Raw genomic sequence first — 56124 nt, 5'->3', positions numbered from 1 at the left:
CGCCGCCGGCCGCCCGGCCCGCCAGCGCACCACCACCTACGGCGACGTCCCCGCCGAACGCATCGCCACAGGTCTGGCCACCGACGGCCACCTGCCGGAGCTGCTGCCGGTCCTGGAGGACTGACCGATCGCTTGAGAAGGTGCCCGCCACCACGGCTTCGCGACCCGCCGCCCCCGTTCGAGGGAGGCGGCGGTCGTATCGCGGGTCACCTGCGGATCATCGGGGAGTACCTCGTGCCCGCCGTGACGCACGGCCCGCTGGACGGGTCCTGCCCCGGCACGATCAGCGGCGGCCTTCAGTAGGAGGCGGGGACGAGTCCGACGCCGAGCTGGCGCAGCCACTCCAGGTTGTCGTACTGGACCCACTCTTCCGCCAGCCTGCCGTCCTCGTCGTAGCGGAACATGTTGATCAGAGTCAGCGTCACCTTCTTGCCGTGCGGCTGCACCGTTCCCACCGGCGTCGGATCGAACGGATTCTCGAAAATGCCGCCCATCTCCGTCCGGCAACCGATCAGATTCCCGGCTGAGACGATTTCATATCGCTCGCAGTAGTAGTCCGTGAAGGCGTTGCGCATCTGACTGAAAAAGCTCGACAGTTCCTCGAACCCGAGGTCGCCGTCGGGGCCGTGGAACGCGAAGTCCTCACTGAAGTAGGCGCGCAGTGCGCCCGGATTCTCCTTCGAGATGGCGTCCCGGCCGATGCGGACGAGCGCACGGGAACGCACGTCGTAGCGGGTGTCGTCGGGGGATATGAAATGAGTCATGGTGTTTCCTCTGAGATCAGGTTGCTCACGGTGCCGTGCCGCATCGCGGCGCGCCCCTGCGAAGCCGACGCAGCGCCGCAGAACCGGAAGCGGATTCCGGGTCGAAAGATCCTGCCCGGGATGGACTCGGTCTCTTGTAAGACCGCGCACAAACGCCGCGGGCGCCGGCGACCTGGCTGGCGGCCGGTCATGCTCTGCACTGCTTTCCTCATGAAACAGCTTTGCACCGCCGGAGACATTCCACCAGCGAATCGTTGGCATCGCTCCCATGCGGAAACAGCATGGCTCGCCGGCCGGAGCAGACCCGTCCTCGCATCCGCCGGCGTGCCGCTCCAGGTCGCTAAGCGCGTCCCCTCGCACGCTTCGGCACACAGCACGGCCGCCTCCCCTCGCCATGCTCTGAGTGGACGGTCGCGCTTTGCCCTACCTTGTCGTTCACGCATATCGTCGGGCCATGCCGGAACTGACGCTGACGGGCCTGCGAGTCACGCTGGAGGTCGCTCAGCGCGGGTCCTTCACCGCGGCGGCCGAGGCGCTCGGCTACACCCAGTCCGCGGTCTCGCGCCAGATCATGGCCACAGAAGCCGCAGTGGGGGCCCCGCTGTTCGAGCGGCAAGCCCGTGGAGTCCGGCCGACTCCGTCCGGGGAGGCGCTGCTGCGGCACGCGCGCCGCATGCTCGCAGACGCCGAAGCGGCGGAACTGGAGATCGCGGGGCTCCGCGACCGTCTCGCGGGGCGCCTGGCCGTCGGCGCGTACCCCACCGCGGCCGCGGTGCTGGTGCCCAGGGCCATCGCCCGCCTGCAAAAGGCGCACCCGGCCCTCACCGTGAGCCTGTGGGAGGCGGGCAGCCCCGCCCAGCTGCGCCGCCTTCGCGCGGGACGCCTCGAGGTGGCCGTCGTGGCAGTCGGGGAAGGGCTCCCCGACTACGACCTCACCGGGCTGCGCACCGAGGTCGTACGCACCGGCCGCGGGATAGGCGTGGCCGTCCACACGGCACATCCGCTGGCCTCCAGGGAAGAGGTGCACGTCGACGACCTGGCGCAAGAGGCGTGGATCGTGGGAGCCGGCGAGGAAGGCGGGCCCCGGTTCGGCGCCTGGCCCACCCTGGAAGCTCCGCGCGTGGCCTACGAGGCGCACAGCTGGCAGACGCGCCTCGGGCTCGTTGCCGCGGGACTGGGGATATCGGTCATGCCCGGGCTGGCCGCGGACATCGTCCCGCAGGGCGTGAAGTGGCTGCGTGTCGAGGATCCCGCGCTCAGGTTCAAGAGGGAGACCATGATGGTCACGGCCACCGACCTGTCGGCACGAGCGAGAGCCATGCGTCAAGCCATGCACGACGAGGTCGCCGGACTCGCGACGGAGCGCCGATCACCCGTGTGACCGGCTCCCCTGCCCGGAGAGCGCCTTCGAGATCTCGACCCGAAGGAGCCTCCTCGCTTGGCGCAGGTCGCGGACCGCGCGGCACCGTTTCCGCACAGCGCCCGCTTCTCACTCATCCCTGACCAGCCGAGAAAGCCCCTACCGAGGCGGAACCAACCGAGGAGTCCGCCGACGCCCTGCCGACACACCTCGTCGACGACCCACTCGCTCCCAGAGGGCGCGGCCGGGCCGCGCCCCCGGCTCGACCTGCGCAAAAGAGTCCGAGCAACTCTCCAAAAGCGTCACACAGGCTGCGCAGCTCCTTCGGGAGGTGTCGTTAGCGTTGCTGGCCGTCCCGCCCTGCACGGGGAACGTGCGCGCGGACCTGCCGCCGACGTCCCCCGGCGGCTCGCGTCAGCAGAGAAAGACTCGGAGATGGACTACTGCTCCTCTTGCCGTCGGCATCTCAACGGGGCTCTCGTGTGTCCGGGGTGCGGCGCCTACGCACCCGACATCGCGCCGCCCATGTGGCAGGGCCCGGGCTCCACCGCGGAATGGCAGACGAGCCGTGAAGCGGACTCCGACGACCCCGACGGCCCCGGCCAGGACGACGCCGACCCGTCCCCGCAGGGCCGTGCGGCCCGCCGCCGGCAGATGGAACGCTGGAAGAAGAACCGGCGTCGCGCCGCGGCCGCCACGGCCGTGGCGCTCGTCGGCGGCGGTCTCACCGTCGCGGCGATGCCGCACGGCGGCTCCGACGGCCGGGCCGACACGGCAGCGGCGGCGGAGGCGGAGCCACTGACGCCGGCCACGGCCCGTACTGTCCCGCTCTCCTCGATCCCGGCGCGGCCCGGTGGCGGTGACGCCGGCCACCGCCCCGGTGAGGGCGCGCCCACCGCCACCACCGCGCCGCGCGGCGAGGCGGCCCGCGCCGAGCCGTCCGCCGCGAGCACCGGCGCGCCGGCGCACACCGCCCCGCAGGGCGACGCCGGTTCACGGGTCCGCCCGGTCACGGCCGTCCTCGCGCCGGCGGACACCGCCCCGCACACCACCGCGCCCTCGTCCGCCCCCCACTTGCCCGCGGACGTCGCGACCACACCCCCCACAACGACGGCGACCCCCACGTCGTCGGCAACGAAGTCACCGATGCAGCTGTGCCTCCTGGTGCTCTGCGTCGGCTGACCGGAAAGGAACGTCACGTGTCAAGCAGCCACGCCGACCACGACCGCCGCCGAGTCAGCGCCTGGCGGTTGTGGGGCGTCGGAGCCGCGACCGCGGTGCTCGCCGTCCTGCTGGCCAAGTCCGGCATCCTGGTCGCGCGGAGATTCCTGCTGCTGCCGCTCTTCGCCCCCCAGGGCTACGGGCCGTGGCGCGACGCCGCCGCGACCGCCTACGTCCTCGGGGCAGGGCTCATCGCACTCGCCGCGACGCTGCTGCTACGCCTCCTGCTCGCCGCGACGCCGCGCGCCATGGTGTTCTTCGGCTGGATCATGACCGCGCTGACCTTCCTCGCCGTGCTGATCCCCCTGGCCCTGCACCGCTCGAACGAGATGCTCGCCGCCTGCGTGGTGAACCTGTTCATCGGGCTGATCGTCACCTCCCTGCTCGCGAGCGCGGCGCGCTGGGCACAGACCCGCGGCGGCCGGGCCCCCCGGCCGGCCTGGCAGGGCCGCGGCTGGTAGCACCCGAAGTCCCCGCCCCTTGAAGGCCCCCGCTGCCCGGCAGCGGGGGCCTTCCCCCGTGCGTGACCGACCACATTCCGTTCGTGACCGGAGGCCGACCGATCTGGGTCGATTACAGTGCTTGGTCGGGTCGGACAGAGAGGCGCTGGTCATGAGCGGGGCCGTATGGGGGCGTGCCGAGCAGCAGGACTTCCGCAGCCGGGTGCGCGGCTGCCTGCTCGGTGGCGCGATCGGCGACGCCCTCGGTGCCGGCGTCGAGTTCGACTCGCTGACGGACATACGACAGACGCACGGCAAGGACGGCGTCACCGATTACGTCCCGGCGTACGGGCGGCGGGGGGCCGTCACCGACGACACCCAGATGACGCTGTTCACCGCCGAGGGCCTGATACGCGCCCAGGTGCGCCGCGACGCCGGGGCCTGGCACCCGCCCACCGACGTGCACCGGGCCTACCTGCGCTGGGCGGCCACCCAGAACGACTGGGGGCCCGACGAGCGCCGCAAGGACACCGGCTGGCTGGCCCGCGAGGAGTGGCTGTACGCGCGCCGCGCCCCGGGCAAGGCCTGCCTGACCGGGCTCGCCGACGAGCGGATGGGCACCCTCGACAACCCCAAGAACCCGGACTCCAAGGGCTGCGGCACGGTCATGCGGTCCGCGCCCTTCGGGCTGCTGGTCGGCTGGGAGCCGCATCTGGTGCTGCAGCTCGCCGTCGAATGCGCCGCGCAGACACATGGTCACCCCACCGGCGTGCTGGCCGCCGGAGCGTTCGCCGTCATCGTCCACGGACTGGCCCGCGGCGAGGCCCTGGACGGCGCCGTGCAGCACGCGCTGGCCCTGATCGCCGCGCGCCCTGGGCACGAGGAGACCTCCGCTGCCCTGCAGGCCGCCCTCGGGGCCGTACGTCAGGGGCTGCCCAGCGCGGAGCGGGTGGAGTCCCTGGGCGCGGGCTGGACCGCCGAGGAGGCGCTCTCCATCGGCGTCTACTGCGCCCTGGTCGCCGAGGACGTCCGGCACGGACTGCTGCTGGCGGTCAACCACTCAGGGGACAGCGACTCCACCGGCTCGATCTGCGGCAACCTGCTCGGCGTGGAGCACGGCGAGACCGCCCTGCCCCCGGCGTGGACGGCGGAACTGGAGGGCCGGGGCACCATCCTGCAGCTCGCCGACGATTTCGCCATGGAGACGACGCAGGGCCCCGCGCTGCACGGACCCGGCGGCGCGTCCGCGGCGTGGCTGGAGCGCTACCCCGGCAGCTGACCGCGGGCCGAGGGCCGGCGGTCCGGGGTACCACGGCTGGGATGCCGCGGTTCACAGATACTGCGGTATCGCGCCGGCCCTCCGCCGGCCACCGCTGGGGGGGTGGCCCTGCGCGTGCGGCGGATTGCCCGCCCACACCCCCACCGGCCGTTGGTCGCAGGCGATACTGGGGGGCGGGGGAGCTGGGGGCATCCCCGGCCGAAGGCCGGGGGAGGGTGGGCGTTCTGAACCCTGACGCGTATGTGTCGTGCGGCACAGACGGCACAGACCTGCACCGCCCGCCACGCACATGAACACGCGGTCCGGAACGCCCAGCCCCGCAGGCCCCGACCCCGGCCCACCCGACGCACCCCGCGCAGGCCCGCACCAACCATCCGGGGCGATCGGGCGCGCGGGGGATGGCCGCCGCAGGCGCGGAAAACCCGCACACGACAACCGGGGCGGAACACCGCGCACCCCGGGTCACGCCACCCCCCCATCCGGCTCCAGCAGCAGCATGCGCCACACCGCGTCCTCCAACCCCTGCACGGAGGCGATCCACCCCAGCCCGTCCTCCGGGGTGCCCCGGCCCGCCGCGACCGCCAGCTCGCCGACCGCGTCCGCGAGGTCCCCATGCCGCAGCGCGGGCTCCATGCGGCCCCCGCCCAGCCCGTCGGCGACGTACCGCTCGTAACCGGGCGCCGTGCGCAGGACGCCGACCGGACGCCACTCCTGCGCCAGCCGGTCCACCGGCTCGCCGCCCACCCGGCGCCCGTCGGCCTCCACGACCTGGGTGCGCGAGCGGTCCACCGCGAGCGCGGTCCACGCGTCGGCACCCGTGAGCACCGCTGCGGGCCGGCAGCGCTCGACGGCCTCCGCGACCGTCCCCACCCCGTCCGGGCCGCCGCCGACCAGCGGCACCGCCGCCATCCCGGCGTACAGGCAGCCGTAGAACGCCCCCGCGAGGTCCACGCCCTGCGGATAGGCCAGCAGCACCCGGCTGCCCGGCGGCAGCAGCCGGCCCAGCCGTGCCGCGACCGCGCGCGCACGGCGGTCCAGCCCGGCGAAGTCGCAGTCGTACGGTTCGTACGGGCGCCCTTCCGGCTGCCGGAAGGCCCGGCTGCGCAGTGCGGGGCCGGGCAGCCGGTACACCGACGGCGCCGGCCCGCCGCCGCTCCGGCTCCGTGGTCCGCTCACGGCCTGCGACACACAACGCGAGCACATGGGCGTCCCTCCACTCCCCCGGTCGGACCGCCCGCCGACCCGGCGGCATATGACCGTACTTCACCTGAAACTGGCCCGAACATCCCCTGCTACTCCTCGGAACGCCCCTCCCGAAAGCCACCCATAGGTGACCGCATACAGGTTGAGGCGGCAAACTGGCACAGGCGGCGGAACCGATGGTGATGGTCCCGCCGTCCGTGAAAACTGTTCCGGCTCGTGATGAACGATCGATATACGCGCTCGTCGCGAAGGTACGGCGGCACCTGGGGGCAGGCATGGCAAGCGGTAAGGACCGGGGCGGAGCGCTGCGCTTCGCGGTGCTCGGCCCGGTGCGGGCCTGGCGCGGCACGGAGCCGGTCTCCGCCGGGTCGCCACAGCAGAAGGCGCTGCTGGCCGCGCTGCTGCTGCGCGGCGGCCGCACGGCCACCGCGCAGGAACTACTGGACGCCGTCTGGGGCGAGGACCCGCCGCCCACCGCGCTCGCGGCGCTGCGCAGCTACGCCTTCCGCCTCCGCAAGGCCCTCGGCGCCGACGCGCTGGCCACCGTCGGCGGCGGCTACGTGCTGCGCCCGGGGGACGACTTCGACCTCTCCCTGGCCGAACGGCACCAAGCCGCGGCGGAGAAGGCTCGCGCGGCCGGGGACCTGGCCACGGCCCGTGAGGAACTGCGCGGCGCCCTCGCCCTCTTCGACGGCGAGCCCCTCGCGGGGCTGCCCGGCCCGTACGCCGAGACCCAGCGCACCCGCCTGCTGGAATGGCGGCTGCAGCTCACCGAGACCTGCCTCGACCTGGACCTGCAGGCCGGCTGCCACGCCGAGGTGGTCTCCGAGCTCACCGTCCTGTCCGCCGAACACCCCTTGCGCGAGCGCCCGCGCGCCCTGCTGATGCTCGCCCTGTACCGCAGCGGACGGCAGGCCGAGGCGCTCGGCGTCTACGCCGACACCCGCCGCCTCCTGGACGACGAGCTGGGCGTCGACCCGGGTGCCGAACTCACCGAACTGCACCAGCGCGTCCTGGAGGCCGACCCGTCGCTGCTGCCGCCGCCCGTCCCGCAGGAAGAGGCCGCCGCCGAGCCGGTACGGCCGGCCCAGCTGCCGGCCACGGTCGCGGACTTCACCGGCCGCGACGCCTTCGTCCGCGAGCTCGGCGAGCGCCTGGCCGCGGCCTCGGCGGAGGGCGGCGTCATGTCGGTCTCCGCCGTCGCCGGCATCGGCGGGGTCGGCAAGACGACCCTCGCCGTCCACGTCGCCCACGCCGTCACGGGCACGTTCCCCGACGGCCAGCTCTACGTCGACCTCCAGGGCACCGCCGCCCGGCCCGCCGAGCCCGAGACGGTGCTCGCCTCCTTCCTGCGCTCCCTCGGCGTCGACGACTCCGCGATACCCGAGTCCCTCGCCGACCGCGCCGCGCTCTACCGCACCACCCTCGCGGGCCGCCGGATCCTGGCCCTGCTGGACAACGCCCATGACGCCGCCCAGATCCGTCACCTCCTGCCGGGAACGCCGGGCTGCGCCGCGCTCATCACCAGCAGGGTCCGCATGGTCGACCTCGCCGGGGCCCACCTGGTCGACCTCGACGTCATGAGCCCGGAAGAGGCCCTGCTGCTCTTCACCCGCATCGTCGGGGAGGAGCGCGTCGCCGCCGAACGCCAGGCCGCCCTCGACGTCGTCGCCGCCTGCGGCTTCCTGCCGCTCGCCATCCGCATCGCCGCCTCCCGCCTGGCCACCCGCCGCACCTGGACGGTCTCCTTCCTCGCCCGCAAGCTCAGCGACGAACGCCGCCGCCTGGACGAGCTCAAGGCCGGCGACCTCGCCGTCAAGGCCACCTTCGAGCTCGGCTACGGCCAGCTCACCCCGCAGCAGGCCGTAGCCTTCCGCCTGCTGGCCCTCGCCGACGGGCCGGACATCTCCCTGGAGGCGGCCGCGGCCGTCCTCGACATGGACGTCTACGACGCCGAGGAACTGCTCGAGGCCCTGGTAGACATCAGCCTCATCGAGTCCGCCGCGCCCGCCCGCTACCGCTACCACGACCTGGTGCGTCTCTACGCCCGCGACTGCGCCGAGCGCCACGAGAGCGACGACGCCCGCTGCGCCGCCCTGTCCCGGCTGCTGGACTTCTACCTGGCGTCGGCCGCGTGCGCGTACGAGCTGGAGAACCCCGGCGACCGCCTGCTGGCGCACCTCGCGCCCGTCGGCCGCCCCGGGCTGCCCTTCGACTCCCGCGAGGACGGCCTGGACTGGCTGTTCACCGAGGCGCCCAGCCTCCTCGCCGCGGTCCAGCAGGCAGCGGGCGGCGGCTGCGAGGGGCCGATGCGGCGAGCCGTCGACCTGCTCTTCACCGCGCAGGACCTGATGGAGTCCGGCATCCACGCGCGCCAGTACGAGCAGGCCACACGCGCCATCGTCGCCACGGCCGGCAGCTGCGGCGAACCGCTCGTGGAGGGCCGGGCCCGCGTACTGCTGGGCCAGCTGAACAGCCTGGCCGGACGGCTGGAGGAGGCGGACCGGGAGGCCGAACGCAGCCTCGTGCTGGGGCGAGCCGTCGGAGATCCTCTGACCAGCAGTTACGCCCCCAATCTGCGAGGGATGGTGGCCTTCCCGAGGCGGCGCTTCCAGGACTGCGCGGACCACCATTCCCAGGCCCTGGAAGCCTTCATGGCCGACGGCAACCGGCACGGCGGCGCCGCCGCGCTGAGCAATCTGTCCCGCGCCCAGATCGAGCTCGGGGACGTCTCCGCCGCCGTGACCTCGGCGGAGCAGGCCCTGTCGATCTACCGTGAGCTGCGCGCCGGGTTCCGCCTCGGCAACGGCCTCTACGCGCTCGCCATCGCGCTCACGGCGGCCGGTCGCCGCGAGGAGGCGCTGGCGTCGCTCTCCGAGGCGCTCCCCGTCTTCAGGGCGGCGCGGCAGCAGTTCTGGGAGGCCATGTCCCTCTTCCGCATGGCGGAGGTGCACCTGACCTCCGGCGCCCATCGCCAGTCGGCGGCGCTGGCCGAGCAGTCGCTGAACGCGCTGCGCGACCTCGGGGGTGAGCTCTACCGCGCGAAGGTGCTCACCGTCCTCGGGCGCGCGCTCGCCGAGGCCGGCCAGGTGGACCGTGCCCGCGCCTGCTGGCGGGACGCCCTGGCGGCCTTCGTCGCGCTGGGCTCCCCCGACGCCGACGAGGTGCGGCGCCTGCTGCACGGTCCCGCCGCCGCTCCGGCCGTCGCCGTCTAGCCGGTTCCGCGCTGCGCAACACCGCCGATACAGGACATCAACAGTTCCGTTTATCGGTTGATTATCGACGCCTGCCACGATTCCATCACTGCAAGAGCTGCCCGCCTGGTAGCGCACGGGGGTCGTTGCCAGGCGGGCTTCGTATCGGCCCAGTTCCACCCACCAGGGGAGGCACCATGAGCGAGACGGCACCCGAGTCCGGCTCCACCGTCGAGGAAGAGCCGGAAGTCGTCACCACCGAGGAGACCGAGGAGCCCGAGGTCAAGAGCGACGACACCACGGTCAAGCCCGACAACTGGCACACGCCCTGACCGGCGCCTGACACGGGGGACGGCCGGCCCGAGGGGGCACGGGGGACAGCGCGACGGGGACGGCACCACCACGGGGGACGGCACGACTGAGGGGCGCACCAAGGGGGACGCGCTTCCGGGGGGAGCGGCACGGGGGAACCACGGACCGACTGCGGCGCGGAGGGGGCGCCGCAGCCGGTCCTTCTTTCTTGCGCGCGCCGGTCGGCGGCGGCCCTCGACGTCGCCCGGCTCTTGCCGGTCCGGTGGGCCAACACGGTATTTCTCCTGGGCGAGTTGGCCTCCCGCGCCCCTTGGGCCCAAGTCGTCTCGCCCGCTGGGTGCCCGCACCCGGCCTCTCCTCCGGAGGCGTAGTGAGGTTTGTACGCAAGGCCGCCGCCGTCCTCGCCGCCGTGACGGCCGGACTCCTGTCCGCCGCGCTCCCGGCCGCCGCCGCGGACAGCCCGGACAACTGGCACCAGACGATCGTCAGCCCCGACAACTGGCACGCCCCCTGACACCCGGAGCGCCGGACCGCCGAGGCTCTCCAACAGGGAGCCGACGGGGTCCTGGCCGCCCGTCCCACCGAGGCCGTACAGGGCACGATCCGCGCCGTCGGGTCGGCCCACGAAGCCGCGCGCCCCGGCCTTCGCGCACGGGCCGCACCTCATCGCCCTCGGCAACCTCCCGCCCGAGCGCCGGACCCGGCCGCTCGCGCACCGCACGCGGGAGCACCGGGTGCGCTGACCGGTGCGCCGCCTGCGTCCGGGCCGGCGGACCCCGGTGGCCGGGGCAGCCGTTGACGATCCGCCCGGAACGCGGCGAACGAGGGTCACCCGGACAGCCCCTCGCGTGGCGCCCCGGTCCCCCGCCGCGTAGGTTGACCAGCGACGGCCGTCGTCAGCCCCTTCCGTGAGCGGCACGACGGCCGTCCGCCGGCGTTCCTCAGGCGCGCCGGGTGGCCGCCTCGGTGCCCTTCACGGCGTTGAGGGCGTACACGCAGCGGTCCTTGCTGCTCGCGTAGACCACGCCGTCCGAGACGACCGGGGAACCGGTGATCTCCCCGCCGGTCTCCAGCTTCCAGCGCAACTGGCCGCCGCTCGCGTCGACCGTGTAGAGGCAGTGGTCCTTCGAGCCGAAGTGCACCCGCCCGTCGGCCACCACCGGGGAGCCGACGATCTCGCCCTGGGCGGCGAAGCGCCACTTCGGGGTGCCGGAGACCGCGTCGAGCGTGTACAGCGCACCGCCCGCGCCCAGCATCACCGAACCGCCCGCGACGAGCACCGGCTCCACGCTCTGCCGCTGCTCGGTGGCGACCCGCCAGCGGTCGCGCCCGTCCGCCGGGTCCAGGGCGTACACGGTGCCCAGGTAGTCCGCGACATAGACGCCGCCGCCCGTGACGCCCGGTCCCGGCACGTGGGCGGGCGGCGCGAACATGACGGCGGGGGCGTCGAAGCGCCACCGCTCGGTGCCGCTGCGGGCGTCCAGGGCGAGCACGCGGTTCCCCACGGTCACGTAGACCGCGCCGTCGGCGACGACCGGACGGGTCGGCATGGCGCCGCCCTCCCCGGTCGGGTACGACCAGTGCTCCGCGCCGCTGCCCGCGTCCAGGGCGTGCAGCCGGCCGCCGCCGTGGAAGTACACGACCCCGTCCACCACGCTCGGGCCCGACTCGGGCGTCTCGAACTCCGTCTGCGCGCCGCCGCGTTCCCAGCGCAGCCGTCCGGCCGCGGCGTCCCAGACCTGCACGCCGCCGCCGCGGGTACCGGTGACCACGGTCCCGGCGTCCGCGCGAAGCGAGTAGATCCAGCCGTCCACACCGGTGCGCCAGTGCTCGGCGCCGTCCGCGGCGTCCAGCGCGTACAGGCTCGGCCCGTCGGAGCCGTGGATCCGGCCGTCCGAGACCGCCATCGTCCACGCCACGTCACGGGTCTTGAACTGCCGCCGCCCGGTGGCCACGTCGAGCGCGTGCACCTCGAAGGAGGTCACGTAGAGCCGCCCCGAGGAGACGACCGGGGTGCCCCACACGTCGTTCGACATGCGGAACCGCCACGGCCGCCATTCGCCCGGCGGGACCGCGGGGGCCTGCGGGGCGCCCTGCGCGTTGCCCTGACCCGGCACCGCGGCCGGCGGACCTCCGGCCGCGCCACCGCGACCGGCCCAGCCGAGCCCGCCGCCGGCGGCGGCCGCGGTGGCCGCGGCCTGGTTCTTGCGCTCGGCGAGCCGCATCCCGGGCCCTATCGGTGCCGAACCGGCGAGCTGCACCGGTCCGCCCGGGCCCTCGGCGGCGGCCGGAGGGGGCGCCACGGGGGCCACGGGGGGCGCGGGAGGCCGGGCCGGCATCGGAGGCAGCGCGGCACCCGCGCCGCCGCCACCGGGCGCTCCGGCGCCCACGCCACCGCCGGGGGCGCCCGGCCCCGCGCCGGGGCGGCCGCCGCTGCGCCGCTCCTCTATCAGACCCACCGCCGCGGGCGGCAGCCACGCGGAGGCCGTACCGGTGTCGTCGCCCGCCGAGGAGAACAGGTGCGGCGCCAACTGCGCCTGCAGGTCCGCCGGACTCGGCCGGCGGTCGGCCTCCATGCGCATGCACGCCTCGATGAGCGGCCGCAGTTCGCTGGGCAGACCCGACAGATCAGGGCCCTCCCTGAGCAGCATGAAGACCGTCTCCACGGGATTGGCCCCGTGGAAGGGCGCGTGCCCGGTCGCGGCGAAGACCAGCGTCGAGCCCAGCGAGAAGACGTCGCTGGAGCCGGTGACGCTGCGCGAGTCCTTGGCCTGCTCCGGGGACATGTACGCGGGCGTGCCGACGGCCACGTTCGTCATCGTCAGCCGCGTGTTGGACACCCCGCTCGCGATACCGAAGTCGATCACCCGCGGGCCGTCCTCCACGACGAGCACGTTGGAGGGCTTCAGGTCCCGGTGGACCAGCCCCGCCCCGTGGATCGACTGCAGAGCCTCCGCGACCCCGGCCGCCAGCCACCGCACGGCCTGCACGGGCAGCGGCCCGGACTCGTTGACGATCTCCTCCAGCGAGGGCGCCGGCACGAACGCCGTCGCCAGCCAGGGCACGGCGGCCCTGGGATCGGCGTCGACGACCGCCGCCGTGTAGAAGCCACTGACCGCGCGGGCCGCCTCCACCTCACGGGCGAAGCGCACGCGGAACAGCTGGTCCTCGGCGAGCTCAGCCCGTACGGTCTTGATCGCCACGCGCCGGCCGGACGCCGAGCGGGCGAGATAGACCAGGCCCATACCGCCGGCGCCCAGCCTGCCCAGCACCTCGAAAGGGCCGATCCGTCTCGGATCGTGCTGCGTCAGCTGCTGCACCACTGCCCTGCCACCTCCCCGTGGGTTCCCCCCATCCCGGGGTCCGACCCTGATTCTTCCTGGGATGAGTATCAGTTGCGAACCCGGGGCGGTGTCGACACGCGATTACCTTTGATTCGGTTGCGGATCCGGGCGCGTTCAGGACGGCTTCTCACCGACCGTGGTGCCGGGGTCGATCAGGGCGAAATGGGCACCCTGGTCGTCGCTCGCCAGGAGAAAACGGCCGAAAGGCGAATCCATCGGACCCATCGTGACCCGGCCCCCGAGCCGCGCGACCGTCTCCGCGGCGCGGTCGGCGTCGGATACGGCGAAATAGACGACGAAGTGCGCGGGCAGTTCCTCGGGGAACCCCTGCCCCATCCGGAAGCGGCCGAGGACGGCGTTGCCGGGAGTGACCTCCTTGCCCCCGGGGACGAAGATCCGGAAGTCGATGGCCTCGTCCTCGATCCGTTTGCTGCCGAAGCCGAAGACCTCCTCGTAGAAGGGGTCGGTCCGCTCGGTCTCGCGCGTGTAGACCTCGGCCCAGATGTAGGAGCCCGGCACGCCGGTCGTCTCGAAGCCGCCGTGCGTGCCGGGCTGCCACACCCCGAACACCGCACCGCCCGGGTCGGCCGCCATGAGCATCGTGCCGAAGGGGCCAACGGCCATGGGCTCCATGATGAGTTGGCCGCCCGAGTCGCGGATCCTGCCCGCGGTGGCCCGGATGTCGCAGGAGGCGAGGTAGAGGTTCCAGACCGTCGGCATCCGGCCGTCCGGCTTGGGGGACAGGGCCGCGACGTTCTTCCCGTCCGGGCCGTACGCCTGGGTGTACTGGCCGTACCGCTCCTCGCCCTCGCCGAAGGTCCAGCCGAGCAGTCCGCCGTAGAAGCGCTTGCCGGCCTCCAGGTCGTTGAGCATGGCGTCGGCCCAGCAGGGGGTGCCATCGGGGTATGCGGCCATCTCGTCCTCGATTCGTCCGATGATGCGGCTGGCGATCCCGATTCACGTGGGGATTCGCGTGGATCGACGGAGTGTCTGGCTTGACACGTTATCGACGGATCCCCCGCCGCGCCCGAGGAGAAATCGAACACATGACCTTCCCCATTTGCATGCATCGAATCGCGCGCTGATCACCAGCCCGTAAACTGACGGCATGACAGGACAAGTTCGCACCGTCGACGGCCGTGTGGCAGGCCGCCGGGGACAGGCGACGCGGCAGAAGCTGCTCGACTGCCTCGGCGAAATGCTCAGCACGTCGCCGTACCGGGACGTCAAGGTGATCGACGTCGCCCGGATGGCGGGTACCTCCCCCGCAACGTTCTACCAGTACTTCCCCGACGTCGAGGGCGCCGTCCTCGAGCTCGCCGAGGAGATGGCCAAGGAGGGGGCCGCGCTGACGGACCTCGTCGCCGGCCGTTCCTGGGCCGGCAAGTCCGGCGCCGCGGCGGCGGAGGAACTGGTCGAGGGCTTCCTCTCCTTCTGGCGCAAGCACGACGCCATCCTGCGCGTCGTCGACCTGGGCGCCGCCGAAGGGGACAAGCGGTTCTACAAGATCCGCATGAGGATCCTCAACCCCCTCACCAACTCCCTTTCCGATTCGATCAAGGAGCTCCAGGGCAAGGGCCGGGTCGACAAGGATGTCAGCCCGGCAGCCGTCGCCGGATCCCTCGTGGCCATGCTCGCCGCGGTCGCCGCGCACCAGAAGGGTTTCCAGAGCTGGGGCGTCAAGCAAGCCGAGCTGAAGCCGAACCTCTCGCTGCTGGTGCACCTCGGTGTGACGGGCAAGAAGCCGACGCGGTGACGCCCGTCGCCGACGCCCGCCTCCGGCGGCATTGTTGATCTACACCTACGCTCAAGTCGAAGTCCTGCCTGCAACGACGCGGGCGCCTACCGGTCCTCGGGGGAGGTTGCCGGCCCAGGCGCCCGCGTTGTCCTTTCCGGGGACTTCGCGCCGCGGCCGCACGGCCGCGCCACCGCCCGGTTCCCCGGGGACGAGCCGGAACAGCCGGATCCGCCGCTCCGCGCGCCGCGCATAGGCCGCGTACGAGGGCCGGAACTCCACCAGCGCCGCCCACACCGACTCGCGCCCCTCGCCCGCCGGCAACGGGGCCCGTACGGGGATGTCCCGGCCGCGCGCCGGCTCACCTCGACGTCGGGATGCCTCAGCGGGTCCCCCGTCCACGCCGGATGATCCGTACCCCCGACGTTGCTGCCGACCAGCACGAACGTCCCGCCCTCCTCGCGCATGCACGCCGGCGGGGCGCACCGGGGCGGACCGCCGCGCACGCCGGTGCTGGTGAGCGCCACCCCGGGCAGCAGCCACGCGCTGGGCAGCACCCTGCCGCGGGTCGCCCGGTGCACGAACCGGGCGACCGCCGGGACGAACATGCGGCCCGACCCCGGCGAACGCCCGGTCGAGGACACCTTCTGCATGACGGTCCGCAGCGCGCTCATGCCGCCGCCCTCCTCGGTCGTGGCCGCGAACAGGCCCACGCGTTCGGCCGCGTGGGCCCGCAGGGCGTGCACGGGGCCGAAGGGACGTTCGCCGGAGGCGGCCGGGCGGGCCACCCGAACTGTTCCCTGGCCCCGACGTACTCCACGCGCCGCGGCGGCCGCCAGGACACCCGTACGGGCCAGTGCGGGGCGCGGAACGCCGGCCGCCTCCCCGCCCGGGGGCTCCGCTGGGACGTCGCACAGTTCGACGCGGGGCGCCGCGGGGCCCTGCGTCCCGCCGCGGCGCCTCGCTTCGGGCGTCAGCCGGTGACGGCGACCGGGGCGTCCCAGTAGCTGCGGTCCACGGTGATGGCGTAACCGCCGCGGGACTCCTTGCTGTTGACCATGTACTGGTGGCCGCGGCGGTGCCCGGTCCACAGCGACGTGGAGAACGGCCAGTCGGTGGTCGTGGTCTTGTGCCCGTCCCACAGCGCGTACCAGAGGATGTCCGGCAGGTCGGTGCGGTTCGTCGCCGTGGCGACGGCCTTCGCGCTGGAGCTGCGGAAGCCGTAGAAGCCTGCCCAGTACCCCTTGGCGTGCACCGCCTTGTCCCACGCCCGGATGTACGTGAGCACCGCGTTGTTGCACGAGGTGTTGGCGACGTCGTACGACTCCATGTCCAAGTACACCGGGCTGCCGGCCTTCATCCCCAGCGCCGACGCCTTGGCCACCGCGTCCGCGCCGTCCGTCGCGCCGAGCGAGGCGGCGGTGGAGGCGGTCAGCTTCTCCGGGTTGCGGCTGGTCTGGCACGGCGGCTGCGCGCCCACGTAGAGCGGGATCAGCTTCCAGCCCGTGGCACTGACCGACTTGACCCAGGAGGCAGTCAGGTTCGGCTGCGCGCAGCCCCGGTTCCTGCCGCCGACGTACACCGCCGCCGCGCCGTAGAACCCGGTGTGCCACGCCTTCATCGCCGACGCGGACGGCGCCGCGCACGTGTCGAACGCCCGCCCCGTGTAGACCTTGGGCGCCGGGCGCGACACCGTGGTCGCCATCGAGGCCTCCGCGGCCACGCCACCGCCCACGAGCACCGCGGCCGCCGCCACCGCCCATGCGATGTAACGACGCTTCTTCGACATCCGGTGACCGGACATCCCCACCCCATTCATGACACGGGGCGCACCGCACCGGGTGCGCCTTGCAGGACTGCTGAGGCCCCCGGCGCGGCACGCGTGCGGCACTGGGCGCGGCACGGAGTACGGCGGCCGCGCGGCGCACGGATTCACCGGCGTACGGGTCCGCGGCGCGCGAGGGGCGGATCGCACCCTAGCCAATCCGCACACCGTGATCGGGAAAGCACATGTCCCGATCGGCACAAGATTCCGCCAAGGCACGGCAAATCTCCGCCGAGGGGCCGGGGACGCGGGCTCGAAGACGCGGGTCAGGGACGCGGGTCGGTCGCGAGGCGGCTGTGCAGGTGGACGTCGCGCAGCGCGCCCGACAGGTCGACCATCGCGTCGCGCAGCACGCCTTCGAGGAGGTAACCGCAGCGCCCCGCGACACGGCAGGAGGACTCGTTGCCCACGGCGTGGCCCAGTTCCAGCCGGTGCAGCCCCAGATCGCGGTAGGCCCACCGGGTCACCGCCTCCAGGGCCCGGGAGGCGAGGCCGCGCCCACGGGCCTCGGGGAGCAGCCAGTAGCTGACGCGTGCCCCGCGCATGGCCTGGTCGATCATCCCTATGCCGGCCTGGCCGACTACGACCCCGGCCTCGGTGACGGCGAACGATGCGAGGTCGCCGGCCGCCCAGCCGTCGCGCCGGCGCCCCAGGAACGCCCGCGCCCCGGCCTCGTCGGGCTCGGGGGCGTGCGCGGTGTTCCAGCGGCGGAAATCCGGGTCGGCGAGGCCGCGCAGTGCCGCGTCCAGATCGCCGGGCGTCTCCTCCCAGGGTCTGAGCAGCAGTCCGTACGCTTCCAACTCCACCGGCTTCAGCACGCCCTCATTGAAGCAAAGGACGCCGCCCGGGCGGACGGAAGACAGGTATCGCGATCCCCTCGTCGGTGGCCGCGGGGCGAGGGCAGACGCGCAGGCCATGCCTACGCCCAGCGCGTCCCAGGCGCGGCCGACGGTTGCCGCCATGCTGCGCGGCCCCCCGGTGAGACCGACGACCGCGGCCCAGGCGATGCCGGTGCGCGGCTCGAACCGGCCCCTCTTGTCCTTGTGCCGCCGGCTTCCCAGCCACCACAACCCGAGGCCGATACGCAGGACGGCGAGCCATTCGGCGTCGGCCGGCCGGACCGTCCGCGTCACATGCCTTCGAGGAAAAGGAATTTGACACTCAGTCTGCCGACCGCGTGCGGTCACGCCTCCGCATGGCGCCGGGGCGAAAGCGCGCTACCTTCCGGAGTGACCTCACCCTGCAGGCACGGGAGCAGCCATGACCGACACCTCGGCATCCGCCGGTACCTCCGCATCCGCCGCCACCCCCATACCGAGCACGGCCGCGCCGGACGCGATCGTCGTCGGCGCGGGCCCCGGCGGCCTCGCCGTCGCCGCCTCGCTGCGACACCGGGGCGTGCGCACCCTGGTCGTCGAACGGTCGGACGCGGTGGGTGCCTCCTGGCGTGGCCATTACGACCGGCTGCGGCTGCACACGACCAGACGCCTGTCCGCGCTGCCGGGCCTCGGGATCCCCCGGGCGTACGGCCGCTGGGTGGGCCGCGACGACGTCGTCCGCTACCTGGAGCAGTACGCCGAGTTCCACGAGCTGGACGTCGCCACCGGCATAGAGGTCGGGCGCGTCGAGCCCGCGGAGGACCCGGCGGCGGGCTGGGTGCTCCCGGCCACCGGAGGGCGCCGGCTGACCGCGCGGAGCGTCGTCGTCGCCACCGGCTACAACCACTCGCCGCACGTGCCGGACTGGCCCGGGCGGGACACCTTCGACGGGGAGTTGCTGCACGCCTCCCGCTACCGCAACGGCCGGGCCTACGAGGACCGGGACGTCCTGGTCGTGGGCGTGGGCAACACCGGCGCCGAGATCGCCGTCGACCTCGCCGAGTCCGGCGCGGCCCGCGTCCGGCTGGCGGTGCGGACGCCCCCGCACATCATGCGCCGCTCCACCGCCGGGTGGCCCGCGCAGCGCACCGGCATCATGGTCCGCCGCCTCCCGACGAGGCTGGTCGACACGATCGCGCCCTACGTGGAGCGCGTCTCCGTGCCGGACCTGTCGGCGTACGGGCTCCCGCGCCCGGACAACGGCCTCTACTCGCGGGTGCGGGAGGGCTCCATCCCCGTCCAGGACGTCGGCATCGTCGACGCCGTCCGGTCGCGGAAGGTCGAGCCCGTGGCCGCCGTCGAGGGTTTCGACGGACATGAGGTCCTGCTCGCCGACGGCACGCGGATCACCCCGGACGCCGTGGTCGCGGCCACCGGCTACCGCCGCGGCCTGGAACCGCTGGTCGGTCATCTCGGCGTCCTCGACGAGCGGGGCCGGCCCCTGGCACACGGCCGCCGCAGCCCCAAGAACGCTCCCGGTCTGTACTTCACCGGGTTCACCAATCCCATCAGCGGCATGTTCCGCGAAATGGCCATCGACGCGCGCCGGATCGCCAAGGCGGTGGCGCGGCGGTAGCGAACGCCGCGCGGCGGGCAATCGAGGGGGTGTGGGCCGCCCCTCTCCCCCTCAGCCGGCCGGGCCGCCTTCCCGCGGGGCGCACAGGCTCCTCGCGCCCCGCCTGTTCCTGACGCGACGTCATGAACTCCAGGACGCCGCTGCCCTGCCGGCCCCGGCCCGGCCACCGGTCGCCGGCTCGCCTTCCTCGAACGCCGCCCGCCGGACTTCCGTGGACGGTGACAGCGAGACGGCTCACTCGCCGGGTGCCCCGGCCCCGGGCGGTGGCCGGTACTCCTCCAGCAGTCCGGTGCCGTAGGCCAGTAGACCGCCCGCGAGGACGAGGCCGATCACGGCGATCGACACAACAGAGATCTGGAAGGCGACCTGCCGCTGACGCGCCCACCCGGTCCTGCCCTCCGGGTCCCGACGGCCCGCGTAGAACGAGGTGACCAGGACCGGCGCCGCCCCGGCACCCGCGACGCACAGCCACGCGAGCGGGTACGGACCGCCGAGCCACACCACATGCACCGCCAGGACGGCGGCAGTCGCCACCTCCGCCGCCAGCAGGCAGAGCCAGCGGGGACGACCGGTGCGCGCCGCGAGCCGCAGTCCCAGGACCGTCGCCGGCAGGGCGTGCAGGAGGGAGGCGGCCACCGCGCAGGCCCACAGGGGGATCAGGGCCAGCGGCAGCACGCAGAGGGCGAAGGGCTCGTCGAAGGCGTGTTCCGAGGACTTCAGGGACGGAAGCAGCGCCAAGTGGACCGTCTGCGCGACCACCGCCACCGCGCAGTACGTCGACACCGCCGCCGCGCGTCCGGTATCGCCCCACGGGTCGACCGCGGTCCGCGCCAGGGACCCCCACCCCGCACTCCATCCCATAACCGGCACGGTACGCGGCGTCCCGGACCGTCCCCCGCGCGCCCCTCATCTCTGACGGAACGTCACTTCCCGTGGGATCGTGAGCGGAAGGTCGGCGTAGGGGGGTGCTCACGTCCCGGCGCTGTGCCGCGAAGGCCGCCGGCGGCTCCGGAGCCACGCCGGCTATGCCGCGAGGGGCAGCGTCCCCGTGCCCGGGGTCGGGTGCCGCCGGATCACCAGCGCCATGAGCGCCGCCACGGCGCACAGCGCCCCGGAGGAGTACCAGACCACGTCGTAGGAGCCGAAGACGTCGCGCGCCGCGCCGCCGAGGAACGCCACCAGGGCGGCGCCCACCTGGTGGGAGGCGAGCACCCAGCCGAAGACGATGGCGCTGTCGGCGCCGTAGAACTCGCGGCACAGGGCGATGGTGGGCGGCACGGTGGCGACCCAGTCCAGGCCGTAGAAGACGATGAACAACACCATGGGCGGGTGGACCGAGTCGCCCAGGAGCACCGGCAGGAACATCAGCGACAGTCCGCGCAGCCCGTAATAGGTGGCCAGCAGCCGCCGCGGGCTGAAGCGGTCGGTGAACCAGCCGGAGGCGACGGTGCCCACGATGTCGAAGATGCCGATCACCGCGAGCAGGGACGCGGCGGCCGTCACCGGCATCCCGTGATCGTGCGATGCCGGCACGAAGTGCGTCTTGACCAGGCCGTTCGTCGAGGCACCGCAGATCGCGAAGGTTCCGGCCAGCAGCCAGAACGGGCCACCGCGGGCGGCGTTGAACAGCGCCTTGACCGCCCGCGTGGCCGCCCCCGTCACCGGCGGCGGCTTCGGCATGAACTTTTTGGCGCCGTACGGGGCCAGGCCCACGTCGGCCGGGTGGTCCCGCAGCAGCAGGTAGACCACGGGCGCGACGAGGAGCGCGGCACCCGTGACAGTGAGCGCCGCGGCGCGCCAGCCCGCGTTCTCGATGATGACGGAGAGCAGGGGAAGGAAGATCAGCTGCCCTGCCGCGCCGGCCGCCGTCAGGATGCCCGTGACCAGGCCGCGCCGGTGCTCGAACCAGCGGTTGGTGACGGTGGTCGCGAAGGCCAGGGCCATGGAGCCGCTGCCCAGCCCGACGAGCACACCCCACAGGAGCACCAGCTGCCAGCTCGCGGTCATGAAGACGGTCAGGCCGGCTCCGGTCGCGATGGTGAGGAGTGCGGCCGCCACGACGCGGCGGATGCCGAAGCGGTCCATGAGTGCGGCGGCGAACGGCGCGGTCAGCCCGTAGAGCGCGAGGTTGACGGAGACGGCCAGTCCGATCATGCCCCTCGACCAGCCGAACTCGCCGTTCAGCGGCTCGATGAGCAGTCCGGGCAGGGAGGCGAAGCCCGCGGCGCCGATGAGCGCGACGAAGGCGGCGGCGGCCACCGACCACGCGCGGTGGATCCGGGGTGTGCGGAACGGCCGGGAATCGGCGGCGGGGACCCTGTCGGCCAGGGACTGCGCGGGAAGCTCGGGAGTCTGCGTCACCAGGTCAGCATCCGGCATCGCTTCTCACGGAACGAGTGGCCGGATGGCCATGTTGTGCAAGGATCGGGCCATGACCGCATCCATGGAGATGTTTTCGCGGACCGCCGATACCGGCACACCGGTGCGCCACCGGGTGGTCGTCCTGGTGCAGCACGGCGTGATCCCCTTCGAAGTGGGCATCCCGCACCGCATCTTCGGCGGCGCGAGGGACCGCGACGGAGTCGATCTGTACGAAGTGGTGACCTGCTCCCCCTACGGCCCCGGGGCGGTACGCGCCGACGCCGACTTCGAGATCCACGTCGCCCACGGACCCGAGGTCCTGGAGACGGCCGACACCGTCATCGTCCCCGCCGCCCACGAGCGCTCCGTCGCGCACACGGAGGGCCGCCTGCCCGAGGAGATGGCGGCCGCCTTCGCCCGGGTCCGCCCCGGAGCCCGGCTCGTCTCCATCTGCACCGGCTCGTACTTCCTGGCCGCGGCCGGCTATCTGGACGGTCTGCGCGCCACCACGCACTGGTCGAGCACGGACCACTTCCAAAGGCTCTTCCCCCAGGTGCGCGTCGAGCCGGACGTCCTGTACGTCGACAACGGCGCGATCCTCACCTCCGCGGGCGTCGGCTCGGGCGTCGACCTGTGCCTGCACCTCGTACGCCGTGACCACGGCATCGCGGTGGCCAACGCCAGCGCACGCCGTACGGTCGTGCCGCCGCACCGGGAAGGCGGGCAGGCCCAGTACATCCAGCGGCCCGTCCCCCAGCCCCAGCAGGCCACCACGGCGGCGGCACGCTCCTGGGCGCTGGACCGGCTCGACCAGCCTCTGACGCTGCGTGAGCTGGCCGAGCGCGAGGCGATGAGCGTGCGCACCTTCACCCGTCGTTTCCGGGAGGAGATGGGCACCAGCCCCGGGCAGTGGCTGGCGCAGCAGCGCGTCGAGCACGCCCGGCACCTCCTGGAGTCCAGCGACCTGTCGGTCGACCAGGTCGCCCGGCAGGCCGGGTTCGGCACGGCGGCCTCCATGCGGCAGCATCTGCAGGCCGTCCTCGGCGTCTCACCCAGCGCCTACCGGCGCACCTTCCGGGCGACGGCGGCGTTCTGACAAGCGCCGGGAAGGTCAAGAGGTCAGCAAGCCCCGCGCCACGCGGCCGCCCCGGGCGCGCTCCGCCGCCTTGACGAAGTCCTCCACCGGGTAGGTTCCGATGACGAGTTCGTCCAGCGGGAGCCGGCCCTGCCAAAGTTTCCGACGGGCGGCCCGTACGGTCCGGTCAGGTCAGAAGGCGGGGCGGCGGAGCAGCCCGCCCATGGATTGCGCGGGGACGATCGCGGGGCGCTCACAGCGGTCGATCTCACACCAGATCTGCTTGCCGGCGCCCTCGCGCTGCCAGCCCCAGCGGTCCGCGAGGCCGTCCACGAGTTCCAGTCCCCGGCCGCCGGTCTCGTCGTTGTCGGCGTGCCTCGGGCGGGGCGGCGAGTCACTGGTGTCGGCCACCTCGACGCGCACGGTCTCCTGTTCGCCGCTCCGCGCGGCACCGGAGGAGCGGAAGAGCATCCGCAGCACGGCGGGACAGCCGGTGTGCACAACGGCGTTGGTGACCAGTTCGGAGATGAGCAGGATCAGCGTCTCGGCGACCGGCTCGTCGGCTCCTATACCGGAGCCCGCGAGACGCGAGCGGGCCCACCGGCGGGCCCGCCCCACCTCTGCGGGGTCGGGACCGACCTCAAGTTGAACCTGGAGCACCTGCACCGCTCACACCATCCGAACCGGCGGACACATCGCCTCGCGCCTCGGCAGGGTCACCGTACGTGACCTCTTCGCGACCCAGCATGATTGACCCGCAGTCACCGCAACAAGCGCTTCGGGCATATTCCAGCGCGAGGGGGTACGAGTGCCGCATACTGTGCGGGGCTCATTACGGGTCGAAATCGAACAGCCCGGTGCAGGCAGCTCACCGGGCACCGAGACCCCGCCACTGCCGCATCCGTCGCGTTTCGCCACCACACGCACCCGATGGAGCGTACCCGAGGCGGGCTCCGACTCCATGGCGTGACAAGTCACACCTCGGACACAACCCGATATCGGCACTCGGGAACCCTTTATCCGTGACGAATCGGCCATCACGGACTCAACACCGCAAAAAGCATCACCGGGGAGACTCTCCGCGATCCTGTCCTCACACTCCGCCGTGGGCCCGGCCGTCCGCAAACCGCCCCAACGGCTCGAGGCGGTGGACGCCCTGCCGCGGGAAGAGACCTGCGCAAGGTCCTGAAGTACAAGCTCAGGGAGCGCTTTACGAAAGCGTGAGGCACGTCCGGCGCAAAGCCGCGTTACCCTCCTCCGCAAGAGTTCCAGAGGGGAAGGGTCACGGTGGGCACACAGGACGGCCAGGACCGGGCGCGGGACGGCCTGGAGGAAGGTCCCGGCACAGTTCCGGAAAGCGGCCCGCAGGACGGCCCGCAGGATCCCCTCGAACTGCTCCGGCTGGCAGACGCCGCCCTGGACGCGGGCGAACTGGACCAGGCACGGCTCCACTTCGAAACCGCCGAACGGCTGCTGGCCGCGGACCCAGCGGCCCCGGACGCCCGGCGCGCCGCGGCGCTGCGCGGCCGGGCCGTGTCCCATCTGCTGGCGGGTGAGGTGCGGTACGCGTCCCATCTGCTGGAGGAGGGCATCACCCGGCTCGAGCGGCAGACCGTCTCCGACGGCGCCCGCCCCGACCCCGACGCCCTGCTGATGCTGTACATCGCGTCCATCGGGCCGTACACCGACCTGGGCGCCTACGCCCGGGCCGCGCACGCCGCCGAGCAGGCGCTCAATCTCGCCCCGGGGGCGGGCGATCCGGCGCTGGTCGCCCAGATGCACCGCAGCATCGCCCGCACCCTGATCGTCGCGGGGCGCACCGGCGAGGCCGAGGCGTCCCTGGCGAAGGCCCAGGAGCTGTTCCAGCGGCTGGAGTTGCACACGGACCTGGCCCACTGCCACTGGATGCGGGGCTACGTCCACTCCCAGGACGGCGACCTGGAGCAGGCCGAGCGCGAGTTGCGCACCGCCCGGGACATGCTGTCCGCCGGCCGGTCAGTGCTGTTCACGGTGCAGGTCGAGGTGGAGCTGGCGGACGTGCTGCGACGGCGCGGCAAGCCGGCCGAGGCCGAGGAGCTGCTGACCCGGCTGCTGGACGAGCTGGGCCCGTGGCGCGGCGCCGTCCACGCCGGCGGGGCGCACCGGCTGCTCGGGCTGCTGGCGGAGGAGCGCGGCGACCCGGAGGCCGCGGAGGAGCACTACGTGTCCGCCCTGGCGCTGCTGGAACGCGCGGGGGCCGCCGGCGACCTGGCGGACATCTGCCGGCTGCTGGGCGACCTGCTGCGCCGTTCGGGCCGGGTGGAGGCCGCACTGGACGCCTACCGGACGGGCCTGGGCCACCGCGCGGCGATCGGCACCACGACGCTGGGCCCGGCCCCGGCCGACTCCTGACGCGGGCCGGCCTCGCCGCCCCACCGGCTCAGGGCTCGCGAACCGTGTTCACGTAGCCCGTGCCGCCCGCGGCGAGGCCGTGGACCGCCTTGTCCACCTCCGTCAGGGACTGGGCCTTCCTGGCGTTGTGGTAGAACCAGTCGACCCGCATGTCCCAGGTGCGCTTCCCCGTGAACGGCAGGTCCACGAACCAGGCGTTGAAGTTCACGGACATGTTCTGGGTCGGGTAGTACTTGCCCTCGGTGCGGAACAGCTCGTGCCCGTCGAGGCTGTAGGTCACCACGCCGTGCGCGGCCGTGGTGACCAGCGTGTGCCACCCCCTGAGGCTGGAATGCGTGGCCCGGGTGACCCGGTCCCCCTCCCTGGCGCTGCGCCAGGTCGTCGTGTCGAGCCTCGGGCCGGGGGCGCCCCAGCCCCCGTTCGGCTGGTACTCGTTGTCGAGCTCGCTGTACTCGGCGTGGTGGTGGGGCGAGATCATGTAGAAGGTCTCGTTGACGTGGTCGCCGTTTCGGCCGCTGGCCGGTTCGTCCGTGAAGTGGATCCGGGCGGCGAAGGTCCCGGTCAGGAACTTCGTGCCGGTGGTGTGCACCTCGGCCTGGCTGGTGCCGCGCCGCGTCCCGTCGGTGGCGGCGCGCAGCCGCAGGACCTGGCCGCCCAGGGCGTCCCCGTCCGCGGGGAAGCCGACGCCTCCCGCCGACCACGTGTCGTGGATGCCGGGGCCGCCACCGCTGGTGCGGACCAGCCAGCCGTGGGCGCGCAGCGCCGGGTCGCGGGGGCCGCTGTACCGGAAGTCGTCGAAGACGATCCCGGAGGGCGGCGCGGGCCGTGCCGCGCCCGCCGCGGCGCCCTGGGGGGACGTGGGGGCGGCGCCGGCGGGCTCGTCGCCCCAGACGCGCCTGCCGTCCAGGTAGCCGGTCACCAGCTTCGACGCCTGGAAGGTGTCGTGGCCGGGGCTGAACGACCGGTCGTCGCGCTGGTCCACCTTCCCGCCGGGACGGTACAGCTGCACCCCGATGGCGCCGCTCTTCGCGCCCGGGGCCAGGGTGCCCGCGGCCTTCGAGAAGGTGATCTCGAGGTAGTGGTCGGCGGCCGGGACCGGACGGTCCACGGCCACGGTCCTGCCGTCGACGTTCGAGCAGCCCATCGCGGCCTGTACGCAGTTGAAGGCGTACGGGGAGCCGCCGTCCTGCGTGAACCAGTACCGGACCGCCACGTCGGCCAGGCGCACCCGGTGGCCGGAGGTGTTGACGACCTCCAGCCACGGCCGGGCCGTGGCGGCGGACGCCGGGGTGCCCGCCTTGTAGCGGACGGTGAGCTCCGGGGGCGGCCGGTGCGCCTCGCGCCACACGGGATGGAGCGCCGTGACGCCCGCGCCGACGGCCGCCGCCAGCAGCAGGTACCCCGCGACCCTCCACACGGGGCTCCGCCGCTTCCCGCGTCCGGCGGGGGCGGGGCGGCCGGGCCGGACACAAGGGCGGACAGGGGGGCGGGCAGAACCCACAAAAGCTCCTAGCGCGGTGGAGGGGCGATGCCGAGGGCACGCCATGCGGTCTCCGGGAAGCGGTCGATGCGGTCGATGCGGTCTCCGGGAAGCGGCCGGACCCGGCGGCGGAACGAACGGGCCTAGGAGGCGGCGTCGCGCACGGCGCCGGCGGTGCCGAACGCCGACGGGGTCCCGGTGTGCGCGGACGGGTCCCACGGGTCCCACTCGTCCCCGGCGGGCTCCGGGCGCTGGTGCGGGAGGTGGGGCTGCCCGGCGGGCTGGAAGGCAACGTCGTCGTGGGCGCCGCCGACCTCGATCCGGGCCCGGGTGCCCCAGTTGGTGCGTCGCAGCGTCGCCAGGGACCACAGCCGCAGCGGCAGCAGCAGGCCGATGTTGAGCAGGGCGTACAGCGGGGCGGCGAGGAACGTCAGTACCCGGTCGGCGATCCTCACCTGCGCGGCGCCGCGCAGGTAGTGGACGGAGCGGACCCAGGCCATGACGCACATGTAGGCGAGGTAGCCGGCCAGCAGCGTCCAGCCCCGCGGGTGCACCAGGACGGCGACGAGCGCCGCGAGCAGCCCCGCGGTGAAGGCCGCCCAGGTCACCAGCTCGACGAGGTTCAGCCACCAGTACATGCGGTGCAGCCGGAACTTGGCGAGGAGCAGGAAGCCCTCACGGATGAACGACTTGCCCCAGCGGATCTGCTGGCGCACGTAGTGGCCGAGGCGCTCCGGGACGTCGGTGTAGCCGACGGCCGACGGCTGGATCAGGGAGAGCCCCTCGGTGAGGCAGTAGTACGTCAGCCGCCGGTCGTCCCCGAAGGTCGCGGGGCGGCCGAGGAACCGCTGGCCGAGGAAGTCGTCGAGGTGCTTGCGGACGACCCACCCGCGGTACATGGCCAGCGACCCGCAGGCGCAGAGCACCGAGCCGAGGCGGGAGTAGGCGACCCGCTCGCCGAGGAAGGCGTTGACGTACCGCATGTCGATCAGACGGGTCAGGAGGTTGGTGCCGCGGTTGTGCGCGAGCACCAGCCCGGTGACGCACTGGACCCGGCGCTTCGTGAAGGGCCGGGCGAGCTCCGCGACGGCGTGCCGGTCGAGCAGCGTGTCGGAGTCGACGCACAGGTACACGTCCGCGAGCGGCTCCTGCCCGAAGCCCGCGGCCAGTCCGTGGCGCTTGCCGCGGTTGTCGGGGAAGCGGACGAAGTCGAGCCGGACCCCCGCGCGCCGGAACTGCGGGCGCATCTCCTCGATCAGGGCACGCGCCGAGTGGTCCTTGGAGCAGTCGTCGACCACGGTGAGGGAGTGCGGCAGCAGGGTCTGCGCCAGGACGGACTCCAGGCAGCCGCGCAGCATGGCCGGGGCCTCGTTGTAGACCGTGATCACGCCGTGGATGCGGAGCCGGGTCACCGGCTTGTCGAACGTGAGCTCCGGACGGCGGCGCCGGCGGATGGAGAGCAGCAGCTTGACGGCGAGGAGGGAACCGACGGTCACTCCGTACCAGTGCACATGACGCAGGGACCACGAGAGGTGGTCCCATGCACCCGCGAGATCGAGCATGGGCAGTGGAGACCTCCGTACGAACGCCCCCACCCGCCGGACAGAACCTTGAACACGTGTTCTGCGCACGAAGGTAACCCGGGCGAAGGGCCGGCGAAAGGTGCGTTCTCCACAGATTCCGCCCGCAAGTCTGCAATCAGGCCTCTACCAGCGCCTGATGGGCGAAGCGGACAGATGATGTGAAAGTCCTCACACAGCACTTGGCGAGCCCGCGCGCCCACCGAGCGGCGCGCCGGAAGGACCTAGGCCGACAGGGGCCGGGCCGCATCGTCGGTGGCGGCCTCCAGGTCGGGGAACACCTCGAAGAGCCGGCGCACGCCGAGGGCGGCCAGTACCCGGTTGACGTGGGCGACGCCGTCCGCGGGACTGTTCCGCGGGAGGATCAGCCGCAGTTGCCCGGCGCAGGACCGCATCAGTCGCCGGGCGGCGATCAGCACACCCACACCGCTGGAGTCGCAGAAGTGGACCCCGGCCAGGTCCAGCACCACGCTGTGGCGCCCGTCGGCCACCGCGTCGTGCACGTGCTGGCGCACCACCGGAGCGGTCACGAGATCCATTTCCCCCGAAACGGTCAGGATCACCCAACCGTCCTGTTCGCCCTGCAGCACCTGCAATGCCACTGTCTGGCCCTTCTCCCGGCAGCGGTCGTACAGACCCTATGCCCCGCCAGAGCCGCTTCCCCGCAATCTTCCGGTCACACCCGGATAACGCACTACCAGAATCGATCAGTTACGGCAGAAGCTTGCCGCAAGGCGTCGTACGTGGCAGCAATCGGCGGATACATTCGATCCGAGGCAGTGCGACCGTAGTCGGGCGACGGTGACAAAGGGGGAGACGCGATGGCGGCATCCGCACCACCCCGCTGGGACCGCAAGATGCAACAGCGCCTCGCGCGCGGCGAGGAGGCCGCGCTCGGAGAGCTGTACGACCGCTACGCCTCCCTGGTGCACAGCCTCGCCCACCGCGTCATGGACGACGAGGAGGCCGCCGCCCAGATCACCCGTGAGGTCTTCGGCTACATCTGGGAGAACCCGGACGCCTACGACCCCAGGCAGGGGTCGCTGCGCTCCTGGATCGCCGGCCTCACCCAGCGCCAGGCGGTCCACCGGCTGCGCCAGTCCGAGAACCGCGGCGCCGGCACCCCGGAGCAGGTCGAGGCCCGGGTCCGGGAGGCATCGACGGCCGCCCGCGCCGACTACATCGTGACCTCCATGCCCGAACCCCTGCGCCAGGCCCTCGACCTCGCCTACCGCCGCCGCATGGACTACCGCGAGGCCGCCGCCGACCTCGGGGTCACCGAGGACGAGGCACGCCGCCGCCTCCGGCTCGGGCTCCAACTGCTGTCCACCGCCGTGCACGACTCCCCGTCCCAGGGCAGGTCCCTGTGAACGGACCGGCCGAGAACGACGAGACGCCCCCGCCCGGGACCAACCTGCCCCGGGTGCCGATGCCGCGCGGCGCCGCCGAGGACGGCCCGCTGCCGGAGGTCCTGTGCCTGCCCCCGTCCTCACCGGACGCGCCCGCGCGCGGCGCGGCGGAGGTGGCGCGCGGACCGGAGCGCGAACCCGTGAAGCCGCCCGTACCGCCCGGACCCGCGGAGTACGACCACCGCGTGCTGCGCTCCCTGCTCGGCGCATGGGCGCTGTCGGCCTGCTCCCGTGACGAGGCCGGTGCCGTCGAGGTCCACCTCACCGACTGCGCGCCCTGCGCCGAGGAGTCGGTGCGCCTGCGCCGCGCGGTGGGGCTGCTGCACCAAGAGGAGTCCCTCGACCTCGACCCGCTGCTGCGCGCCCGCGTCCTGGAGGGCTGTCTGGGCCGCCGCCCGGCCCGCATCCCCGTCCCCGAGTGGGCCTCGCCGTACGACGCCGAGACCGCGCGCCTCGACGCGCTCCTCACCGACCTCGGCGAGCCCGAGTGGGACCTGCCCGTCAAGCTCGTCTGGGCGGGCGGGGCGCGCGAGCTGACGCTCTGCGGCGTCCTCGCCCATCTCGGCTCGGTGGACGGCATCGTGGCCACCGCGCTCGGACTCGACGACCCGCTCGGCCCGGGCGCGCCCCGCACGCGCCTGGAGCGCACCGAGCTCGCCGGGGAGCGCTGCCGCCGCCACACGCACGCCTTCGTCCGCAACAAGTGGCGCACCCAGACCCGGGACATCGTGCGGACGCTGTCCTTCGCCGGCTCCGCGACCGGCGGGCTGCCCGTGGACTTCGCCGACGCCGTCGTGCCGATGCGGGACGCCCTGATCGACCGCGCCTTCGAGTGCTGGATCCACGCCGAGGACATCGCGCAGGCCCTGGACTACCCCGAGTACGGGCCGCCCGCGGCGCCGCACCTCAACCGCATGATCGACCTCGCGGCCCGGATGCTGCCCACCGCCCTGGCCGCGCTCCGCCAGGCGGGGCTGGCCGAGTCCACCGCCCGTCTCGTCCGGGCCGGCGCCCCCGGTCGCACCCTCGACCTGCACGTCGAGGGCTCCGGCGGCGGCCACTGGTACATCTCCCTGGACTCGCCCGGCGCGATCGGCACCCCCGAGGCGGTGGTCGCCGAGATCGCCGTCGACCGGCTCGACTTCTGCCAACTGGCCGCGGGCCACATCTCCCCCGGCCGCATCGCCGCCGGGCGCGACGGGGACCGCGCGGCGATCCGGGACGTCCTGTACGCCACGGCATCGTTGTCCCGCCTCTAGGGCGTGTCGAACCCAAGAAGCCTCCAGGGCCCCCGCCCGGGTGCCGCACGGGCCCACCGGCGGCACCTACCCCTTGCTCACCGCCGCCAGCACCTCCGGCAGCCGGCCCAGCAGGCGGGGAGCCGCCGTACGGACCCCCAGCACCGCGAACGCGGCCCCGTAGAGGCAGCCCAGCGGCAGGACCAGCCACAGCGCCCCGTGCCGCCCCGAGACGTGGAGCCAGATCAGCAGGCCGAGCACGGGAAGCGTGATCAGCGCACCCGTCATCGCGCCCCCGACGAGGCTGAGCCAGGCCAGGCCCGTCTGGCCCGGCGCGGCGGCGCTGCCGAAGCGGTTCTCCTGCGGCATGGAGTAGGGGAAGCGCACGCTCGCCCAGGCGCCGGTGGCGATCAGCGCCCCCAGCAGAGCGAAGGAGAGCCCGAGCGTCTCGGCGACCGCGTCGGCGCGCCCCAGCAGCAGGGCCGCGCCGACGGTGACGACGGCCACGTACGGGACGCCCACCACCGCGATCGCCAGGGCCCGCCCGCGCAGCTCCGCGTACGCGTCCGTGCGGGAGGAGATGGTCGCGGCGACCGTCCAGAAGGCGGAGCCGTCCATGCCGAACTGGTTGTACATCTGCAGCCCGAGCAGTCCGGCCGCCCAGCAGGCGGTGTAGACGCTGCCGTCCTGGATCGCCGAGACGAACGGCAGGAGCAACCCCACGGCCAGGGCGGTGACCCAGGCGGCCTTGGTCCGCGGATCGCGCCAGGCGTAGCGGAACTGGCGCTCCATGACGGTGCCGGTGCGCCCCTCGGGGAACAGCCGGAACCGGGTCTCCCGGACGCCGGACGGGCCCGCCTGCACAGTGGAGGCGTCCGGGCGGGACATGAGCCGGTCCAGGCTGCGGTGCCACCACGTGAGCACCAGCCCCAGCACGGCCCCGGCCCAGAGAAGTTCGGCGACCGCGAGCCCGTACGCGCCCTCCCCCGCCGACCGCACCGCGTCCAGCGCCGACGCGGGCGGCACCCAGCGCAGCACCGAGGCGAGCGCGCTGATCCGCTCCAGACCGTGCCCGGAGCTGAGCGCGTTGGCGCCCAGGCTGACCAACTGGGCGCCCACCGCGATCACCACGCCGCTGAGCACCGCCAGGTCGCGCCCCTTGCGGCTGGTCAGCAGCCGGGTGTTGGCCGTGGCGACGGCCCGCGAGAGGGCCACGCACAGCAGCACGGCCAGCGGCACCGCGAGCACCGCCGCCACCACCGAGGCGGCACCCGCCACGACGGACACCGCCGCTCCGGCCGACACCAGGAGCGTGAGCAGCGGCCCGACGCCGACCAGCGAGGACACCAGCAGGGCCCGGATCAGCGGCCGCGGCCGCAGTGGCAGCATGGCCAGCCGGGTGGGGTCCAGGGTGTCGTCACCGCCGAAGACGAACAGCGGCATCACGGTCCAGCCGACGCCGAGCATTACCCCGGCGCCGATGGCCGCCGCGGGCGCGTAGTCGTTCCCGCGCAGGGCGACGAGTCCCACGCTCAGGCCGAGCGCGTACAGCAGGGACACCAGGGTGCCGATGATCCAGCCGGCCCGGCGTCCGGCCGACTGGCGCAGCCCATTGCGGACGACCGCCAGCTTGAGCCGTACGAAGGTGCCGGTCACGACCGGCTCGCCCCGCCGAGCCAGTCCAGGTCCTGCCCCGGTCCGCGGTCGCGGGCGCCCACCAGGGTCAGGAAGGCGTCCTGCAGCGTCGGCGCCCGCCCGCGCACCTCGGCGAGCGGGCCCTGGGCCACGATCCGGCCCGCGGCCATCACGGCCACCCAGTCGCACAGGCTCTCCACCAGCTCCATGACGTGCGAGGAGAAGACGACGGTCGCCCCGGACCCGGTGTACCGCTCCAGCACCCCGCGGATCACCTGGGCGGAGACAGGGTCGACCCCCTCGAAGGGCTCGTCCAGGAAGAGCACTTCGGGATTGTGCAGCAGCGCCGCGGCCAGGCCGATCTTCTTGCGCATGCCCGTCGAGTAGTCCACGACGAGCTTGCCCGCGGAGCCGGCCAGGTCGAGGACGTCGAGCAACTGGGCGGCCCTGCGGTCGGTCTCCGCGCCGGGGATGCCGCGCAGCCGGCCGGTGTACGCCAGCAGTTCGCGGCCGGTGAGCCGCTCGAAGAGACGCAGCCCCTCGGGCAGGACGCCGATGCGGGACTTCACGGCGACCGGATCGCGCCAGACGTCGGCGCCGCCGACCTCGATGAGGCCGTCGTCGGGCCGCAGCAGCCCCGTCACCATCGACAGGGTCGTGGTCTTGCCCGCCCCGTTGGGCCCCACGAGTCCCACGAAGTGCCCGGCGGGCAGGGCCAGATCGATTCCGGCCACGGCGATCTGCGGCCCGAAGCGTTTCCACAGCCCATGGACGCGTACGGCGGGCGCGACGGATGCGTTCGGCATTCGACCAGCCTATGCCGACGGGGATACGGCCCGGCTAGCGCGCGCGGCCGCAGGCGTAGGCGAGGGGGGAGATCAGTTCGTCGGTGTCCGGCAGCCACCGGTTGAGGGCCGTGGGCGGGCGCACCCACTGGACCACGCCGCCCGTGCCGAACCGTGTGGGCGGGGCCGGGACCCAGTCGCCGTCGCCGCGCACCACCAGGTCGAGTGAGGAGAGCGCCCAGCCGAGCCGGCGCAGCAGGTCCGGCGCCTTGGCGGCGGCCCCAGGCAGCACGAAGAAGATCATCCGCCGGGCGGGGGTCCCGAGCACCGGGCCGAGCGGCAGTTCCATCCGCTCCATGCGGGCCAGCGCGAGGCAGCCGGCGTCCTCCGGGACGTCGATCGCGTCGAAGGTGCGCCCGGTGGGCAGCAGGACCGAGGAGTGGGGCTGCCGCAGCCACATCCTGCGTACCGAGGCACCGCTCCCGCTCGCCTCGCCGACCCAGCCGGGCCCGGTGGGATGGGCCCCGGGCGCCGGGCAGGTGGTGGCGCCGCAGGAACAGCGCACGGTGCGCGGGCCACCGCGGCCGGAAGGGGCGGCGTCCTCGACGAGCCAGGCACCGGGCAGCACATCCCAGTGCCGCTCCTCCGCGTACCCGACGGCGGCGTCGAGGAGTTGGCCGGCGATCCGCGGCGGGGCCGCGACGGTGTGTTCCACGGTGTCTTCCACGACCTTCACAACTGCGCCGCCCAGCGGGGGTTACGGGCGGTGACGTCCCGGCCTCGCGGCTCATGGCGGGCGCACGGGAGCACGTGCGGGGGCGCGCGGTGGGGGAGGTTCGGCATCCGGGTAGTCACCCTTGGGTGTGTAAGCATGCATCCCAACGTAAATTATGTGGTTTGCGGGGCATTTGAGTGGCGCGTACCGGGAAGGGATCTTCAAGAAGGGATCTTGAGGTCCCCAAAGCGGCAGCTGTGAGGGGGAGCCCATGGCCGCACGACCGCTCGTCGCCCGCCAGCCGAATGAACGGCTGCAGGCACTGATCCAGGAGGCAGGCTGCTCCAACGCCGGATTGGCCCGCCGGGTCAACATGTGCGGCGCGGAGCACGGCCTCGACCTGCGTTACGACAAGACCTCCGTGGCCCGCTGGCTACGCGGCCAGCAACCGCGGGGCCGGGCCCCGGCGATCATCGCCGAGGCCATCGGCCGCAAGCTGGGCCGGACCGTCACCATCGACGAGATCGGCATGGCCAACGGCAAGAACCTGGCCACCGGTGTGGGCCTGCACTTCGCGCCCACGGTGCTCGGCGCGATCGAGCAGGTCTGCGAGCTGTGGCGGAGCGACGTCGGCCGCCGGGACTTCCTCACCGGCTCCAGCGTGGCGGCCTCGGCCCTGGTCGAGCCCAGCCGCGACTGGCTGATCACCCGGGCCGACACGCAGGTCGCGCGCGCCGGCGGGCAGCGGGTCGGCATGTCCGACGTCGAGGCCGTGCGGGCCACCACCCGGGCCCTGAACGAACTCGACCACCGCTTCGGCAGCGGCCATGTGCGCCCCGTGGTGGTGCACTACCTCAACAGCGTGGTCTCCGGACTCCTCGCCGGCTCCTACCGGGAGACGACGGGCCGTCAGCTCTTCTCCGCCGTCGCCCGGCTGACCGAACTCGCCGGCTACATGGCCGTCGACACCGGTCAACCCGGCCTGGCACAGCGCTACTACATCCAGGCGCTGCGGCTCGCCCAGGCAGCTGGTGACCGCGCTTACGGGGGCTACGTCCTGGCCGCGGGGATGAGCCACCTCGCCGCGCAGTTCGGCAACCCGCGCGAGATCGCCCAACTGGCCCGGGCCGCCCAGGAGGGCGCCCGCGGCCAGGTCACCGCCACCGCGCGGGCCATGTTCTACGCGGCGGAGGCGCGCGGCCACGCCCTGATGGGAGACGTGCGGGCCTGCGGCGCCGTCGCGGGGCAGGCCGTGGAGGCGCTGGAGCACTCCGAGCCGGACGACGACCCCGACTGGATCCGGCACTTCGGCCCGGCCTACCTCGCCGACGAGCTCGCCCACTGCCATCGCGACCTCAACCAGGCACCGCAGGCGGTCCGCCGGGCTGAGGAGGCACTGGCCGGGCACGCCCCGGACAAGGCCCGCCGCCGTGCGATCGGCCTGTTGCTGCTCGCCCAGGCCCAGGTCCAGCAGCGGGAGGTCGAACAGGCCTGCCACACCGGCGCCCGAGCCGTCGAACTGCTCGCCGCACTCCGCACCACCCGCGGCGCGGAGTACCTCGACGACCTCCGCCTGCGCCTGCAGCCGTACGCGGCGGAGAGCGCCGTCCGGGAGTTCGACGCCCGGCTGGAGGAAGGGGAACTGGCCGCATGACACGAGGGGGACGGGGGCGTCGCGCACCCCCGTCCACCAATCGTTACAGGAACGACGTCAACCCACCGGTAGGGCTCCCTGTTCTGCGACGAGGAGGCCCCCGGACCTCGTCGGACCCACCGCGGCGTGGTGACGTCCGAGGCGGACCCGGTAGCGTGAGCCGACGATTCCGTAGCGACGGAGAAGGCAGGGGTACCGGTGATGCACGGCGGACGCGGTGACGAGGCGTATCCGGAGGTGCACGAGGGCGTGGTGCTGCCCGCGGACGGGGGCATACCCGGACCGGGAGCGACCGCGGCGTGGGGCGCCGGCCCGGCGGCCGGGCAGCCGTGGGGCGAGCAGCCCCAGGCGTACGGCGCCCCGCAGCAGTCCGCCCCGGACACCGATGCGACACAGCTCTTCCCGCCGTACCCGCAGGCCGGGCCGCCGCCCATGCCGGCCCACCAGCCGCAGCAGCCCCCGGCACCCCAGTTCCAGCCCGCCCCCGTGGCGGACGCCACGCAGGTCCTGCCGCCGTACCCGGTGTCCGATGCCGCCCCGTACGGCACCCGCCCGGGCACGCCGGTCGACGCCGACGCGACCCAGCACCTGCCGCGCTTCGAGGACGCGCAGGCCCCGCGGCAGGCCCCCGGCTACGGCTACCCTCACGACCCCCAGGGCCCTCAGGGCCCCCAGGGCCACGACGGGATGCTCCCGGCACAGCAGCCCCACGACGACTTCGGGCACCTGTACCGCCAGGACAACCCGCCCCCGCGGCAGCCCGGCTACGCGGCGTCCCCGGACTACGCACAGCCCGGCTACGCGCAGCAGCCGCAGCCCTCCTACGCGCCGCGGCCGTCCTACGACTACGACGAGCCCGCCCCGACCCGCCGCAGGCTCACCCCGGCCGCGCTGATCGGCATCGTCGTCGGCGGCTGCGCCGTCGCCGGCCTCCTCGCCGGGGCCCTGATGAGCGGCGGGGACGACGACGGCCCGGCCGCGTCCCAGTCCCCGCCGGCCTCGTCGAGCGCCTCGGCCACGGCCTCCTCCGGAGGCGGCGGCGGCGAGGGCGCGGCCGAGAAGCAGGCCAAGGGGCTGGAGGCGCTGCTCAAGACGAGCGGCAGCAACCGCACCTCCGTGATCAACGCGGTCGAGAACACCAAGGGCTGCCGGAACCTGGACGCGGCGGCCGCCGACCTGCGGGCCGCCGCACAGCAGCGCAACGACCTGATGACGCAGCTGAAGTCGCTGCCGGTGGACCAGCTCCCCAACCACCAGGCCCTCATTGACGCCCTCAACAGGGCGTGGACGGCCTCCGCGGCCGCCGACAACCACTACGCGGCCTGGGCCGACCAGCTCAAGGGCAGCAAGAAGCTGTGCCGCCACGGCCGCGCCCGCCCGACCGACCAGTACACGGCCGGCAACACCCAGAGCGGCACCGCCTCGCAGGCCAAGGCGAGCGCCGCGGCACTGTGGAACCCCATCGCGAAGAAGTACGGGCTGACGCAGCACCAGGGCAGCCAGCTCTGACGCAGCACCAGGGCAGCCGGTTCTGAAGCGACCCAGGGCAGCGAAGACGAAGCGCCGGCGGCCGTGGCCGCCGGCGCTTCCGCTTCCCCCCGGGAAACCGCTTCCGCCGTGGAACCCCCGGCGCCCGTCAGCGGGGTGCGTCCTCCAGGACGCCGGTCACGTCCACGAAGCCCTTGCGCGCCGCGACCAGCCGGCCCTTCTCGACCTTCTGGAAGGTGACCCTGCCGTTGACCAGGCGCGGCTGGTCGATGATGGAGGCCGCGTCCTCCTCCCGCCAGCCGAGCGGGGGCGTGAGGCCGTCGGTGGAGATGCCGTGCGCCGCGTCGAGAGCCTGCTTCAGTGACGGGGCCGTGACCGCCGCGCCCTTGCCCATCTTCTCGATGACCTCGGTAAGGGCGGTGTAGGCGATCCATGTGGTCTGCACGCCCGGGTCGTTCGGGTCGATGCTGTTGTCGCCGAACGCGTACCTCTTGATCGTGCTTCGCATCTGCGCCCAGCGGGAGTCGGAGGCCGGCGGGTACCAGCCGGTGATGTAGGCGCCCTCCAGTGGGCTGTTGCTGCCGCCGGTGCTGTCGAGGGTGGACTGCTGGACGCTGCCGAGGACGGAGGCGATCCGCGCCCTGGGACCGGCCTCCAGGCCGGTGGCCGGGTCGGGGGTGGTCGTCCGGCGGAAGGCGTCGAAGAAGGTGGCGGTCTTGTCGCCGAGCGCGGCGCTCACGCAGTCCTCGGGCTTGTTGGCACCGATCGCCCGCCGGGAGATCGCGTTGTAGTCGGTCGCGTCCTCGGCGGCACGCAGATCGGTGGCGCTGGTGCGGCCCGCGTCGCGCAGGCCGGCGTCGAGGAAGCGTGCGAACAGGTCGCCGACGGCGGTGTCGGGGCGTATCAGGCTCACCTTGTCGCATTTGCCGGCCAGTTGACGGCCGGCACCGGCCATCAGCGCGGGCAGGCCGCCGTTGACGGGGTAGGAGAGCGGGCTCTCGAACTCGTCCTGGGTGATGCCGTAACCCCCGAGGTACGGGATGCCCTCGGCCTCCAGCGTGGAGGTGAAGGCGGAGCCGTACTGGCTGTAGGAGCCGACGACGGCGACGGCGCCCTCGTCGGCGGCACGCTGCGCACAGTCCCCGGCGCCGCGCGAGTTGTTGTGGTCGTTGCAGGTGATGACCTTCAGCTCCCGGCCCGCGACGCCGCCGCGGGCGTTGACGTACTTGGCGAAGGTCTTGGCCATGGCAGGCATGCCCGGCATGTTGGTCGCGTCGGTGTTCTGCGGGGCCCAGGTCATGACGACGATCGGGCCCGTGGTGCCATCCGCCCCTCCCGAGAGCGTGCCGCATCCTGCCAGCAGGGCGACGCCGGCCATCGCGGATACGAACGGAACGGCTCTACGCGTACGCCAATCACTCATGGAATGGGAAGATTCCGCGTTTGTCGCAACGCCAGGGTGAACGCACGGAAACGGAGGGTCACCATCGGGTGAACAGAGTGTGTGGAGCAGGGAGCACGTACGATCGTGCACTGTGCAGAGTACGGAGAAGTCTTCCCGCCGCGGCACCCGCTCCTCCACGATGGGGGGCATGCCGCTCAACGACATGCCCTGGTGGCGCTGGCGCGCGAACGTGCGCTCCGCGCTGCACATGATCAGCGACCCGGTGTTCCAGCGCGACGTATGGCTCGCCGGGCAGCCGGGCTACGGCGACGTGACCGACGCCGTCTACCGCCTGGTCGAGGACACCTGGCTCGACAACTGGTCCGCGGAGAAGTACGTGGGCACCGTCTTCCGGGACTCCCAGGAGGCGGCCCTGATCGACGTGGCCGTGCTGCGGGTGCTGAAGATATTGCACCAGGTGGGCGCGGACGCCCCCGTCTCCGCCTACCTGGAGCACCACGCGTGGCCGGAGGCCGTGCGGGCCGCCCGCGAGGCGCACGTACGGATGGCGACCGGGGACGGCGAGGACCCGGACACACCGCCGCGCTCACTGGAAATCCTCAAGATCTACACACGCACGGCCTGAGGCGGCCGCGCCGGGCGACGCGAGCGGGGCACCGCCTGCGCGCGCGAGCGGGGCACCGCCTGCGCGCGCGAGCGGGGCACCACCTGCGACGAGACCCGGGGCGCCCGGCTGGCGGACGCCTTGCGACGGCCGGGCGACTTTGTGCGACGCTAGCCCCGTGAACGCCGCCGACGACTCGCAGCCGCAGCCCCAGGAGTACATCCTCACCCTGTCGTGCCCCGACAGGACGGGGATCGTGCACGCCGTGTCGAGCTACCTCTTCATGACCGGGTGCAACATCGAGGACAGCCAGCAGTTCGGGGACCACGACACGGGGCTGTTCTTCATGCGGGTGCACTTCTCCGCGGGCCACCCGGTCACCGCCGGAAAGCTGCGGGCCAGCTTCGCGGCCGTCGCCGACGCCTATGGCATGGACTGGCAGATCACGCCCTCCGCCGAGCGGATGCGGATCATCCTCATGGTCAGCAAGTTCGGACACTGCCTGAACGACCTGCTCTTCCGCACCAGTATCGGCGCGCTGCCGGTGGAGATCGCCGCCGTGGTCTCCAACCACACCGACTTCGCGGACCTGGCCGGCTCCTACGGCGTCCCCTTCCACCACATCCCGGTGACGAAGGAGAACAAGGCCGAGGCCGAGGCGGAACTGCTCTCCCTGGTGGAGAAGGAGAACGTCCAGCTGGTCGTCCTCGCCCGCTACATGCAGGTCCTGTCGGACCACCTCTGCAAGGAGCTGTCCGGCCGGATCATCAACATCCACCACTCCTTCCTGCCCAGCTTCAAGGGCGCCCGGCCCTACCACCAGGCGCACGCCCGCGGGGTGAAACTGATCGGCGCGACGGCGCACTACGTCACCGCCGACCTCGACGAGGGCCCGATCATCGAGCAGGAGGTCGAGCGGGTGGGTCACGACGTCACCCCGGAGCAGCTGGTCGCCATCGGCCGCGACGTGGAGTGCCAGGCCCTGGCGCGGGCCGTGAAGTGGCACAGCGAGCACCGCGTCCTGCTCAACGGCCGCCGCACGGTCGTCTTCGCCTGACGCCCGCCCTCCCGCCGGGCCCCGGGCGGCCTTGCGGCACCGTCGTGTCTCAGGCCTGGCAGAGCGGCACGTCCGCGACGTCCGCCAGGAAGGTCTCCACCGCCGCGCACCAGGCCTCGGGCTGGTCCCAGGGGACGAGGTGCCCGGCCTCGGGGATCTCCGCGTAGGAACCCCGGGGCAGCACGCGCACCATCTCCTGGGCCTCGGCGCGGCCCAGCTCGCCGTCCCAGCCGCGCACGACGAGGGCGGGACAGGACACCTGGGCCAGCTCGTCCCAGTGGGCGTCGTGGATCCAGGACTCCCGGGAGCGGAGCATGTGCCGCCGTTCGAACACCGGGCGCCAGCCGTCGGGCCGTTCCTCCATCACCTCGGCGAAGAACTCCGCGCGGGCCGGGCGGGATCCCTCCAGCCAGGGATCCTCCTCACCGAACCACCGGCGCACCGCGTCGGGGCCGGAGAAGGGCAGCGGCCAGGCCCGGAACCAGTCCTCCCAGCGGCGCTGGCTCGCCTCCCCGAGCGCCACCGCACGCATGTCGCACAGGACCACGGCCCGCACCAGCGACGGCCGGCGCGCGGCGAGCTGCCAGGCGGTGAGGGCGCCCATCGAGTGCCCGACGACGGTGGCCGGGGCGAGCCCCAGTTGTTCGACGACGGCGGCGGCATCGGCCACATAGGCGTCCCGCGTGTAGGGCCCCTCGGGCTTGGCGCTGCCTCCGTGGCCGCGCTGGTCCAGGGCGACCACGCGGTGGCGGGCGGCGAGCCGGCGGGCGGTACCGGTCCACTGGGAGGCCCTTCCCATCAGGCCGTGCAGCAGCAGGACGGCGGGCCCGTCGGCGTACTCCCACGCCGCGAGCGGGAGGCCGCCCGCTCCGGTGACTTCGACGCGCCTGGCCATGAGCCGCACCCCCTGGTACGTGACGTTCAGACCCCCACGCTATCGAAATTCTGTTCGACGTGCGTCTTCACGCGCGCAACACCGCTCTTTCGAGTGACAACGCTCAAGGATTGCCGAAGCGCGCCGAGGGGAGGACTTGAGCGGGACGCGGCCCGGCGGGGAAGACGGGCAGCGGGGAGCCACCCGGACAGCTCGGGGATCCGGGTGGGCTCCACGGGGGCCCAGGGGGGAGGGAACGGGGGAGGAAGGGACTCCGGCGCATGGGGAGGCGCCGGAGTCCCTCGAACAACGGCCCCGGCACCGGCGGCGCCCACGACCCGGCCGGAACCCGGCCGGCCCGCGACGCGGCTACCGCTTGGCGACGAACACGTGCGAGGCGGTCTCCGTGCTCAGCTCCGCCGCCTCACCGCCACTGCCGACCAGGACACCGCCCGCCGACGGGGTCACCGACACCACCGCGCCCGGCTGCACCCCGGCCCGCCGCAGCGTGTACATCAGCTGGGCGTCCGTCTGGATCGGCTCGCCGATCCGCCGCACGACCACGCTCGCGCCCGTCTGGCCCGGCTCCAGGTCGGTCAGGCTGACCATGCCCTCGTCCAGGAACGGGTCCGCGCCGTCCTTCTCGCCCAGCTCCTCCAGGCCCGGGATCGGGTTGCCGTACGGCGACTCCGTCGGGTGCCGCAGCAGCTCCAGGACGCGGCGCTCGACCGCCTCGCTCATCACGTGCTCCCAGCGGCACGCCTCCGCGTGCACGTGCTCCCACTCCAGGCCGATGACGTCGACCAGCAGGCACTCGGCCAGCCGGTGCTTGCGCATCACGCGCGTGGCGATCCGCCGGCCCTCGGAGGTCAGCTCCAGATGCCGGTCGCCCGCGACGTGCACCAGCCCGTCCCGCTCCATGCGCGCGACGGTCTGACTGACCGTCGGCCCGCTCTGGTCGAGCCGTTCGGCGATTCGGGCGCGCATGGGGACCACACCCTCCTCCTCCAGCTCAAGGATGGTGCGGAGATACATCTCCGTCGTGTCGATCAGTCCGGACATGCGTGCCCCTCGATGGCTCGTACGTGGCCCTGGCCTCAATTCTGACGCATGCGACCGGCAACCGGGGCCCCGTGGTTGACAGGCGGACGCCGCGGCACCACGGTTCTCGGCATGACCGATCTGGCCGCCACATATTTCGATGCCGCCATCGCACTGCTGAGGCGCGTGAGGGACGAGGAGTCCGCGGGGATCGAGGCGGCCGCGGCCGCGCTCGCGGACACCGTGGCGGCCGGGGGGCGGGTGTTCGCGTACGGCGCCGGGCACTCCTCGCTTCCCGCCCAGGACGTCGTCTACCGCGCGGGCGGCCTCGCCCTGGTGAACCTGCTGGCCGTGCCCGGCGCGGTCGGCGTGGACGTCGTGCCCGCCACGCTCGGCAGCGCGCTCGAGCAGGTCGGCGGCCTGGCCGGGGTCGTCCTGCGCAGCTCACCCGCGCGGGCCGGCGACCTCCTGGTGGTCATCTCCCTGTCCGGCCGCAACCCGCTCCCCGTGGAGATGGCGCAGGAGGCCAGGGCACTCGGGATGAAGGTGATCGGCGTCACGTCGGTGACGTACGCCGAGGAGACACGCTCACGGCACGCGAGCGGCACCTTCCTCAAGGACCACTGCGACGTCGTGATCGACAGCAAGATCGCGCCGGGCGACGCGGAGCTGTCCGTGCCGGGAATCCCCGCGCCGTTCGGCCCGGCCTCCACCGTGGTGACCAGCGCGCTGATGCAGGCCGTCGTGGCCACGGCCGCGGCGGACCTGGCCGGGCGCGGCGTCACCCCGCCCATGCTCCGCTCGGGCAACGTCGACGGCGGCCACGAATGGAACGCGAAGGTCTTCGAGGAGTACGCGGACCGGATCTTCTACCGCCACTGATCCCGCGCCCGGCCCACGCTCGGGCCCGCGCTCGATCCCACGCTCAGGCCCGCGGCGGCAGGTCGAGACAGGCCGCCACCCGCAGCGCGACGTCCTCGGCGAAGGCGGCGTCCGCCCGGTCGAAGGGGCGGCGGCCGACGCCGCGCAGGAAGGTCAGCACTCCCAGCGTGCGGCCACGGCTGCGGAGCACGGCGCACACGCCGTGGACGGTGCCTTCGGGCCAGCGCCGGGCGGCCGCCCAGCGGTCGACCTGGGCCCGCGCGGCGGGCTCGGCGGCCCCGGCCCCGAAGCCCGCGCGGACGGAGCCGGTCCGGGCGACCGCCTGCAGTGCCGGGTGCCCCTCCCCGTACCGCACCGGGATGCCCCCGGCCACCGGCAGGCAGGGCCCCGCGCCGCCGGAGGGCGTGGCGGCGGCACGGACGAGCCGGACCCCGTCGGGCGCCAGCACGTCGAGCAGCGCGTGCTCGGCGAACCCGGCGAGGGCGAAGTCCACGTAGCAGGTGGCCGCCTCCATGGGCTCCTCGCACTCGGCGACGGCCAGCGCGGCGCGGTGCAGTTGGTTGCTGCGGAAGCGCAGCCGCGCCGCCTCCTGCTCGGCGAGCTTGACGTCGGTGACGTCGTGGAAGAGCCAGCCGACGCCTAGCGGCACCGGCTCCTCCCCCAGCGGCGAGCCGAGCCGCAGGAAGCCGCTGCGCCAGCAGCAGCGGGTGCCGCCCTCCTCGCGCAGGCTCACCCACAGCTCGCCGGGCGCGGGGGGCGCGCCCTCGGCGAGCACGTGCTGCAGGGCGCTCTCCAGCTCCTCCACGCCCTGGTCGAGGAAGTCGCCCAGCGGCCGTCCGAGCGGCGCCTCACGGCTGGTGCGCAGCACGCGCGCGGCGTAGGCGTTGACGACGACGGGGCGCAGGTCGGCGTCGACGAGGACGACCCCGTACGAGGCGTCGTCGAAGAGCGCCTCGCTGAGGGCTATCGAGCGCTCCAGGTCGATCTGGGCGTGCACCTCGGAGAAGGCGCAGTAGACCCCGGCCGGGCGCCCGTCGGAGCCGTGCACGGCGGCGGCCTGGGTCCGCACCAGCACCCGGCGGCCGTCCTTGGTCAGCAGCGCGAACTCGTGGACCTGGCGGCCGTCCGCGGCCATGGCGCCCATCAGCCGCTCGCGCACCTGCTCGGCGTCGGCGGTGCGTGCGGCCCAGCCGGCGAAACCTCGCCGGCCGACGGCCTCCTCCGCCGTCCAGCCCAGGATGCGGGCGGCCTCGGAGTTCCAGTGCGTGATCACTCCGTCGCGGTCCAGGGCACAGAGTCCGGCCTCCATGCCGTCGAGGAGGGCGGCGAGCAGCTGCGGCGTCGCATCGAATGACTGCACGTCTCGACATTCAACCCCTGTGTGACCGACGACACAGGAACTTCACGAAATTCGGTGGCCGGCGTGCCCGTGGTTCGCGGGGCGAAAAAAACCACTTGTCGTCGGACGGAACGTTTCTTAAGGTTACGTGCACACATGAAGGGAGGTGGTCCGAAGAATGAGTTCCCATCGGACGCGTGAGGTGGCTGCGGGCTAGCGCCGCGCTCCTCGCCTGCGCGCGATGTGCGTGGCGGGCCAAATCCATCGCAGTCACCCGACCCGCGGGCTCGTCGGATTCGTCCGGCCGATGCCCGGACGGCGAAGCCGTCCGGGGAGCAGCCCGCGGGTCGCCTGCGTTCTGCGGGCGGTGAGCGGCCCCGCCGTCACGCGGCCGTCACGGCGACAGGCGCCGTACCGTCCAGCCGCCCTCGGCGGCGGTGTACACCAGCCGGTCGTGCAGCCGGTTCTCCCGGCCCTGCCAGAACTCCACGCTGCGCGCGACCACCCGGAAGCCTCCCCAGTGCGGCGGCACGGGCACGTCCGTGCCTTCGGGGTAGCGGGCCGACAGCTCCTCGTAGCGGTTCTCCAGGTCCTCCCGCGAACCCACCACCGAGGACTGCTCGCTCGCCCAGGCGCCGATCCTCGAGCCGTGCGGCCGGGTGCGGAAGTACGCCTCGGTCTCCTCGCGCGAGACGCGCTCGACGGCGCCCGCCGCGATCACCTGACGGGCGATCGGGTGCCAGGGGAAGAGCAGCGAGGCGTACGGCCGCTCGCTGAGCTCGCGGCCCTTCCTGGAGCCGTAGTTGGTGTAGAAGACGAACCCTCGGTGGTCGTAGCTCTTCAGCAGGACCGTGCGCGAGCTGGGCAGGCCCTCGGCCCCCGCGGTGGAGACCACCATGGCGTTGGGCTCGTCGACACGGGCGTTGACGGCGTCGGCGAACCAGTGCGCGAACTGCGTGTACGGGTCGCCTGCCAGCTCGGCCTCGGTCAGTCCGTGGGCGCGGTACTGCTTGCGCATGGCGGCGGGGTCGTGGTGACTGTGCTGCACCCGCACATCTTGCAGCACGGCGGCGGCACCGTGTGCCGAACGGTGCCTCCGGAGCCTGCGCGGGAGGCACCCGGGAGGTGTGCCGCAACGTGTGCCGGACCTCACGCTTCACGTCACCTGCGGGAGGGGACAGACTTACAGGCCGGGTATCTGTGCCCTCTCGACATCGGGGGATATCGTGCGGGCACCCAGTGCCGACCCCATGCCCCACCCCGCGTGCCACAAGCACCACCGGATCGTCGACCGCATCAAGAGGAGCCGCCTGATGTCCGACTTCGTACCCGGACTCGAGGGAGTCGTCGCCTTCGAGACGGAGATCGCCGAACCCGACAAGGAAGGCGGCGCGCTGCGCTACCGCGGGGTCGACATCGAGGACCTGGTGGGCCACGTCTCCTTCGGGAACGTGTGGGGCCTGCTGGTCGACGGTGCCTTCAACCCCGGCCTCCCCCCGGCCGAGCCGTTTCCGATCCCCGTGCACTCCGGCGACATCCGCGTCGACGTCCAGTCGGCGCTGGCGATGCTCGCGCCGGTGTGGGGTCTGCGGCCGTTGCTGGACATCGACGCCGAGCAGGCCCGCGAGGACCTGGCGCGCGCGGCCGTGATGGCGCTGTCGTACGTGGCGCAGTCGGCGCGCGGCCAGGGGCTGCCGATGGTGCCGCAGCGGGAGATCGACAAGGCGCAGTCGGTGGTGGAGCGCTTCATGATCCGCTGGCGCGGCGAGCCCGACCCCAAGCACGTCGCCGCCGTCGACGCCTACTGGACCTCCGCCGCGGAGCACGGCATGAACGCGTCGACGTTCACCGCCCGGGTGATCGCCTCCACCGGTGCCGACGTGGCCGCCGCGCTGTCCGGCGCGGTGGGGGCCATGTCGGGCCCGCTGCACGGCGGCGCGCCCTCGCGCGTGCTGGGCATGATCGAGGAGATCGAGCGGACCGGCGACGCCGAGGCGTACGTGAAGCAGGCCCTGGACAAGGGCGAGCGCCTGATGGGCTTCGGCCACCGCGTCTACCGCGCCGAGGACCCGCGGGCGCGCGTGCTCCGCCGTACGGCCAGGGAACTGGGCGCCCCCCGGTTCGAGATCGCGGAGGCGCTGGAGAAGGCCGCCCTGGAGGAACTGCACTCGCGCCGCCCGGACCGCGTCCTGGCGACCAACGTGGAGTTCTGGGCCGCGATCATCCTGGACTTCGCCGAGGTCCCGGCCCACATGTTCACCTCGATGTTCAGCTGTGCGCGTACCGCCGGCTGGTCCGCGCACATCCTGGAGCAGAAGCGCACCGGCCGCCTGGTGCGCCCGTCGGCCCGCTACGTCGGCCCGGGCGCCCGCGACCCGCGCGAGGTCGAGGGGTACGCGGACATCGCACGCTAGTGCGCTGAGGTGCACCCTGGGGGCATGAGGCTGTTCGTGGCCGTCGTGCCCCCCAGGTTCGCCCTCGCCGAGCTGGGCGGGACCGTGGACGCGCTCCGCGCCCTGCCGGGTGCGGACGGCCTGCGCTGGACGGAGCGTGCCGGGTGGCACGTGACGCTGGCGTTCCTGGGCGAGGTGGACGAGGGCCTACTGCCCGCCCTGGTCGAGCGCCTGGACCGGGCGGCGCGCCGCCACCCGCCCTGCGAGATCGCGCTGACCGGCGGCGGCCGCTTCGGCGACCGAACGCTGTGGGCCGGTCTGGACGGCGACGACCTCGGACGCGCTGCCGCGGCCGCGCAAGCCGCCGCCCGGCGGGCCGGCCTCCACCACGAGGACGAGCACGCCCGCTTCCACGCCCACCTCACACTGGCCCGGCAGCGCGCCGGGCGCACCAGGGTGGGCCTGAGGCCCTTCACGGACGCCCTCGCGCGGTTCGCGGGCACACCGTGGACGGCGGCGGCGGTCACCCTGGTGCGGAGCCATCCGCCCACACCCGGGGTGCCGGGGGCGCAGCCCCGCTACGAGACGGTGCGGACCTGCCCGCTGAGGCCCTGACGCCGTCCCGTTAACCTCGATGCGTGGACCCGAAGACCCGTACCCGAGTAATGACCGCCGCCCTCGCCCTGCTGGTGGTCGTGGTGATCGTCGGCACGTTGGTGCGCGGCTGACCGGCCTGACGGCCGGAGGGGGCCGGTCGCATCAGGAGCCGGCATAGACCCTCTCGACGAATTCCGCGACCTGTTCGTCGGTGAGGTGGCGGGCCAGGTCGGCCTCGGTGATGATGCCGATCAGCTTCTTGTTCTCGACGACCGGGAGCCGCTTGATGCGGTGCGACTCCATCTCGCTCAGGACGTCGGAGACGTCGGCTCCCGCGTCGATCCAGCGGGGGGTGCCCTCGCACAGGTCGCCGCACTTGACCTTGGAGGGGTCGCGCCCCGCGGCGATGCACTTGGTGACGATGTCCCGGTCGGTGATGATGCCGCACATCCGGTCGTTCACGTCGTGGACCGGCAGCGCGCCGACGTTGAGCTCGCGCATGAGCTGCGCGGCCCGGTCGAGAGTCTCGGTCGCCGGTATCGCGCGGGCACCGGGGTGCATGATCTCTTTGGCTGTGGTCATACCCTCATCGTGCGCCCGACCGGGTGAATCTGCGACCGGGCGCACGAGGGTGCGGACACCGGGGACGGCTACCAGGCGAAGGCCTCCGGGGACGGGCCCGGGCCGGGGAAGATCTCGTCCAGCTCGGCGAGCAGTTCCGCCGGCAGCTCCAGTTCGACGGCACGCAGCGCGGAGTCCAGCTGCTCCCGGGTCCGCGGACCGACGATCGGGCCGGTGATCCCGGGGCGGCCCAGCAGCCAGGCCAGGGCGACGTCACCGGGCTCCAGGCCGGCCTTGCCGACCACGTCCTCGTACCGCTGGATCTGCTCGCGCAGGACGCTGTCCTTCAGCGAGTCGGCGCTGCGGCCGGAGGTGGAGCGGGAGCCGCCGCCCTCACGCTCCTTGCGCAGCGCACCGCCCAGCAGGCCGCCGTGGAGCGGCGACCAGGGGATGACGCCCAGGCCGTACTCCTGCGCGGCCGGGATCACCTCCATCTCGGCGCGGCGCTCGACCAGGTTGTACAGGCACTGCTCGCTGACCAGGCCCAGCGAGTGGCGCCTGGCGGCGGCCTCGTTGGCCTGGGCGATGCCCCAGCCGGAGAAGTTGGACGACCCGGCGTAGAGCACCTTGCCCTGCTGCACCAGGACGTCGATGGCCTGCCAGATCTCCTCCCACGGCGTGGCGCGGTCGATGTGGTGGAACTGGTAGACGTCGATGTGGTCCGTGCCCAGGCGCTTCAGGCTCGCCTCGGCGGCGCGGCGGATGTTGAGCGCGGAGAGCTTGTCGTCGTTCGGCCAAGGGGCGCCGTCGGTGCCCATGTTGCCGTAGACCTTGGTCGCCAGGACGGTCTTGTCGCGGCGGCCGCCGCCCTTGGCGAACCAGCTGCCGATGATCTCCTCGGTGCGGCCCTTGTTCTCGCCCCAGCCGTAGACGTTGGCCGTGTCGAAGAAGTTGACGCCCGCGTCGAGCGCGGCGTCCATGATGGCGTGGCTGTCGGCCTCATCCGTCTGCGGGCCGAAGTTCATCGTTCCCAGTACGAGCCGGCTGACCTTGAGTCCGGTACGTCCGAGCTGTGTGTACTCCATGGGGACCAGCCAAGCCGTTGGAGTGCGCTCGAATCAAGCGGAGTTGCGGGGATGCCGGTACGGCGCCCCCAGGCCCCACGCCTGGTGCGCGGCATCGGCGAACGCGGCCGCCAGCCGGTGCTCCCCGCGGGCGTTGGGGTGGGTGCCGTCGTAGGTGTCCCGCGCGACGTCGTAGCCGGCCGGGCGGGAGGCCAGCAGCAGCGGCGAGACCGGGGTGCCCAGGTCGGCGACCGTCTTGGCCAGGCGGGTGTTGAACTCCTCGCACTGCGCGCCGAATCCGGGGTCCTGATCGCAGCGCGAGTTGGGTATGACGGGCAGCAGCACCGCGGCGACACCGGGGTTGGCCGCCCGCGCCCGCCCGATGAACAGCCGCACATTGGCCTCGGTCTGCTCGGGGTTGGTGTAGAAGCCGAGGTCGATCAGGCCGAGCGACACCAGCAGCACGTCGGGACGGTGCTCCCGCACCGCGCCCTCGATCAGCGGCGCCATGTGCAGCCACCCCTCGCCCCAGCCGGCCAGGTGGCGGCGCGCGCGGACGGGGAAGGCGGGGTCGGCGTAGCGCTGCGAGACGGCCGCGTCGGCCCCGGGGTCGTACAGCGCGGTCCGCGGGCCGACGATCTCGAAGTCCTCGCCCTCCGTCCCCAGCGACCGCAGGTGCTGCCACATCCGGTAGCGCCAGGTGTGCTCCCCCGCGCTGCCGATCGTCATGGAGTCGCCGACGAACATCCACGCCGTACGGCGTCCGAACGTGCGGCGGGGCCCGTCACCGGGGCCGGGGGGTGCACTGGACATGGAGGGGATCTTAGGGCCCGCAGGCCGTCGGCACGGCCCTGACCTCGGGTCCGGCGGTGTCGGCACCGTCACTGCCGGGGGCCGGGAACGCCGGGCGGGGCTGTGGCCGGTCCTGTGGATTGGCCCAGTGGCCGGGCGACCCAATGGCCCTGCTGAGGCAGCCGTTCCGTTCCTAGGGTGACGGGCATGACGCACTCGGTGGACTTCTACTTCGACCCCATCTGCCCCTTCGCCTGGATCACCTCCCGCTGGATCCTGGAGGTGGAGCGCGAACGCGAACTGCTCCTGCGCTTCCGGGTGATGAGCCTGTCCGTCCTCAACGAGGGCCGCGAGGGCCTGCCGGAGCGCTACGAGCGGCTGCTGAGCACCGGCTGGGGGCCGGTGCGGGTGTGCGTCGCCGCCGCGCGGCACCACGGGGAGCACGTGCTGCGGGAGCTGTACACGGCGCTCGGCACCCGGCTGCACGTACAGGACCGCCCGGCTTCCGACGAGGTGCTGCGCGAGGCGCTGGCCGAGGCGGGCCTGCCGCCGGAGCTGGCGGAGGCCGCCGGGAGCACCGCGTACGACGAGGAGCTGCGCAGGAGCCACCACGAGGGCATGGACCCGGTCGGGGAGGAGGTCGGCACGCCCACCCTGCACATCGACGGGGCCGCGTTCTTCGGTCCGGTCCTCACCTCGATCCCGCGCGGCGAGGAGGCGGCGCGGCTCTTCGACGGGGTGCGGGCGCTGGCCGGCCACCCCACCTTCTTCGAGCTGAAGCGCAGCCGCACCGGCGGCCTCGACTTCGCCTGAGCCGGCCACCTGGCAGGCTTGGCGCATGCGCCCACTGCTCGCCGCGGCCGCGGCCTCCGTCCTCGTCATGGGTCCCCTGATCGGCACCGCGTCCGCCGACGACGGGGAGTCCGTGGCCTTCACGATGCCGGACCCGCGGATCACCGAGTCGAGCGGCCTGGCCGCCAGCCGTCTCCACAAGGGCGTCTACTGGACCCACAACGACAGCGACGACGGCCCGTACGTCTACGCCGTCGACTCCGCCACGGGGAAGACGGTCGCCACCGTCACCCTGCGCGGCGTGGGCAGCCCGCGCGACGTCGAGGCGATCGCGATGGGCCCGGACGGCGCCCTGTACGTCGGCGACATCGGCGACAACCTCGACGGCTCCTGGCCGCACGTGTGGATCTACCGCTTCCCGGAGCCGAAGCGGCTGGCGGACCAAACGGTCACCGCGACCCAGTTCACCGTCACCTACGACGGCGGCCCGCGCAACGCCGAGGCGCTGATGGTCGACCCGAAGTCCGGGCGGGCGTACATCGCGAGCAAGAACGAGGACGGCGGCGGCCTCTACGAGGGCCCGGCCAAGCTCTCCGCGAGCGGCACCAACGTCTTCCGGCGCATCGCGGACATCCCGCTGTGGATCACCGACGGCGCCTTCTCCCCGGACGGCAGCCGGCTGGTGCTGCGCGGCTACTTCGGCGCCCTGATGTACCGCTGGGCCGACGGCACGGCGCGCCGGATCGACCAGATGCACGTGCCCCTGCAGCGGCAGGGGGAGTCCGTCGCCTTCACCCCGGACGGCCGGGCCCTGATGTACGGCAGCGAGGGCACCGGCAGCGAGGTCTGGCGCGTGCCGCTGAGCGGGGACGACCTGCCCGACGCGGCCCGCCGTGCGGCCTCCTCCCCCGGGACCTCGGGGACCTCCTCGGCGGACGCAACCGGTTCCGGTACGGACGAGCCCGGTTCGACGCGGCAGTTCGCGCTGGGCGCCGTCACCCTGGCCGCGGTCGCCGCGCTGCTGATGGGCGTGCGCCGGCTGCTGCGCCGGGAGCGCTGAGGCACCGCGGGAACGCCGACGGGCGGGGCGGTCGCCCCGCCCGTCGGCGGTGGTGCTGGCCCCGTGAGGCCCGGGATCAGAGCCGCTCGACGACGAAGTCGACGCAGGCGGTCAGGGCCTCGACGTCCGCCGGATCCACGGCCGGGAACATCGCGACGCGCAACTGGTTGCGGCCCAGCTTGCGGTACGGCTCGGTGTCGACGATGCCGCCCGCGCGCAGCACCTTGGCGATCGCCGCGGCGTCGACGTCCTCGTTGAAGTCGATCGTTCCGACGACCTGCGAGCGCTTGGCCGGGTCGGTGACGAACGGGGTGGCGTGCTTGGAGTCCTCGGCCCAGCCGTACAGCTTGCGGGAGGAGGCGGCGGTGCGGCCCACCGCCCAGTCGAGGCCGCCCTGGCCGTTGATCCACTCCAGCTGGTCGTTCAGCAGGAACAGGGTGGCGAGCGCCGGGGTGTTGTACGTCTGGTTCTTCTTCGAGTTGTCGATCGCGGTCGGCAGGTCGAAGAAGGCCGGGATGTGGCGGCCCGACGCGGCGATCCGCTCGGCGCGCTCCAGCGCGGCCGGGGAGAACACGGCGATCCACAGCCCGCCGTCGGCGGCGAAGGACTTCTGCGGGGCGAAGTAGTAGACGTCGGTCTCGGCGATGTCGACCGGCAGGCCTCCCGCGCCCGAGGTGGCGTCGACCAGGACGAGGGCCCCCTCGTCGGCGCCGGCGACGCGCCGCAGCGGCATCGCGACACCCGTGGAGGTCTCGTTGTGGGTGAAGGCGTAGACGTCCACACCCGCCTCGGCGGCGGCCTCGGGGTGCGAGCCCGGGTCGGCGGAGATCACGGTCGGCTCCTCCAGCCAGGGCGCCAGCTTGGCGGCCTTGGCGAACTTCGAGGAGAACTCGCCGAAGCTGAGGTGCTGCGACTTGCGCTCGATCAGTCCGTGGGTGGCGATGTCCCAGAAGGCGGTGGAGCCGCCGTTGCCGAGCACCACCTCGTAGCCCTCGGGGAGCGCGAACAGCTCGCGGATACCGTCCCGGACCCGGCCGACCAGGTCCTTCACCGGCGCCTGCCGGTGAGAGGTGCCCATCAGCGAGGTGCCGGTCGCGGCCAGCGCGCTGAGCGCCTCGGGTCGCACCTTGGAGGGGCCCGAACCGAATCGTCCGTCGGCGGGCTTGATGTCAGCGGGAATCTGGATCTCGGCCACGTTCGCAGCGTAATGCGTGACGACCCCGTCACGGGGCTCCGTTCCATCCGGTGAGACATGCGCCGCGGTGGGGCAGGCTGAGGGGCATGGCGGACGATCAGCGGCACGCACTGCGCCGCGACCTGGAGCGGGCCGTACGGGGCGAGGTCTCCTTCGACGCGCAGAGCAGGGCGCTGACCACGATGGACGCGTCCAACTACCGGCGCGTTCCGGTGGCCGTGGTCGCGCCGCACGACGCCGGCGACGTGGCCGCGGCGCTCGCCGTGTGCCGGGCGCACGGGGTGCCGGTGGTGCCGCGCGGCGGGGGCACGTCGATCGCCGGGCAGGCGACGGGCACCGGAGTCGTGCTCGACTTCACCCGGCACATGCACCGGATCGTGTCACTCAACCCCGAGGCGTTGACGGCCCGTGTGCAGCCGGGGGTCGTCCTGGACGACCTGCGGCGCGCCGCGGCCGCCCACGGACTGACCTTCGGCCCCGATCCGTCCACCCACAGCCGCTGCACCCTCGGCGGCATGATCGGCAACAACGCGTGCGGCCCGCACTCGGTCGCCTGGGGCACCACCGCCGACAACGTCAGGGCCCTGGAGTGCCTCACCTACGCCGGGGAACCGCTGCGCACCGCCGGGCCGCTCCGCGCCGACCTGCGGCAACTCGTCGACGACCACCTCGCCCTGCTGCGCACCGGCTACCCGCAGCGGCTCCCCCGCCGCATCTCCGGCTACGCCCTGGACGCCCTGCTCCCCGAACGCGGCCGGGACCTGGCCCGCGCCCTGACCGGCAGCGAGGGCACGCTCGCGGTGATCACGGAGGCCGAGGTCCGGCTGGTGCCCGCGCCACCGGTGCGCGTGCTGGTCGTCCTCGGCTACGCGGACGAGGGTGCCGCCGCCGACGCCGCGGGCGGGCTGCTGTCGTACGGCCCGCTGACGGTGGAGGGGATGGCCGCCGACCTGGTGGGCGGGAGGGCCCCTGGGCTGCTGCCCAGGGGCGGCGCGTGGCTCTTCGTCGAGATGCCCGGCACCGGTGAGGCGCAGGCGCTGCGGCGGCTCGCGGACGCGGTCGACTCGGTCGTCGTGACCGACCCGGTCGCGCAGCGCGCGCTGTGGCGGATCCGCGAGGAGGCCGCCGGGACCGCCACCCGGACGCCCGGGGGCGCGGAGGCCTGGCCGGGCTGGGAGGACTGCGCGGTGCCCCCGGCGCGGCTCGGCGCCTACCTGCGCGACTTCCGCGCGCTGCTGCGCGAGCACGGCCTGCACGGCACCCCGTACGGGCACTTCGGCGACGGCTGCATCCACGTACGCATCGATTTCGACCTGCTCGGCGCGGCCGGTGTGGCCCGCTTCCGGCGCTTCTCCGAGGACGTCGCGGACCTCGTCGTCGCGCACGGCGGCTCGCTGTCCGGGGAGCACGGCGACGGGCAGGCCCGCGCGGAGCTGCTGCCGAAAATGTACGGGGAGGAACTGGTCACGCTCTTCGGCCGGTTCAAGGACGCGCTGGACCCGGCGGGCGGCCTCAACCCCGGCATGCTCGTGCGGCCCGACCCCCTCGACACCCATCTGCGCTTCGCGGTCCTGCCGCGCCGGCCGGTCGACGTCGCCTTCGGCTACCCCCACGACGGCGGGGACTTCTCGGCGGCGGTGCGCCGCTGCGTCGGCGTCGCCAAGTGCCGTGACGCGGACGGAGGTCCGGAGGCGGGCGTCATGTGCCCCTCGTACCGGGTGACGCACGAGGAGCGGCACTCCACCCGCGGCCGGGCCCGCCTGCTGCACGAGATGCTCGCCGGCGAGATCGTCACCGGCGGCTGGCGCTCTCCCGAGGTCCTGGACGCCCTCGACCTGTGCCTGTCCTGCAAGGGCTGCCGCACGGACTGTCCGGTCGGCGTGGACATGGCCACCTACAAGGCGGAGTTCCTGCACCACCACTACCGGCGGCGGCCGCGGCCCGCCTCCCACTACCTGCTGGGCGGGCTGCCGACATGGCTGCGCGCGGCGGCCCCGGTCGCCGGGACCGTGAACGCCCTGACGCGGGGGGGACCGCTGGCGGCCCTGGCCAAGCGGGCGGCGGGCCTCGCGCCCGAGCGGGAACTGCCGCTGCCGGCCGAGGAGTCCCTGGTGCGCTGGTGGCGGCGGCAGGAGCCCACGCCGGAAACGGGGACGGACGCCGAGGCGGCGGCGACGGTGGTCCTGTGGCCGGACACCTTCACCGACCGCTTCTCCCCCGAGGTCGGCCGCGCCGCCGTACGCGTCCTCCAGGCGGCCGGGTTGCGGGTCGTGCTGCCGCCGGGGCGTGTGTGCTGCGGCCTGACCTGGGTCTCGACCGGCCGGCTCGACCGGGCCCGCCGGGTGATGCGCCGCACGGTGCGGCGGATGGCTCCGGTGGTGACCGCGGGTCATCCCGTCGTCGTGCTGGAGCCGAGCTGCGCGGCGGCGCTCCGCACCGACCTGCCCGAGCTCCTGGGCACCGACGAGGCCGCGGCCCTGGCGGGCTCCGTGCGCACCTTCGCGCAGGTGCTGGAGGAGGCGGCCCCCGGCTGGACGCCGCCGCGCCTCGACCGGGCCGTCACCGGCCAGACCCACTGCCACCAGCACGCGGTCCTCGGCGACGCCGCCGAGCGCCGGCTGCGGGCCCGCGCCGGGCTCAGCGGCACCCTGGCCTCCGGTTGCTGCGGTCTGGCCGGGAACTTCGGCTTCGAACGCGGCCATTACGAGGTCTCCGTCGCCTGCGCCGAGGACCGTCTCCTCCCCGCCGTCCGCGCCGCCCGCCCCGGCGCGGCCGTCCTCGCGGACGGCTTCTCCTGCCGCACCCAGCTCGCCCAGCTCGCCGGGGTGCGGGCCCGGCATCTCGCGGAGCTGCTCGCGGACGGGCTGTGAGGCGGCGGGCCACGGGACGGGCGGGGCCTCAGAAATCCGCGGTGTCCAGCTCCAGTCCGAACGGCTCCGGCAGCCGCAGCGGTGTGCCGAAGGGATGCGGGCCCTCCACCACCCGGTAGCCGAGCTCCCCCGGCTCCGCGTACAGGGTGCAGCTGCGCTCCTGCCGGCCGACGAGGAGGTACAGCGGGGCGCCGTACTCGGCGTAGCGGCGGCGTTTGACGAACCGGTCGGTGTCGCCGTTGGACTGCGAGGTGACCTCCACCACCAGCAGGGTCTGGTGGGGGACGAGAGCGTCGGCTTCCGCAAGGTCTTCCGGCACGACGGCCAGGTCCGGCACATACCAGTTGTCACTGCCGGGAAGGTCCAGGTTTCCCGAGCCCGAGAGGCAGCCCATTTTCTGTGCGACGGGGTCGATCTGCCGACGGATCATGGCCGCGGCCTTCTCATGCCCCCACGTGGGTGGCACCACTTGCTGGTTGAGCCCCTCGACGATCTGCACCCGGTCCCCCCCGTGGTGCCGGATCGCGAACTTGAGCGCGGCTTCCGGGTCGTCCGGCGCGTACGAGCCGGCGGCCGCCCGAGGCGCCCAGTGGGGCTGTGAGCTCATCGGTCCTCCAGGGGGCTCCACGCAAGCGACTGACGACAGCTCCGATTCT

Annotated in this window: 50 protein-coding genes and 2 pseudogenes (1 of these 52 only partly in view); 25 read left to right on the top strand and 27 right to left on the bottom strand. The window is 73.3% G+C overall.

Translation table 11 applies throughout. From position 1 onward, the window contains the following. On the top strand, nt 1-124 hold the 3' end of the coding sequence (locus AC3EUJ_RS04320) for a bifunctional FO biosynthesis protein CofGH (protein WP_431959558.1). The gene continues 2450 nt to the left of window position 1, outside the view; the window shows 124 of its 2574 coding nt (coding positions 2451-2574); the start codon falls outside the window, past its left edge; the stop codon is at nt 122-124. 172 nt (nt 125-296) lie between these two features. Here the strand turns inward: AC3EUJ_RS04320 and AC3EUJ_RS04315 are convergent, their stop codons facing one another. Beyond that, entirely contained in the window at nt 297-764 is a 468-nt protein-coding gene (locus tag AC3EUJ_RS04315; protein WP_431959556.1) for an ester cyclase, read from the bottom strand. Nucleotides 765-1218: 454 nt separating this feature from the next. Between AC3EUJ_RS04315 and AC3EUJ_RS04310 the strand changes: the two genes are divergently transcribed. From AC3EUJ_RS04310 to AC3EUJ_RS04295, 4 genes are all read left to right on the top strand, one after another. Continuing rightward, a complete protein-coding gene (locus AC3EUJ_RS04310) occupies nt 1219-2145 on the top strand; it encodes a LysR family transcriptional regulator (protein WP_431959555.1) in 927 nt (308 codons plus the stop codon). A gap of 414 nt (nt 2146-2559) precedes the next feature. Next, the gene (locus tag AC3EUJ_RS04305; RefSeq protein WP_431959553.1) at nt 2560-3306 is read left to right on the top strand and encodes an SCO2400 family protein; all 747 of its coding nucleotides are present in this window, start codon (nt 2560-2562) and stop codon (nt 3304-3306) included. Between the two features lie 17 nt (nt 3307-3323). Continuing rightward, entirely contained in the window at nt 3324-3806 is a 483-nt protein-coding gene (locus AC3EUJ_RS04300) for a DUF6069 family protein (protein WP_431959552.1), read from the top strand. Nucleotides 3807-3957: 151 nt separating this feature from the next. Further along, nucleotides 3958-5064, top strand: coding sequence for an ADP-ribosylglycohydrolase family protein (locus tag AC3EUJ_RS04295; RefSeq protein ID WP_431959551.1), 1107 nt, complete (start codon nt 3958-3960; stop codon nt 5062-5064). Between the two features lie 462 nt (nt 5065-5526). Here the strand turns inward: AC3EUJ_RS04295 and AC3EUJ_RS04290 are convergent, their stop codons facing one another. Next, on the bottom strand, nt 5527-6240 hold the full coding sequence (locus AC3EUJ_RS04290; RefSeq protein ID WP_431959550.1) for an AMP-binding protein: 714 nt from the start codon (nt 6238-6240) through the stop codon (nt 5527-5529). A gap of 302 nt (nt 6241-6542) precedes the next feature. On the opposite strand from AC3EUJ_RS04290, the gene afsR reads away from it, so the two are divergent. From afsR to AC3EUJ_RS04270, 4 genes and pseudogenes are all read left to right on the top strand, one after another. Further along, nucleotides 6543-9482, top strand: a complete 2940-nt coding sequence (gene afsR / locus AC3EUJ_RS04285; protein WP_431959549.1) for an SARP-family global regulator AfsR — start codon at nt 6543-6545, stop codon at nt 9480-9482. Nucleotides 9483-9658: 176 nt separating this feature from the next. After that, nucleotides 9659-9793, top strand: coding sequence for a hypothetical protein (locus tag AC3EUJ_RS04280; protein ID WP_431959548.1), 135 nt, complete (start codon nt 9659-9661; stop codon nt 9791-9793). A gap of 350 nt (nt 9794-10143) precedes the next feature. Next, a complete protein-coding gene (locus AC3EUJ_RS04275) occupies nt 10144-10287 on the top strand; it encodes a hypothetical protein (protein ID WP_431959547.1) in 144 nt (47 codons plus the stop codon). A gap of 3 nt (nt 10288-10290) precedes the next feature. Beyond that, nucleotides 10291-10516, top strand: a pseudogene (locus tag AC3EUJ_RS04270) (enoyl-CoA hydratase/isomerase family protein); the annotation flags it as partial. 198 nt (nt 10517-10714) lie between these two features. Here the strand turns inward: AC3EUJ_RS04270 and afsK are convergent. After that, complete coding sequence (gene afsK / locus AC3EUJ_RS04265) at nt 10715-13096, bottom strand: protein serine/threonine kinase AfsK (protein WP_431959546.1); 2382 nt, start codon at nt 13094-13096, stop codon at nt 10715-10717. A 135-nt stretch (nt 13097-13231) separates the two neighbouring features. Then, complete coding sequence (locus tag AC3EUJ_RS04260; protein WP_431959545.1) at nt 13232-14032, bottom strand: VOC family protein; 801 nt, start codon at nt 14030-14032, stop codon at nt 13232-13234. A 193-nt stretch (nt 14033-14225) separates the two neighbouring features. Here AC3EUJ_RS04260 and AC3EUJ_RS04255 point away from each other — a divergent pair, with 193 nt between their 5' ends. Further along, a complete protein-coding gene (locus AC3EUJ_RS04255; RefSeq protein ID WP_431959544.1) occupies nt 14226-14873 on the top strand; it encodes a TetR/AcrR family transcriptional regulator in 648 nt (215 codons plus the stop codon). Nucleotides 14874-14959: 86 nt separating this feature from the next. Here AC3EUJ_RS04255 and AC3EUJ_RS04250 read toward each other — a convergent pair whose 3' ends face one another. The 3 genes from AC3EUJ_RS04250 to AC3EUJ_RS04240 form a co-directional block, all read right to left on the bottom strand. Further along, the gene (locus AC3EUJ_RS04250) at nt 14960-15460 is read right to left on the bottom strand and encodes a nitroreductase/quinone reductase family protein (protein WP_431959605.1); all 501 of its coding nucleotides are present in this window, start codon (nt 15458-15460) and stop codon (nt 14960-14962) included. Between the two features lie 365 nt (nt 15461-15825). Further along, nucleotides 15826-16656: a glycoside hydrolase domain-containing protein gene (locus AC3EUJ_RS04245; protein ID WP_431959543.1), complete on the bottom strand. Its 831-nt coding sequence runs from the start codon at nt 16654-16656 to the stop codon at nt 15826-15828. A gap of 287 nt (nt 16657-16943) precedes the next feature. Next, nucleotides 16944-17495 carry a GNAT family N-acetyltransferase gene (locus tag AC3EUJ_RS04240; RefSeq protein ID WP_431959542.1) on the bottom strand — a complete coding sequence of 184 codons (552 nt, stop codon included), beginning with the start codon at nt 17493-17495 and terminating at the stop codon, nt 16944-16946. A 442-nt stretch (nt 17496-17937) separates the two neighbouring features. On the opposite strand from AC3EUJ_RS04240, the gene AC3EUJ_RS04235 reads away from it, so the two are divergent. After that, nucleotides 17938-19131 (top strand): flavin-containing monooxygenase, encoded by a 1194-nt coding sequence (locus AC3EUJ_RS04235; protein WP_431959541.1) that lies wholly within the window; start codon nt 17938-17940, stop codon nt 19129-19131. 234 nt (nt 19132-19365) lie between these two features. Here AC3EUJ_RS04235 and AC3EUJ_RS04230 read toward each other — a convergent pair whose 3' ends face one another. Beyond that, a complete protein-coding gene (locus AC3EUJ_RS04230; RefSeq protein ID WP_431959540.1) occupies nt 19366-19992 on the bottom strand; it encodes a hypothetical protein in 627 nt (208 codons plus the stop codon). 162 nt (nt 19993-20154) lie between these two features. Continuing rightward, a complete protein-coding gene (locus AC3EUJ_RS04225; RefSeq protein WP_431959539.1) occupies nt 20155-21492 on the bottom strand; it encodes an MFS transporter in 1338 nt (445 codons plus the stop codon). A gap of 70 nt (nt 21493-21562) precedes the next feature. Here AC3EUJ_RS04225 and AC3EUJ_RS04220 point away from each other — a divergent pair, with 70 nt between their 5' ends. After that, on the top strand, nt 21563-22588 hold the full coding sequence (locus AC3EUJ_RS04220; RefSeq protein WP_431959538.1) for a GlxA family transcriptional regulator: 1026 nt from the start codon (nt 21563-21565) through the stop codon (nt 22586-22588). A 15-nt stretch (nt 22589-22603) separates the two neighbouring features. Here AC3EUJ_RS04220 and AC3EUJ_RS04215 read toward each other — a convergent pair. Both AC3EUJ_RS04215 and AC3EUJ_RS04210 read right to left on the bottom strand, forming a co-directional pair. After that, nucleotides 22604-22720: pseudogene (locus AC3EUJ_RS04215) on the bottom strand (Zn-dependent alcohol dehydrogenase); the annotation flags it as partial. A 39-nt stretch (nt 22721-22759) separates the two neighbouring features. Then, nucleotides 22760-23233 (bottom strand): ATP-binding protein, encoded by a 474-nt coding sequence (locus AC3EUJ_RS04210; protein WP_431959537.1) that lies wholly within the window; start codon nt 23231-23233, stop codon nt 22760-22762. Nucleotides 23234-23854: 621 nt separating this feature from the next. Between AC3EUJ_RS04210 and AC3EUJ_RS04205 the strand changes: the two genes are divergently transcribed. After that, nucleotides 23855-24958 carry a tetratricopeptide repeat protein gene (locus tag AC3EUJ_RS04205; protein WP_431959536.1) on the top strand — a complete coding sequence of 368 codons (1104 nt, stop codon included), beginning with the start codon at nt 23855-23857 and terminating at the stop codon, nt 24956-24958. A 28-nt stretch (nt 24959-24986) separates the two neighbouring features. Here AC3EUJ_RS04205 and AC3EUJ_RS04200 read toward each other — a convergent pair whose 3' ends face one another. The 3 genes from AC3EUJ_RS04200 to AC3EUJ_RS04190 all read right to left on the bottom strand — a co-directional run bounded on the left by AC3EUJ_RS04200 (nt 24987) and on the right by AC3EUJ_RS04190 (nt 28620). Further along, the gene (locus tag AC3EUJ_RS04200; RefSeq protein WP_431959534.1) at nt 24987-26375 is read right to left on the bottom strand and encodes a cellulose binding domain-containing protein; all 1389 of its coding nucleotides are present in this window, start codon (nt 26373-26375) and stop codon (nt 24987-24989) included. 206 nt (nt 26376-26581) lie between these two features. Beyond that, nucleotides 26582-28000: a glycosyltransferase gene (locus tag AC3EUJ_RS04195; RefSeq protein ID WP_431959533.1), complete on the bottom strand. Its 1419-nt coding sequence runs from the start codon at nt 27998-28000 to the stop codon at nt 26582-26584. A 242-nt stretch (nt 28001-28242) separates the two neighbouring features. Next, complete coding sequence (locus tag AC3EUJ_RS04190; protein ID WP_431959532.1) at nt 28243-28620, bottom strand: STAS domain-containing protein; 378 nt, start codon at nt 28618-28620, stop codon at nt 28243-28245. Nucleotides 28621-28839: 219 nt separating this feature from the next. Here AC3EUJ_RS04190 and AC3EUJ_RS04185 point away from each other — a divergent pair, with 219 nt between their 5' ends. Together AC3EUJ_RS04185 and AC3EUJ_RS04180 are read left to right on the top strand one after the other, a co-directional pair. Then, entirely contained in the window at nt 28840-29388 is a 549-nt protein-coding gene (locus AC3EUJ_RS04185; RefSeq protein WP_431959531.1) for a sigma-70 family RNA polymerase sigma factor, read from the top strand. Beyond that, nucleotides 29385-30686: a maleylpyruvate isomerase N-terminal domain-containing protein gene (locus AC3EUJ_RS04180; RefSeq protein WP_431959530.1), complete on the top strand. Its 1302-nt coding sequence runs from the start codon at nt 29385-29387 to the stop codon at nt 30684-30686. Before AC3EUJ_RS04185 ends, AC3EUJ_RS04180 begins: the two co-directional genes overlap by 4 nt. A gap of 66 nt (nt 30687-30752) precedes the next feature. Here AC3EUJ_RS04180 and AC3EUJ_RS04175 read toward each other — a convergent pair whose 3' ends face one another. From AC3EUJ_RS04175 to AC3EUJ_RS04165, 3 genes are read right to left on the bottom strand one after another with little or no spacing between them, the layout of a single operon-like run. Next, complete coding sequence (locus AC3EUJ_RS04175; RefSeq protein ID WP_431959529.1) at nt 30753-32321, bottom strand: transporter; 1569 nt, start codon at nt 32319-32321, stop codon at nt 30753-30755. Continuing rightward, nucleotides 32318-33106: an ABC transporter ATP-binding protein gene (locus AC3EUJ_RS04170; protein ID WP_431959528.1), complete on the bottom strand. Its 789-nt coding sequence runs from the start codon at nt 33104-33106 to the stop codon at nt 32318-32320. Before AC3EUJ_RS04170 ends, AC3EUJ_RS04175 begins: the two co-directional genes overlap by 4 nt. Before the next feature lie 34 nt (nt 33107-33140). Beyond that, nucleotides 33141-33821, bottom strand: coding sequence for a bifunctional DNA primase/polymerase (locus AC3EUJ_RS04165; RefSeq protein WP_431959527.1), 681 nt, complete (start codon nt 33819-33821; stop codon nt 33141-33143). 250 nt (nt 33822-34071) lie between these two features. On the opposite strand from AC3EUJ_RS04165, the gene AC3EUJ_RS04160 reads away from it, so the two are divergent. Together AC3EUJ_RS04160 and AC3EUJ_RS04155 are read left to right on the top strand one after the other, a co-directional pair. Next, on the top strand, nt 34072-35454 hold the full coding sequence (locus AC3EUJ_RS04160) for an NsdA family TPR-like regulatory protein (RefSeq protein WP_431959526.1): 1383 nt from the start codon (nt 34072-34074) through the stop codon (nt 35452-35454). Between the two features lie 201 nt (nt 35455-35655). Beyond that, entirely contained in the window at nt 35656-36963 is a 1308-nt protein-coding gene (locus AC3EUJ_RS04155; protein ID WP_431959525.1) for a hypothetical protein, read from the top strand. Between the two features lie 127 nt (nt 36964-37090). Here AC3EUJ_RS04155 and AC3EUJ_RS04150 read toward each other — a convergent pair whose 3' ends face one another. Next, nucleotides 37091-38320 (bottom strand): ABC transporter substrate-binding protein, encoded by a 1230-nt coding sequence (locus tag AC3EUJ_RS04150; RefSeq protein WP_431959524.1) that lies wholly within the window; start codon nt 38318-38320, stop codon nt 37091-37093. A gap of 205 nt (nt 38321-38525) precedes the next feature. On the opposite strand from AC3EUJ_RS04150, the gene AC3EUJ_RS04145 reads away from it, so the two are divergent. Next, a complete protein-coding gene (locus AC3EUJ_RS04145; protein WP_431959604.1) occupies nt 38526-38972 on the top strand; it encodes an SCO4402 family protein in 447 nt (148 codons plus the stop codon). Nucleotides 38973-39129: 157 nt separating this feature from the next. Continuing rightward, nucleotides 39130-40008 (top strand): formyltetrahydrofolate deformylase, encoded by an 879-nt coding sequence (purU, locus tag AC3EUJ_RS04140; RefSeq protein ID WP_431959523.1) that lies wholly within the window; start codon nt 39130-39132, stop codon nt 40006-40008. Nucleotides 40009-40057: 49 nt separating this feature from the next. Here purU and AC3EUJ_RS04135 read toward each other — a convergent pair whose 3' ends face one another. Together AC3EUJ_RS04135 and AC3EUJ_RS04130 are read right to left on the bottom strand one after the other, a co-directional pair. Next, nucleotides 40058-40903, bottom strand: a complete 846-nt coding sequence (locus AC3EUJ_RS04135) for an alpha/beta fold hydrolase (RefSeq protein ID WP_431959522.1) — start codon at nt 40901-40903, stop codon at nt 40058-40060. Nucleotides 40904-41251: 348 nt separating this feature from the next. Further along, nucleotides 41252-41944, bottom strand: a complete 693-nt coding sequence (locus AC3EUJ_RS04130) for an iron-dependent transcriptional repressor DtxR (protein WP_431959520.1) — start codon at nt 41942-41944, stop codon at nt 41252-41254. 111 nt (nt 41945-42055) lie between these two features. Between AC3EUJ_RS04130 and AC3EUJ_RS04125 the strand changes: the two genes are divergently transcribed. Then, nucleotides 42056-42805, top strand: coding sequence for an SIS domain-containing protein (locus AC3EUJ_RS04125; protein WP_431959519.1), 750 nt, complete (start codon nt 42056-42058; stop codon nt 42803-42805). A 43-nt stretch (nt 42806-42848) separates the two neighbouring features. On the opposite strand, the gene AC3EUJ_RS04120 is transcribed toward AC3EUJ_RS04125, so the two are convergent. Then, nucleotides 42849-44165 carry a PAS domain-containing protein gene (locus AC3EUJ_RS04120; protein WP_431959518.1) on the bottom strand — a complete coding sequence of 439 codons (1317 nt, stop codon included), beginning with the start codon at nt 44163-44165 and terminating at the stop codon, nt 42849-42851. A gap of 373 nt (nt 44166-44538) precedes the next feature. Continuing rightward, nucleotides 44539-45162 carry a pyridoxamine 5'-phosphate oxidase gene (pdxH, locus tag AC3EUJ_RS04115; protein WP_431959603.1) on the bottom strand — a complete coding sequence of 208 codons (624 nt, stop codon included), beginning with the start codon at nt 45160-45162 and terminating at the stop codon, nt 44539-44541. A gap of 295 nt (nt 45163-45457) precedes the next feature. Between pdxH and AC3EUJ_RS04110 the strand changes: the two genes are divergently transcribed. Both AC3EUJ_RS04110 and thpR read left to right on the top strand, forming a co-directional pair. Then, nucleotides 45458-46558: a citrate synthase 2 gene (locus AC3EUJ_RS04110; protein ID WP_431959517.1), complete on the top strand. Its 1101-nt coding sequence runs from the start codon at nt 45458-45460 to the stop codon at nt 46556-46558. Between the two features lie 24 nt (nt 46559-46582). Next, entirely contained in the window at nt 46583-47152 is a 570-nt protein-coding gene (thpR, locus tag AC3EUJ_RS04105) for an RNA 2',3'-cyclic phosphodiesterase (protein ID WP_431959516.1), read from the top strand. A gap of 144 nt (nt 47153-47296) precedes the next feature. Here thpR and AC3EUJ_RS04100 read toward each other — a convergent pair whose 3' ends face one another. The 3 genes from AC3EUJ_RS04100 to AC3EUJ_RS04090 form a co-directional block, all read right to left on the bottom strand. Further along, nucleotides 47297-47716, bottom strand: a complete 420-nt coding sequence (locus AC3EUJ_RS04100) for a CBS domain-containing protein (RefSeq protein WP_431959515.1) — start codon at nt 47714-47716, stop codon at nt 47297-47299. Between the two features lie 68 nt (nt 47717-47784). Continuing rightward, complete coding sequence (locus tag AC3EUJ_RS04095; protein ID WP_431959513.1) at nt 47785-48780, bottom strand: aldo/keto reductase; 996 nt, start codon at nt 48778-48780, stop codon at nt 47785-47787. 33 nt (nt 48781-48813) lie between these two features. Continuing rightward, nucleotides 48814-49506: a GDSL-type esterase/lipase family protein gene (locus AC3EUJ_RS04090; RefSeq protein ID WP_431959602.1), complete on the bottom strand. Its 693-nt coding sequence runs from the start codon at nt 49504-49506 to the stop codon at nt 48814-48816. Between the two features lie 252 nt (nt 49507-49758). On the opposite strand from AC3EUJ_RS04090, the gene AC3EUJ_RS04085 reads away from it, so the two are divergent. Together AC3EUJ_RS04085 and AC3EUJ_RS04080 are read left to right on the top strand one after the other, a co-directional pair. Next, entirely contained in the window at nt 49759-50364 is a 606-nt protein-coding gene (locus AC3EUJ_RS04085) for a mycothiol-dependent nitroreductase Rv2466c family protein (RefSeq protein WP_431959512.1), read from the top strand. A 25-nt stretch (nt 50365-50389) separates the two neighbouring features. Further along, nucleotides 50390-51403, top strand: a complete 1014-nt coding sequence (locus AC3EUJ_RS04080; protein ID WP_431959510.1) for a hypothetical protein — start codon at nt 50390-50392, stop codon at nt 51401-51403. A gap of 76 nt (nt 51404-51479) precedes the next feature. Here the strand turns inward: AC3EUJ_RS04080 and serC are convergent, their stop codons facing one another. Then, a complete protein-coding gene (gene serC / locus AC3EUJ_RS04075; protein WP_431959509.1) occupies nt 51480-52598 on the bottom strand; it encodes a phosphoserine transaminase in 1119 nt (372 codons plus the stop codon). Between the two features lie 86 nt (nt 52599-52684). On the opposite strand from serC, the gene AC3EUJ_RS04070 reads away from it, so the two are divergent. Continuing rightward, a complete protein-coding gene (locus AC3EUJ_RS04070; protein WP_431959508.1) occupies nt 52685-55468 on the top strand; it encodes an FAD-binding and (Fe-S)-binding domain-containing protein in 2784 nt (927 codons plus the stop codon). Nucleotides 55469-55496: 28 nt separating this feature from the next. Here AC3EUJ_RS04070 and AC3EUJ_RS04065 read toward each other — a convergent pair whose 3' ends face one another. Next, nucleotides 55497-56075 (bottom strand): Uma2 family endonuclease, encoded by a 579-nt coding sequence (locus AC3EUJ_RS04065; protein ID WP_431959507.1) that lies wholly within the window; start codon nt 56073-56075, stop codon nt 55497-55499. Nucleotides 56076-56124: the final 49 nt, after the last annotated feature.

Source organism: Actinacidiphila sp. bgisy160 (assembly GCF_057707815.1).
This window is presented reverse-complemented; position numbering and strand designations above follow the sequence as displayed.

Excerpts from the sequence above, each read along its gene's own strand:
- AC3EUJ_RS04315 (WP_431959556.1), bottom strand. The coding sequence starts at position 764 with ATGACTCATTTCATATCCCCCGACGACACCCGCTACGACGTGCGTTCC.
- AC3EUJ_RS04310 (WP_431959555.1), top strand. The coding sequence starts at position 1,219 with ATGCCGGAACTGACGCTGACGGGCCTGCGAGTCACGCTGGAGGTCGCT.
- AC3EUJ_RS04305 (WP_431959553.1), top strand. The coding sequence starts at position 2,560 with ATGGACTACTGCTCCTCTTGCCGTCGGCATCTCAACGGGGCTCTCGTG.
- AC3EUJ_RS04295 (WP_431959551.1), top strand. The coding sequence starts at position 3,958 with ATGAGCGGGGCCGTATGGGGGCGTGCCGAGCAGCAGGACTTCCGCAGC.
- afsR (WP_431959549.1), top strand. The coding sequence starts at position 6,543 with ATGGCAAGCGGTAAGGACCGGGGCGGAGCGCTGCGCTTCGCGGTGCTC.
- AC3EUJ_RS04280 (WP_431959548.1), top strand. The coding sequence starts at position 9,659 with ATGAGCGAGACGGCACCCGAGTCCGGCTCCACCGTCGAGGAAGAGCCG.
- AC3EUJ_RS04260 (WP_431959545.1), bottom strand. The coding sequence starts at position 14,032 with ATGGCCGCATACCCCGATGGCACCCCCTGCTGGGCCGACGCCATGCTC.
- AC3EUJ_RS04255 (WP_431959544.1), top strand. The coding sequence starts at position 14,226 with ATGACAGGACAAGTTCGCACCGTCGACGGCCGTGTGGCAGGCCGCCGG.
- AC3EUJ_RS04250 (WP_431959605.1), bottom strand. The coding sequence starts at position 15,460 with ATGTTCGTCCCGGCGGTCGCCCGGTTCGTGCACCGGGCGACCCGCGGC.
- AC3EUJ_RS04245 (WP_431959543.1), bottom strand. The coding sequence starts at position 16,656 with ATGTCCGGTCACCGGATGTCGAAGAAGCGTCGTTACATCGCATGGGCG.
- AC3EUJ_RS04235 (WP_431959541.1), top strand. The coding sequence starts at position 17,938 with ATGACCGACACCTCGGCATCCGCCGGTACCTCCGCATCCGCCGCCACC.
- AC3EUJ_RS04230 (WP_431959540.1), bottom strand. The coding sequence starts at position 19,992 with ATGGGATGGAGTGCGGGGTGGGGGTCCCTGGCGCGGACCGCGGTCGAC.
- AC3EUJ_RS04220 (WP_431959538.1), top strand. The coding sequence starts at position 21,563 with ATGACCGCATCCATGGAGATGTTTTCGCGGACCGCCGATACCGGCACA.
- AC3EUJ_RS04195 (WP_431959533.1), bottom strand. The coding sequence starts at position 28,000 with ATGCTCGATCTCGCGGGTGCATGGGACCACCTCTCGTGGTCCCTGCGT.
- AC3EUJ_RS04185 (WP_431959531.1), top strand. The coding sequence starts at position 28,840 with ATGGCGGCATCCGCACCACCCCGCTGGGACCGCAAGATGCAACAGCGC.
- AC3EUJ_RS04170 (WP_431959528.1), bottom strand. The coding sequence starts at position 33,106 with ATGCCGAACGCATCCGTCGCGCCCGCCGTACGCGTCCATGGGCTGTGG.
- AC3EUJ_RS04160 (WP_431959526.1), top strand. The coding sequence starts at position 34,072 with ATGGCCGCACGACCGCTCGTCGCCCGCCAGCCGAATGAACGGCTGCAG.
- AC3EUJ_RS04155 (WP_431959525.1), top strand. The coding sequence starts at position 35,656 with ATGCACGGCGGACGCGGTGACGAGGCGTATCCGGAGGTGCACGAGGGC.
- AC3EUJ_RS04150 (WP_431959524.1), bottom strand. The coding sequence starts at position 38,320 with ATGGCCGGCGTCGCCCTGCTGGCAGGATGCGGCACGCTCTCGGGAGGG.
- AC3EUJ_RS04145 (WP_431959604.1), top strand. The coding sequence starts at position 38,526 with ATGGGGGGCATGCCGCTCAACGACATGCCCTGGTGGCGCTGGCGCGCG.
- AC3EUJ_RS04135 (WP_431959522.1), bottom strand. The coding sequence starts at position 40,903 with ATGGCCAGGCGCGTCGAAGTCACCGGAGCGGGCGGCCTCCCGCTCGCG.
- AC3EUJ_RS04130 (WP_431959520.1), bottom strand. The coding sequence starts at position 41,944 with ATGTCCGGACTGATCGACACGACGGAGATGTATCTCCGCACCATCCTT.
- AC3EUJ_RS04125 (WP_431959519.1), top strand. The coding sequence starts at position 42,056 with ATGACCGATCTGGCCGCCACATATTTCGATGCCGCCATCGCACTGCTG.
- pdxH (WP_431959603.1), bottom strand. The coding sequence starts at position 45,162 with ATGCGCAAGCAGTACCGCGCCCACGGACTGACCGAGGCCGAGCTGGCA.
- AC3EUJ_RS04110 (WP_431959517.1), top strand. The coding sequence starts at position 45,458 with ATGTCCGACTTCGTACCCGGACTCGAGGGAGTCGTCGCCTTCGAGACG.
- thpR (WP_431959516.1), top strand. The coding sequence starts at position 46,583 with ATGAGGCTGTTCGTGGCCGTCGTGCCCCCCAGGTTCGCCCTCGCCGAG.
- AC3EUJ_RS04100 (WP_431959515.1), bottom strand. The coding sequence starts at position 47,716 with ATGACCACAGCCAAAGAGATCATGCACCCCGGTGCCCGCGCGATACCG.
- AC3EUJ_RS04095 (WP_431959513.1), bottom strand. The coding sequence starts at position 48,780 with ATGGAGTACACACAGCTCGGACGTACCGGACTCAAGGTCAGCCGGCTC.
- AC3EUJ_RS04090 (WP_431959602.1), bottom strand. The coding sequence starts at position 49,506 with ATGTTCGTCGGCGACTCCATGACGATCGGCAGCGCGGGGGAGCACACC.
- AC3EUJ_RS04085 (WP_431959512.1), top strand. The coding sequence starts at position 49,759 with ATGACGCACTCGGTGGACTTCTACTTCGACCCCATCTGCCCCTTCGCC.
- AC3EUJ_RS04080 (WP_431959510.1), top strand. The coding sequence starts at position 50,390 with ATGCGCCCACTGCTCGCCGCGGCCGCGGCCTCCGTCCTCGTCATGGGT.
- AC3EUJ_RS04070 (WP_431959508.1), top strand. The coding sequence starts at position 52,685 with ATGGCGGACGATCAGCGGCACGCACTGCGCCGCGACCTGGAGCGGGCC.
- AC3EUJ_RS04065 (WP_431959507.1), bottom strand. The coding sequence starts at position 56,075 with ATGAGCTCACAGCCCCACTGGGCGCCTCGGGCGGCCGCCGGCTCGTAC.